This is a genomic window from Chryseobacterium sp. Bi04 (assembly GCF_918698085.1).
GTDB lineage: Bacteria > Bacteroidota > Bacteroidia > Flavobacteriales > Weeksellaceae > Chryseobacterium.
In genome coordinates, this window is sequence record NZ_CAKKLP010000011.1 from 115344 (window position 1) to 173014 (window position 57671).

Here is a 57671-nt window from a genome sequence, read left to right on the forward strand (position 1 = left end):
GTTGCTGTGCATTGTATTCTGTTAAAGTGTTCATTATTTTACTCTGCAACTCTTGGTATGAGCTTACTCTCATATCATCTACAAAGCCATCACTCCAAACACATAAGTTGCAACATACTTTGTTCTGGAAGCCAATGAAGAACTTAAATTTTTCAAAAGTCTTTTTATTGTATAAATTCTCCTGATTATAGGCTCTAACTCCACCAACTGTTAATGATAGTTCATTACCATTAATAGAATCAGTTATACCAGGAATCCTAATAATAAATGCCATCCTTTCAAAATACTGTGTTCTTTCCTGATCTAATAAATCTTTTGCATTCTTGTAAATGGCATCAGGAGTTCTGCCTTTAATTTGGTGTGAAACTCTTATTTCAGGCTGCATAAAAGATTGATGAGAAAACACCTTACTAATACAGTCCTGTGTAATATCTATAAATTCCTGATGAGCAATGGTTTTTTCATTGTCCTTAGAGAATACAGGAATTATACAGTCATTTTTTAGATGGTAAAGATTGACTTCTTGTGTATTTGCTTCAATGAAAGGCTTGTCTTCATATGGTTTCTCTTCTATTGGTTTATTTTCCTGGTGAACTTCATTACTTTGAAGAGAACTATCAAACTCTTGCCAGACTTTATCTTGTTCTAATTCAGTTGAAACAGCACCAGGAATAAAATAATCCTGATTTGAATGATGGGCTGTGTCATTATTCATTCTGCTTTCATACAAAGAAATTTCTTTGATATTCTGTGCTGGTCTAAGTTCAAATGCTTCTTCTAATGTAGCTGGTCTGATTTTGTTAATGGTGTCCATTGGTTGAAAAGTTTTGAGGGTTGGATAATTTGATTAAGAATGATTTTCTGGCTTCATATTGAGGTCTTAATTCTTCCTGGTACTCAGGATATTGTTTGTAGATGGCTAAAAGCTCTGCAATGGTATTACTGGTTTTAATCTTAGTTAAAATATCATCTTTAGATAAGTAATTTATACCAGGATCAAAAGTAATAGGTGTGATAGAGCTTTGAGAGCTGACAGGAGAATCAATATCAGTTGAAATAGTTGCAGTTTCTGCAATTCCAGAATTACACCAGTTCAATATTAATTTACCTGTGTCAGAAGTAATAATAAATTCAGGTTTATTCATAAATAAGCCTGTTCTGTCTTTACTTGCCTTGGCTAAATGGTTTTCATTCACCAGTTCAAAATTGATGGTTAATTCATACTCAAAACCATCTCTGGTAATCTCTTTTGTTCCATGCTTTACTACTTGGGCTTTACCATTGCTTCCAACATCCAAAGAATAATCTATTTTTCTCCTGGTGGTTGTAATAATGTGACAACTTGATTGCAGGATTTTATTGATAAATGCCTGATGCCTTGGTGTGACAGTAGCCCAGTCTTGGAATCTACCTCCTAGTTTCTCATGAATATCAAGACATCCACCAGTACCATTCCATTCATGACTTACTGAATCAATGACTATTACTTCAATTCCTGATTTCTCACACAATTCAATAGCCTGAATATATCTTTCAGGACTGTATGGAGCTTGTAAGTCCAGTACATTATAGTTTCCCAGGTCTGAATACAAAGAAGCAGAAGAGTTTTCTGTATCTATAACAGCTATTTTGCTCCAATCCTGTGTCATACCATAGGCTAATAATAAGGCTGATTTGGTCTTTCCAAAGCCTGATGCTCCTGATAGTCCTAATCTGAGCTTTACTTGTTGTCTTTGTGATTGTTTTAATTGCATTGTAAAATGTATTTAATTGATTAGTATTTATGGTGGTAAATGTGATTCTAACTTAATTTTTATTTTATTGATTAGTTAGTAGAGTAAATCAGAGGTATATCCACTGGTTAACTACTTGTTGTAAGTTTTTTGAGAAATTTATAGACAGGCAACGGGTATCCCTTTGGAGGAAATCCCTCAATAAAAGAGAACCTTAAAACTATTTATTGTATATTAATAATAAAGTTGGAGGATTTCAGGTAATGAAAAAGGCTACCCAAAGGCAGCCTTAAATGTGATAGAAAAATTAATAGATTAAGAAGGGTTTTTAAAGACAGGTCCTAGGTATTTTTCCAAGTCTTTTATTACAATTTGTATCTCTTCTCTTCCTTTAAATATTTCAGGAATTAGTCCAATTATCTTTTCTGAATGAGGAGTATAATAAGTTATTTGTTGAGGTCTTTTACCTATTACACTTTTCTTTACTTCAGTACTTATAATACCTAATTCAACAAATCTGTTGATAATCTTGGTAGCTCTGTCTCTTTTTATTCCAGTTTCTTTGAAGATAACTTCTCTTGACCAATAGAATGGTTTATAACCAAATGCTTTGAACTTAATTAATATTCCCTCAAATAGTACTCTTTCATCACAGGCAAAGAAGTCACTATTATACTTGATAAAGGTTGTAAATCTTGTACCAAATAAAGTATCATAGTCAATAGCAGTAAACTCTAAAGAACTGTATTCTTCAACCTGGTCAAAATTAACTAGACATTTAGACTGAGGTGTTGGGAAAAGATTATCATAAGGATCAGTCACATGCATATTTCTAATTTTATCTACTTCAAAAAGGATGTATTTTTTGCTACCTCCAGTAGCGAAATTCTCATCATAAGTCTTATTAAAATCATACAGCTCAATCTCTTTTATATCAGGTTCAAAATATAGTTCTTCTTCCTCTTCTTCAAAGCTATCATTTATATGTTCACTCTTTACATTAATAGCTTCAGTTTTAAAATTAACATCTTCAGATAAAGCAGCTATCTGCCCAATCTCTCCTGGGCTTTTGATTAAACTTGCTTTATCAAACATCTTTGCACGTAAAGCAATTTCAGGGTCTTCAATACAATCATATTCACTAATTGTGAAAAAATTTTTCATTTTATTAAATTTAAAAATTAAAAGATTTGTGAAATCACATGATTTCAGCGATGATAAAAAATTTGATTGTGGTTTGTTAGTAAGTATAGATTAGGTAATCTATAAAGAAAACTCAGGTGTATTCAGTTTAGAGGTGTTAGGATTTCCTACAACTGATGTCCTACAAAGATAAACCTTTTTAGGGAAATATCCAATCAATATTGCTTTAATTTCTCTTGAAGAATTCTAATATGGTCACTAACTTTACTATCCATAACTTTAGCATAATGTTCCTGTGTCATAGTGATTTTAGAGTGTCCTAATAGCTCTGAGACAATTTCAATAGGAATATCATTATACAGTAAAATAGTGGTAGCAAAGGTCTTTCTGGCTATGTGATGAGTTAGTGTTTTATTAATGTTGGTTATCTCTGCAATCTCTTTTAAATATGAATTGAATCTTTGATTAGAAATAACAGGTAACAGTTTTTCTTGATCCTGGTACTTATCAAGTATAGTAATAGCCTTTGATAATAGGGGAACAGAGAACTTTCTTTGTGTTTTCTGCCTGTTCATCTCTATCCAAAGACTATCAAACTTCTTGATAATGTTTTCTTTTCTAAGATTAGCCATTTCCTGAAATGCTAACCCTGTATAACAACAGAAAATAAACATATCTGCAACTTGTTGAAGTCTGTCAGAAGCAAATTTATGATTTTCAATAGTATTCAGTTCTTCCATAGTCAGGTAAATAATCTCTTTTTTTGGCTCTTTTGTTCTATATAGAAGAAAAGGGTCTTTCACTAAATAATCCATTGCTACTGCTACTCTAATAACCTTTCTGAATCTTCCTATGCTCCTGTAAGTAGTTGTAGGTTTAAACTTCTTTTCAACTTTCAGGTAGTATTCAAAGTCTGTAATAAAGCTGAATTGTATCTCTTTTAGCTTCATATCCTTTCTCTTGAATTTAAACCAAAGAAAGTCCTTAATATGGTTATGGGTATTGTGATACCTTTCCCAACTGTTAATAGAGCCTTCAATGCCTACTAAGCTTTTCATCTTATTGTTATGGTAGTTGAATACATCCATTAATGTCTTTATCTTCATTCTGGGTTTCACCTTTATACTGCTTATAGATTTTCTCTGTGTCAAAGTCAGTCTTTTGAAGTTGTAGAAACAAAAAAGCCTGATTAATTTCATTCTTAATCAGACTTAGTTGAGAGTTGATGAACTTATTATGTTCATTAGGTGGGTGTGCTTTCTGTTTAGTGTTCTGCCAATGTGATGGATTAATAAATAGTCCTATAGCAAACTGTTTTCTTTCATCCTGGTATGTTATTCTGCAAAATAAAGGTGCTAAACCAACTTTATTAATTCTGCTTTTAGATATAACAAATAAGATGTTTAACTTGTTTATCTCCATTACTTTTGTGGTTTTTAACTTGTTGATTATTATTGTTTTAATATGCAACCTCAAGAAATAAATTGCAACCTTTTACGCAACCTGTAAAGAGGTTTTGTTGGATTAATGAGAATATGATAGAAAATAGTACTTAAGAGTACAAAAAAGTATAACTACTTAAAAGTAATACGGTTATAAAATAAAAAAGTCCTAAACATATAGCTTAAGACTCTTCTTTGCAGAAAGGAAGGGATTCGAACCCTCGATACAGTTACCCGTATACTACCTTTCCAGGGTAGCTCCTTCAACCACTCGGACACCTTTCTTTTTGAGATTGCAAAAATAGGGTATTTTCTGGAATATCCAAATTATTATTGCAATTTAATCGGTAATTTCTCCACAAAGGCTTTTTGTAAAGTTATCGGCAAAGCTTCCGGAATAGTTGGGATTGTCAATTAAGTGCATGGCTTTGGTTATAGCGGTTTCAGCAGTCATATCCCTGCCGCTGATAGCTCCTATTCTTGAGAAAATGTTACTGTTCTCATACTTTCCAAAGGAGATACCTCCTGAAATGCACTGACTTACCACCACGATTTCCGTTCCGTTATTTCTGATTTCCTGAAGTGTTTCCTGGGTTTTTTCACTGCTGAATATAGTGCCGGAACCAAAAACCTGCAGAATAAGCACTTTCATTTTGGGTATTTCTCTGAAGTGACTCAGCTGCATTCCCGGAAAAATTCTCCAGAATAAAATATCTTCTGAAATATGTTCATCAACATGAAATTCTACCGTGGGATCACAGCGGAAAAGGTTGTCCTTAATAATATTCAAATGGACTCCCGATTGCCCTAAAATAGGATAGTTCGGGCTTGCATAAGCATCAAAATACTCTGCGGAATATTTCAATGTTCTGTTTCCTCTCAATAATTTATATTCAAAATAAACCGCCACTTCCTGAATAACAGCTTCGTCTCTTTCATATAAGCTGGCGTAGTAAAGACTTGTCAAAAGATTTTCCTTGGCATCCGTTCTCAGGTCACCTATAGGCAGCTGAGATCCTGTCATGATCACTGGCTTTTTTAATCCTTTTAGCATAAAGCTTAATGCCGATGCAGTATAAGACATGGTATCCGTTCCGTGCAGGATCAGAAAACCGTCAAAATCATTATAGTTTTTAAGGATGTAATTGGCAATAACTTTCCATTCCTCGGGTCCCATATCTGAAGAATCCAGCGGTTTGGCGAAAGGATGAACAAAAACCTCACATTCCATGAGCTTCATTTCAGGCATCTTTTCAAATATATTTCCAAAATCAAAGGCGCGGAGACTACCGGTTTCATAATCTTTTTCCATACCAATGGTTCCCCCGGTATAGATGAGCAGGACTTTTCGCTTCATGTACTATTTTAATTAAGAATTTGAGACAGGTTAAGGTTCATAGCCCAAAATTACGTTAATTTGCAAAGATTTGAAAATGGATGAAAGATTTAGCAGAAACTTTTGAGTATTTAAAACAATTTTTAACAGATGAAAGACTGGCAAAAATTGAACATTTCTCCCACGAAAGTTCAGATTTTGTGCTTCCTGTGATGGATGACGTATATCAGTTCAGAAATGCAGCCGCCATTATAAGGTCTGTAGAAGCATGTGCTTTTCATAAAGTGGTTGCTATGGAGGAGGAGAACGTTTTTAATCCTAACCTTACCGTAACCAAAGGCGCTGAAACCTGGGTAGAGGTAGAAAAAGTACCCAAAAATATTGCTTCCTTACAGAATATTAAAGACAGAGGATATAAAATACTGGCTGTATCTCTGGAAAAAAATGCAGTGATGCTTCCTGATTATCAAATTACGGAACCTATTGCACTGGTTTTTGGAACAGAATTGAAAGGGGTTTCTAAGGAAGTCATAGATTTTGCAGATGAAACACTGGCTATTCCGATGTACGGGCTTACCAAAAGCTTCAATGTTTCTGTAGCAGCAGGAATCTGTATGTATGAACTGAAACAGAAACTGATGAGATCAGGGATCGATTATAAACTGAATGACCAGAAGCGTTTGGAAATGAAACTTCGATGGGCTGTGAACTCTATAAAGAGCGGGAAAGAAATTCTGGCAAAGTACCGTAAAGACCATAATTTGGAATAAATACAATGAAAAAATATACCAAATACCTATTCTTTTTTTCGCTTTTTATGTCTCTTACGAGTCTTGCTATTAAAGAAAAGGGTTATAATGAAATATATCCTTTTGCAAGCTGGAAACTATTTACAGTGCCCAGTGGGGGAGAAGCTTCAGGAGAAAGATATAAACTGTATGGAATCACTCATGGTGATACGATAAGGATTTTAAATACCCCTGTTAAAAGCTATGAAGCTAACGATGAGGAGTTTATTGTCAATGCCTATGGAGGAAAGATTGACCATAATGAAGATAAAGAATTGAACAGGAAGAAGCTTCTAATCTTTGCCAGGGATACAAGACCCGAATTTCAGGAGTATCTTTTGTATAAAGAGATGTACAGTCCCCGTGAGATAGGTGAAAAAAAGATGAAAATTGATAAAAAAATTATTACTAAACTTTAATGAACTACCCTCAGCTTACCGTATTTAATTATAAAACGGTTTATTACGTATTAAGAGTATTCAGCCTATACTGGCTGGCTGTTCAATTTCTAAAGTTTATTGAATTGGGAAATAGACCAAAAGAAATTTATGATCCTGTTTTTGGATTTGAAAAAATCATATTTCCTGAATTTCCCGGGATATTTATGGTTACCGGGCTTATTGTTGCCTGTGGAATATGTGTAGTAGCGTCTGTTTTTAAGCCATCTTACTGGTTTAATGTCATAATCTTTTTATTAATGGCAGTTATAAACCTTCCATTATCCGCTAATTTCGGGGTTCACCATGATAATCATGTGATCATTCTGGTTTATTTTCTCAGTATTTTTTTACTGCCCAAAAATCTTGAAAATAAAGATTATAAGCTTGTACAGTATTTTTATCTGGGTGTTTTAATGACCTATACGCTTGCTGGGATGGGTAAATTATTAGGAACAGCTAAAAATATCATTAAACATACACCAAAACTTACATGGCTGGATAAAAATGCCGCAAAACTCAATACCTATGATAATTACTGGGCAGCCGATATGGCAATCCCTGATTGGATGAAAGAAATGTATGCCTATGAAAACTTTTGGGTAATATTAACGGTTTTGGGAATTGGTCTTCAGTTTCTTTGCTTTTTAGGAGCTTTTAACAGGAAATTGCTTACATTTTTTATGCTGTTTCTCTATATATTCCATACATACACGGCAAAGTTTGTACTGGCCGATTTTGAGAATACCAATTATTTACTGCTTGTTATTTTCTTTCCATATCATATGCTGCTTCCTCTTTTCAAACGGAGTGAAGCTAAATTACTGAATACTTAAATCATTTTATTATAATTCCAGGCTGCAACAAATACTCCTGCAGTTTCTGTTCTCAGTCTTTGATTCCCCAGGGATACAGCTTTTATGCTGTTTTCAGATAAGTATCCGATTTCTCTTTCAGAAAAATCACCTTCCGGACCTATCAGAAAAGTATAATGGTCTGATGACGGGATATTGGTGAGATCAATTCTTTCCAGGTTTTCATGGCAGTGTGCCACAAAAGTATGCTGAGGATCCATGTTTTTTAGAAAATCAGATAGCCTGATAGAATCATTAATAACAGGAAAATGAAATCTTAGACTTTGTTTTGACGCGGCAATACTCTGTTTTCTGATTTTATCAATGTTGATGTTTTTACGTTCTGTTTTTTCTGTAATGATGATACTGATCTCTGAAATTCCCATTTCTACAGCTTTTTCTACAAAAAACTCTATCCTATCAATATTTTTTGTCGGTGCAATAGCAATATGAAGCTTTGGATTGAAATCAGCCAGGTGTTCTTTGATTTCCACTACCTCAATACCTGCTCTTTTACCTTCTATGATAAGTTTCCCAGAAGCTAAACGCCCTTTTCCATCAGTTACATGAATATCTTCACCCGCTCTCATGCGGAGAACTTTTACAATATGCTGTTGTTCCTCGTCGTTGATGATGACTTTTGTACCTTCTATTTCTCCGTAAAATAGTTTCATATATCCTGCGTTAAGAATGCAACTCCTGTTTTTATTGTGGTGTAAATGTCCGTATCACAGTCACGGTAAGTACAGATGAAAATTTCTTCCTTCCAACTGTTGTTGATGAAAATCAAATTCAGGTATTCCTGTTTTCTTAAATTATTTTTAATAGATAGATAATCCCCTTCTTTTGGAGTATACGGAAAGCTGAAAAGATGCTCTGAATTTATTTTTTCTATAATTTCCTCTTTTACATCCTGAATGTATCCTTTTTCAGAACTTGAGGGAAGATAGTCTAAAGAATTTCCCGGATCATCATTTTTTCCCGTAATGGTTTCCAGTACCCAATAATATTTTGAGTTCTTTTTAGAATGGGTTCCCAGTACTTTTTCTTCTAAGAGTATTTTCATAAATCATATTTTGCTGTTGCAGAAGTTCTGAGATCTGTAAACTCACCTTTGTCGAACTTCAATTTTGCTACCATAGCAATCATGGCTGCATTGTCTGTTGTATATTCAAATTTTGGAATGTAAATATTCCATCCCAATCTATCCTTATTGTCTTCCATTGCTTTGCGTAATGCAGAATTGGCAGAAACACCGCCTGCAATAGCAACTTCTTTGATGTTGAGGTCTTTTGCTGCTTTTTCAAGCTTATTCATTAAAATCTCAATGATGGATCTTTGTACTGAGGCACAAAGGTCATTAAGGTTTTCTTTAATGAAATCCGGATTTTTACGGACCTCTTTCTGGATGAAATATAATACCGATGTTTTAATACCGCTGAAAGAATAATTATATTCCTCTAGCTTTGGTTTATTAAATGTAAAAGCATGAGGATTTCCCTCTTTGGCAAGTCGGTCAATAATAGGACCGGCAGGATAATCAAGGTCGAAAATCTTTCCTATTTTATCAAATGCTTCTCCTGCAGCATCATCAATTGTTTTCCCGATAATTTCCATTTCAAAATAATCTTTTACCAGTACAATCATGGTATGACCACCACTTACGGTAAGACACAGAAAAGGAAAGGCTGGCGGCATAGGATTTGCATCCTCAATAAAATGGGCTAAAATGTGGGCTTGGAGGTGGTTTACTTCTATTAACGGGACATTGAGGCTCATTGCCAAAGATTTAGCAAATGATGTTCCTACAAGAAGTGATCCTAAAAGTCCGGGACCACGTGTAAATCCTATAGCTGAAATTGCATTTTGTTGTATATTTGCTTTAGTAAAAGATTTTTCAACAACGGGGATAATATTTTGCTGATGGGCTCGTGAAGCTAATTCAGGAACTACACCACCATATTCTTTATGGATGGCCTGGCTTGCGGCAATGTTTGAAAGAATAGAATTCCCCTTGATGATAGCTGCTGAGGTGTCGTCGCAAGACGATTCAATACCTAAAATTATAGAGTCGCTCATAATAATGGCAAAGTTAGAGAATAATAACGAGAATGAGAATAAAAAATCTGTAGCTGAAAACCTAGGGGATCAGGTACAGAAAACTGTTGAGAATGTTGAGGACAAGGTTCGAGAAACAGTAAAAGAAGCCTCTGAACTTGCTTCAGATGCTATTCATCATCCTGTGGAAACCGCTGAAGAATTCGGTAAGCAGGCAATGAAAGATGTGACCAGCTATTCATGGTGGGCAAAGCTTCTTTTGATTCTTTTCTGGCTGGGAATTGTTGTTGTGGGTGGAATACTGGTAGCAATTAATCTTCCGGTCACCAAACAATGGGCAGCAGATCAGGCATTAAAGCTTGTTAATAATGATTTTAAATCCGGCTTTTCCACAGAAAGTGTGGATGTCAATTACTTTGGGGATGTAACCATCAAAGGATTAAAAGTAAGAGACTATAAAGGCTTAAATTTTATTACGGCACGTGAATTTCGCGCCGATTCAGACTGGATATCTCTTGCTGCCAATGCTATTTCAGGAAAAAGCAATTCTTTAAGTTTCAATTCTCTGACACTTGTAAATGCAGATATAAAAGTAATTACCTATAAAGGAGACAGTATTTCCAATTTTATAAGATTTACAGAGCTTTTTGATGATGGAAAGAAAAGGGATCCTAAAAAAAAACCTTTTGAGCTGAATTCAAGAATACAGATCATTGATTCTAAGGTTTCCATTGTTAATAAGAATTCTCCGGGAGAACAGGGAAAGTGGCTTACTGCTACAAAATTCAATTTAAAAGCACCGAACCTTAAAGTTAATGGCCCTAATGTATCTGCACTGATCAACAATATGTCATTTGTCACCTCAAGATGGGGAAAATCACATATTGTAGATACTTTTTCAACGGAACTTTCTTTAACCCACCAGTTTTTATCATTAAAAGATTTAACATTAAATACAGATCATACCTTACTTCAGGGCGATATCAAATTTAACCTTCATGATGGTTCATGGTCTGATTTTGCTGATAGGGTTAGATGGGATATGAATATTAAGCAGGGAAGCCAGGTAAGCGGATATGACATCAGTTATTTTGTGACCAACTGGGATAACAGTAAGCCATTCAATATTGCCGGAAAAATGACAGGGCCTTTAAATAAGTTTCATCTTGAAAACTTTCTGATCAGGAATCCAGATGTCAATATTGCCACCCAAACTATGAAAGTTGATAATTTGCTGAAAGGAAATTTCGCTATTGAAACAAAAAACCTTGCTGCAGATTTTACCTATAAGGATTTAAAAGCGATGATGCCTTCATTTATATCTAAAAAAATGAAGAATTTTGCTGATGATTTCGGTAAACTGAAGTATAATGGAACGGCAAAAGTAACTCCGGAGCAGGTATATGTGGAAAATGGTAATTTACTGACAGGAATTGGACAGGCTAAAATATCCAAATTATCACTTACAGCGTATAGCAGTGCGATGCCTAAATATTCAGGGTATCTTGAAGTGAAAGACCTCAATACCTCTGTTATTACTAAGAATAAAACGGTGGGGCTGATTTCTGGTAAATTTGATCTTAACGGACAAAGTTTCGATGTCAATACCATGCGTCTTACTACTAAATCTCAGATCGCCAGTATTGAGATAATGGATAAGGTAATCAGTAATCTCTACCTGGACGGGCTATTGGATCATAAAAAATATAACGGGCTTATTACCGTAAATGACGATCAGGCTAAGGCAACAATTAAGGGACTTATCGACTTCAGCACTTCTAAAGTGGCCATGGATGTCAATGCAGATGTTGGTTATCTGAATATGAATTATTTTACCAACAAGCCGGGAAGCCAGGTTGTAAGCGGGAAAGTAGATGGTAAAATGTCTATGTCGTCTATTAATGATCTCACCCTGGATGTTAATGCCAATGATCTTCAATTTGCTACTGCAACCCAAAAATATACCATCCCCAATGCCAAAGTAAAAACATTTGTTGATGGAGGTGGCCGAGTAATTGATGTAGATGCCCCGGGCGCTGCCACAGGAAAAATATCAGGAAGATACAGTCTTGCTGATCTCGCCGGCATGGTAGAAAATGGAGTAGGCAAAATACTGGTAGGCCCGCCACCAAGAAAGCTGTACCGTGGGCAGAATTTTGCACTGAACTTCGATATACAGCAAGGATTGATTAATTATTTTCTGCCGGATCTGAAACTTCCTCAGGGAGCGAAAGTAGAAGGAGAATATGATGGCAATTCCAATAATTTAATTTTAAACCTGGATGCTTCTTCTTTGAAATACATCATGACAAAAGAAGATGAAATTACCGATGCAGATAAGGCTTTAGCCGCATCAAACCCTGATTATAAGATTAATGACCGCAAAAATATCAGCAGAGACAGTGCTGTGGTGGATAGTGTTAAAGTAAGAATTAATACGGCTGATCTTAATCAGCAGTTGTATGCAAAAATAAATAGGGTTGTATATAATAAAAATGTCATTAAAGACTTTGAGCTTAAAGGCAACAATGAAAACAGTAATACCCTGCATTTATCAACGGTATTTAAACATGGCAGTCCTGAAGATGAAATTGAAGATAAACTTAAGGAATATGCAATTAACGTTGACCAGTCTACCGATGCTGCCGGAGACTATGTTTTCAGATTTGAGCCTACTGAAGTTAAATTCAATGAAGTTACCTGGGCAATAGATACCAGCCCGGAACTTAATCATTCTATAACCTATAGAAAGAAAACCGGGGATTTTGATATCCGAAATCTGAGAGTATACTCTGATAAAAGTGCTTTATTTATTAAAGAAGCGCAGTTTAAATCAGCTAAAGATTTTTACGTGGATGCTGACATCAATGATTTTGCCATAGAAAAACTTCTGGATATGCAGTCCGGAGGAAATGGTATGGATATAAAAGGCCTTGCTAATGGAAGTGTAAAGATCAAAATGGATAAAAGTACACTACAGCCTTTGGTGGATCTTAATATTGATGATATTAAAATGAATGGCAATGATATGGGAGATATTTCCATTTCTGCCACCAACGGTTTCTCGCTGAATGTTTATGATATTGATGTAAAAGTAAATTCAGCAGGAGTGCTTGGAAACAACAGTCTGAATCTGACAGGTACGGTTAATAACAATACTGCTTCACCGGTTATTGACCTGACAGCAGAAATGCGGGATTTTGATCTTTCATTTACGCAGCAGTTTGTCCATACTGTTTTTGGAAATTTAAGAGGAAAGGCGACAGGAGATCTTAAAATTAACGGTAAGCTTAATAATCTTGATTACAGTGGGGATATTGCTTTAAAAGACTTTGGGCTGAAATTATTGTTCACGGGAGTAGATTATTCATTTGATGATACTGTGATTCAGCTGACCAAAGGGCTTGCGATACTTAACAATATTGAGGTGCATGATGGCAGATCGAATTCTAAAGGAAATATTTCCGGAGCGATTCAGTTTGAAACTATTTCTTCAATGGGGGTCAACCTGGTAATGAGGGCAGATAATCTACTGGTTCTGAACAGTACACAGAAGGATTCTGACCTGTTCTGGGGAAGAGTTTACGGTCAGGGGGATCTTTATGTGGACGGACCTGTTTCCGGATTGAGCATTACAACCCCTAATATGAAGGCACTTAACGGAAGTACCTTTACCTTTAACTCCAGCTCTACATCCAATGTAGAAGAGTTTAAAATGCTGAGGTTCCTGAAAGAAGGAAAAGACGGACTGATTACGTTGGAAGAAAAGAAAAAGACCGGTGCCAATATGTATATCGATTTTAACCTGGCTATAGATAAAGGAACCACCGTAAATGTACTTATTGGTGATGATGTAGGAAATATTACCGTAAAAGGAATTGCTGATCCGTTAAAGTTCCAGATGAACAGACAAGGAAATATAGCGATGAACGGAACCTATAAAGTAGATAATGGAACTTTTGTTTCGAAAGCTATTCTTAATAAAACGTTCCAGATTGAAAAGAACAGCAGTATCAGGTGGGATGGTGATGCTATGAAACCTTCCCTTGATATTACCGCCAATTATATGAGGATGGTTTCTAATGCGGGGGAATATCTTAGTCTTGGAAAACTTCAGCCTATCAGTATTTTGCTGCAGGCCAATATCAGCAGGTCTCTGATAGATCCTAAAGTAGATCTTGATGTGACTGCTATGGATGTTTCCAGCCAGGTAAGGGAAACGCTAGCCGCAAAAATGAGCCAGGAAGGAGAGAAGGTTCTTCAGTTTGGTTCAGTATTGCTGTTGAGTACCTTTAATGTATCCAATACAGGAGGTGTGGACGTTAATGTTGGAGATGTAGCGGAATCATCCGGATATAATATGCTTCTTAAGCAGCTGGGATCTGTTCTGAACACAATGAGTAACGAATTCCAGATTGACCTGAACTACGTAAAAGGAGATCAGAATGCCAACATTGGAGATAGAGCCAACGCCGGAGTAAGTGTAGCCCTTTCACCAAGGATCAATGTAAAAACAGGTTTGGGTATTCCGTTAACAAAAACTGAGGGAACACAGACGAATTATCTCTCAGGAGAGGGATCTGTAGAGTATGATCTTTCTAAAAAAAATGACGGTACTCTGGTCCTGAGAGGATATTCAAAACCTACCAATATTGGTATGGTAAGTACCAACGGTTCTGCTAATCAAGCCTATGGAATGGGAGTTGTATGGAGCAAAAGCTTTAATTCTTTGTTCAAAAAGAAGAAAAAAGATAAAAAATCTACTGAGGCTAAAAGTGAAATAAAAACAGATTCTATAAAATCAGCAGGGAAATAATCTGAATATTTTAATGATTTTTATCATCCGTGTTAATTATTGTTAATGTTTGATATAATTTTTTTAGTTAAATTATTTTTTATAAATTTGCAAAAAATACATAGATTTTTTAAAGAAATTGTAATTTAACTAATATGAACTATCAACTGGACGAAATAGACAAGAAGATTCTTGATTTCTTAGTAGAAAACACAAGAATGCCTTTTACAGAAATTGCAAAGCAGATGGACGTTTCTGCTGGAACAATTCACGTAAGAGTGAAAAAGATGGAAGATGCAGGTATTATTTTGGGATCATCTCTTAATATTGATTATGGTAAACTAGATTATCATTTCACCGCTTTCATCGGAATACTTTTGACAAAATCAAACCGTACTCAGGAAGTATTGAAAGAACTGTCAATTATTCCTAACGTAATTGAAGCTAGCGTTATTTCAGGAAAATATAATATTTTCTGTAAAGTAAGAGCTAAGAACACTGAAGATGCAAAAAGAATTATCTATCAGATAGATGATATTCAGGATGTAATGAGAACAGAAAGTATGATCTCTATGGAAGAGTACTTAAGTGACAAAAACAGACTGATCAACGCGATCTCAATCTAATTCAAATTTTAAACGAATTATTATAAAAGAACTTATGAAATCTCTCATAAGTTCTTTATTTTTGTACCATGGAAGAATACAGCTATTTTGATGAAGATCCGAAGAAAGGATGGGGATTTATACTGGCATTTGCTGCCCTGATGTTATTTACGGTTATGGGACTTGGAATTGATGTGGATGAATACTTACAGCATGAATATCTTGAAATTCCAAGATGGTACTTTTACGTTATCTTTTCCATTGATGCGTTGATGATGATTGGTCTCGTGTTGATGTTCTTCTATAGAAAAGTGGGAATCTTTATGTTCCCGGCATTACTGGTATTGCATTTCTTTATGCATAATTATTACCTGTCTACCTTCTTGTATACCGATGTTACCAATCTTTTCCTTTTTACAGGATTTGGAATGTTGGCTATCATCCCGAAATGGAAGTTTTTCAGATAGTAATTGCTTTTTCTAGAATGAGTGAGCGGGATTTATATTCAAAAATCTGAAACAATCATTCTTTCCGTAATCCGTTATGAATTGCTTTAGATTTTAGCGGATTTTGGGCCCATTCTTCCCATTGCGCAGAATAAGGGTTATAACCACACTTCAAAGGCTTTGATATGTCCAGTCCATCTCTGTTTATATGAGTCTGTTCTGTATATGCCCTGCAGTCTGTGCAGATATTCCTGAATTCGCAATCCTTACAGGTTTCTATACTTTCTTTGGTAAGGTTCCAGTATTTTTTAAATTCAGACTTTTTTAACACCTCTTCAAGGCTCTGGTGGTTGATATTGCCATAGATTTCCGGCATTAAAGGACAGTTTTTAATATTGCCGTTGATATCAATACCCATCTTTTTATGAAGACAGGAATTGTGATTCATGGCTTCCAGTACTTTAGAAATATTCGTGTTAAAATACTTCATATCAACTATACCACACGAAGTTATCTTTAAATCCTGTTTTATAAAATCGACAGTAAACCTAAGTGTATTGTTTACTTTAAAAGAGGAGCAGGCAGCATTATATAATACAAGGCTATGAATTCTGGATACCTTGTCACTTAGCTCTTCGAGAGAATGATGATCAAGCTGGTGATGATGCGGAGAGAAAATCTCAATATTTTCTAAAGGGGTGTTTGTAAACAGCTGATCAATTTTCAGGAATTCATCAAAAGAAAATTTGCTTGTAGAGAATATAACAAGATGTCTGATTCCCAAATTTTCTATTGAATTTTTTAGTTTATGCAGAATATCTACATTTCCAAGTTCTATAAAAATATTTGAAATTGTACTGTAATCTCTGTATTCATAAGATAATGGAGGAAAATTATGATCCCAGCCGTTTTCAGTGATAAAACCATATTCTTTTTCCAATAGAAGATCTACGTACTCCTCTACAATCTCTTGAGACTCATGATCGTAATTGCTGAGGATATTTTCAATGGGATGAGCCTTCAATTCTTCAATAAGCTCATACAGCTCCAGAGGATACAGTTCCGACGTGTTTCTCTGTAAATCTGACACAAGGATTCTATTAGCTCCTTTTGTGATGAAAATAGTGCTGAATAGGTTGAAATATTTCATATCAGTCTTACCAGGGATTTATGGGGTTTTAGTTTTACATAGAAATCAGTTTGGTATCTTTCACATTCTATGGTAATATTGAAATGTGGCTTTTCTCTCTTTTTATTTTTTACGACCTCCACATTTTTATAGATAAGAGGTAGTGGGTGTTTTTCTTTTGGAATAAAATTCTTTTTCATATTGGGATAATTATTTTTTTAAATAGGAGGATCATAAATAATCTGCAATTTCTTTCTCTAATGAATAATTGCATATGACGGACAGTCCCAGGAATTGTCCTACGGTATTGACCTCTAAAAAATAATAGTTATTTCCGCTTTTAATAAAATCCAGGGAGCCACAATTGAGATCTAAAGACTGCATCAGAGGATGAATTTTATCTTCAACATCTTTTGGAAGTTGATAAGGGACGTTTCTATTAGGTTTTTGATTATTGTACTTTCTGAAATCAATTTTAGTTTGCTCATCATTCTGGGAAAAGATGGCTGTGGACCATAGGGTGCCGTTCAGATAAAAACTTCTGATCTCGAAATCTTTTTCAATTTTTTCTTGAAAAAAAGTAACAAAGAAGCTGGCATCTTCATATTCTTTAACTACTGAGGTGTACATCATACCTGTGGAATCTTTGGTGATGTTTTCCACCCGCGGATTGCCTCCAATGGTTTTGATAATAGTTCTTTCAAGTTGCACCCCGTCTGTAGTATCTGCAAGAAAATAAGCAGGGACGTCTAAGCCAAATTTCTGTGCCTGCTCCAGCACCAGTAATTTATTGATATCACTGTTACTCTCTTTATTGATGTGTTTTTTAGACTCTAACTTCTTCCTTACATAATCTTCCAGCCAGTGCTGGTATTCATTCATATTGAGATTGATGGATTCATTTTTGTACTGTAAATGCTCAAAAACCAATCCTCCTCTTCTGTACCAGACGCTGGTAATATCATCAATAAAAAAGCAGTTTCTTTGACTTTCCAGATAGATCCGTTTTTCTTTTGTTTTAATTTTAAAAACTTCGTCCTCATGGACACGAATAAAAGGCTTACCCATTTTCAGCAGCCATTTTATAACTTCAGTTGTAGTGATCTCTTGATTTTGAGAAATAATCAGAATCATTTTTCCGTTTTATTCTTTTTAGAAAAGTCTTTGGTAATAAGTTGTGCATGCCTAAGACCAGGCAGCCCTACACTTTTTCGGTTACGATTGATAACTGCTGAATCTTTTAAGTTACCATTTCCTATATAAACCCAGTAAGGTGGATCTTTTTTAAGAATATGCAGATAATACCGGTCTATCATTGCCGCATAGTCCCGCGGAGGGCATTCACCGGATTTTACATATTCTAATATTTTGGTCTTGAAATAGGGGTGATATTCATCGTAATCAGCCATATGAAGTAATAATGGGCCTGATGGCATAAAAAAGTCACCATTGGTTATCCCTATTTTCTGCAGGCCTGGAAATCCCTCATTCTCAAACATCCATTTCAGCATTTCAGCATTTTTTTTGTCGTTTTTAATGATATCCAAACTGTTTTTACGACTGTCTTGATCACGCTTAAATGCAACGGTGAATGAATCTATTAGTTTTCTATTAAGTCTTTTTTTCCATTGTGTTATTTCCAGATCTATTTCCTGTCGGTTTATACCATATTTTTTATATAACTGTATAAAGCGGGTATCTTCCTTTCTATATTGCCAATAAGGGGCAATTAAAGGAATCAGTTTATAAAGGCTTTTTTTTCCACCGAAATTTTTATGGTGCTGATCAGCGAATCTGATGTAAGTTTCATATTCCTGGATACGGTCCTGATTTAAAGGAGGATATTTCCTGAAAAGCTTCTTATATTGTTTTATCGCAGAAAGTGTATCTTTTTTGAATCGGTAGATGCTGTCAATTTCATTGACTTTGTTATAATAGGTGATATAATTTAGATTTCTGTTTTTACAGGAAGAAAAAATAAACAGGCTAATAACTAAGGTATATATAAAATAGGAGACGGTATTTTTCCTCATAGATTTGTACATTAGGTAAAGAGTAAAATAGCGATAAAGTTCAGTAGTATTAAAAACTATAGAGGAATGAACCTCTATAGTTTACATTGTTTACAACTAACAGCCTACATACAGTGTAGACTGCAACGTACCATCTTTCCAGGTCTGCTTATCATAGCAGTTAGCTCCACCGTCTGTTGCTACATAGCTGTAATCTGCTTTCAGATAACCTCCGTGGATCGACTTTAAATCTTTTCTTTGTAATTTTCTGTTTTCTGTAGAAGAGAAATTACCCTTCATTCCTGTAAGCTTTTTCATGTTTTGAATTTTTTAAATTAATATATTGTCTGCCATATCATCCCTGGCATAGGGATAGGTTATTCTACATATCGACTTTGTACTGTACACATACAATTTTAATAGATAGAAAATATTTATCAGCGTTGATGGTTCAAATGTAAATATAAATACATCACTTCATTGTGATGAAATTTGTTTTTTATATTGTAGATTTCACTATAATTTGTACATATTTAAAAGAACGGAATAAATACTTTTAATGAAATAATGCAGACTTTTTGAAAAATAAAATAATGGTAAAAATAAAATAATAATATATTGTGTAATAAATTGATATGCATGTATTATTTTCTATTGTACACAATAATATACTGATCTGAATCCTGTTTGAAATAATTAAAATTGAGTCACAAAAGCTGAATGAAACGCTATAAATACTTTAGTTTACTTTAGAAAAAAGATCTTTGGTTTTTAAAACTTATGTGAACTTTAGTGAGTTTATTTTCGCAGCTTTTACTTTAAAAAACAAAAGTTTAAAAAAACATATTGTCTATAATAGGGAAAATAGACAGGACTTACTGTATTTTAGTATGCTCCTTTAGTAGGATAAGGGTAATTTTACGGGCTCTTTAAAAAAAGAAGGATGGATTTTGAAATTTTAAAACAACAGATAGAAAAAGCAGCAAAGAAAGCATTTTTGGAAGTGTATGCTCAACATGGTGCGGAGAAGATCTATAGTTTTGCATTATACAGTGATGAAGGTGCTATGACTGTATGTCCTGCTACCAATACTCTTGCAATGCTTGAAAATGCAGATAATGATGATGCTCTTTACTATAAATATGAGCCGGCTGAATGGAAATATGAAATGAATGGGGCAGAAGAGGAATTTAATGCCATATGTACTCAGCTGAGAGCAGAGCTGGATGAGCATGATGAAGATGATGGATGGTTTGAAGGATTTCAAAGTAAACTGTACTCAAGCTGTATTGAAGTATTGAAAAAGCTTAAAAAGGATAATTTCTTTAGCCAGATTACCGGTGAAGATATATTCCTGATTTTTACAGTTTCAGAATATGAATTTGAAACGGAAGATTTGAAAAATATCATTACAGGTCTCAACAACAATAAATATAAAGATGAATACCTGGCATGGATGGATACCTGGGGCAGCTGATATCCCATAAGTAGATTTAGAAAATACCTTACATTATAAAAATATGAAACTGAATAAAATAATTGTTTCGGATACCTCTTTTAACAGCAATGAACCTTATGACGTGATTAGTTCTAATATCTCCGTTATCAATCTGCTGAATGAAGAAGGTTTGGAACAGGATCAGATGCATGAAGATTCAATAACCAGCTACTTTATCGATTACTATTTGTCACAATATAAAAACGGAAATTTTTCCCAATTTGTCTGGAATTCCGGATGGTCAACCGAACTTAACGGCATTATAAAAGATGGACTTAACAAAATAAAGGCTCAAAAAAATCTGGATTTATTTCTTGAGCAATGTGCCAAAGTAGAAAGTTTGGAAGAAGGAGAGCTGCAGAAGTTTTTAGAAAGCGAATATTTTGGGCCTAATAAAACAAGAGACAAGCTGAAAAATGATTCATTCTACACCCTGGAGGAGGATATAGTAGATTTGAATGCTCAATGGCTTAAAAAGCACCCAGACCTGGAGGTACTAAGCATTGAAAATATGTTTGGAAAGCTGGAAAAACTAATGGGACGAGAGATAGACAGAGAAAATTAACCTTAATCAAATAAAGAACAGAAATATTAATTATGAATACACTTAACTACTACAAAAAAGAAGGAAACCAGTACACTTTTAAAAACCAGCCTGTGTTTGTTTTTATTGTGGCCTTCTTTTTTCTTGCCGTTACTATATTGTTTTACAGGATAGATTTAAAATGGTTATCCTATGTGACAATAGCCGTTGCTGTCCTTATTGTGATCAATTTCTTTACAAAGAAGTTTATTATTGATATGGACCGGCAGACTATTACAGGAAAACATACCGTTTTTAGTCCCGCAAAAACCTATCATCTGAAGGATTTTACGAATTTTGAAGTGGTGGCGACGAAATATATGGGATTTATTACGATCAACGTGATTCTTTCTATCCATTTTCAGGTAGACGGAAAAGACAAAAAATTAGCTTTAGGACAAGCCGTCTCTCACAAAGGAATACAGAAGATGATCAATGAGACGGAAGATATCATGAACAGCAATAATTTGAATGATGGACGTAATAGACCGGTATAGGTTCAGGGAAGACGGAAACGAAATCCGTATAATGCCTCAATACAGCTTTATGCGCATTTTGGTATGGTGGCTTGTCATTGGAGTTATAGCACTTCCTGTTATTTACTTTTACAGGGTTCAGATGTCTTCGGGTACCTTTCAGATTGCCCTGGGATTATGGGCTGTTTATATGATCTACTTCCTCTTTGATCTTATTTTCAGAATTCCGGTGACCTATATTTTTGATAAATCTCAGAAATGCATTTATAGAAAGCTGTATTTCTCCAGAAAGATCATGAACTTTGATGAAATGACCTATTTTGTGAATGAAGAATCGGGATCTTACTGTTTCTCCATTGGGAAAAAAAGAAATCAGTTTGTAAAAAACTACAGGATCAGTAATTATTTTTCGGGGTCTAAAGCTTCCGATAGGAGGGAAGATGAGTATATAGAAAAAATATTATACCCGATACTGCAGGCAGTGGGAATTCCGATGAATACTGCTGAAGGACGGTAATAGTATATATCTAAGCCTTTGATTAAATAATCAATGATGACCAAATATAAACCCCGGCTGTTTCAAAGAAACAGTCGGGGTTTTGTTTATAATATGACTTTAACTGAAAGTTTACATTGTTAATTTTTTATAAAACAAAAACATTAAATTTAATTTATTCAAGTAAAATAAATTATGATTGATATTTATTAATTAATATTTTTTTATATTTGATATACTAAAATTAAGTAAGTTGTCTTACTTAGGATGTGATGCTAAAAAACTATAACTATGAGAATAAATATTTTTTCTACATTTTTTCTCATTTGTATAAGAAAGCCAAGATTGAATGAGGTTGTACCTGGCTCGTTTAATAATCTTATTTAGACTTAATCTTTTAAATAAATACCAACTAAATTATTTTATACTGCCCTTGACATCAGTTACTTTTTATCAATGTATGAATAGGTAGGTATTAGAACTGTAACTATCAAGAAGTTTTAAATGTAGATAACTCCAAATATTTTCATCCAGATGACAGAGGCTTGTTACGAACGTACTGTATCGTTAACGGTCAGAAATTTTATATTGTTTGTGCCTTTTTTAATTTATTAAAATTTCCACTCAGAATTTGATTTAAAATTTAACTCAAAAAACTAAACCCAAAACCTTAATAATATGAAAATTTATTTATTAGCAGGTTGCACTTTTAGAAAGGCAATACTGTTTCCCTTATTGGTGTTCTTTACGAACACGCTAGTATATGCACAACAAGTGTATGTAAGCAGTCAGAGTAATCAACGTTATGGACCTTGCGTTCTTTGCTCCGTCGAAAATCCAGAAAATGCAGTTGGGCCTGATGAAAGCAGTTATGCTGCCATAAATATTCCAATAGGATTGTTTGCGAGTATGGAGCAAACTCTAATTTTTCCTTCGGTAAAAACGTATTCGAAAGTTGTGATAGGTATTGGCGGGAATCAAGCCGGTTTGTCTGTGCAATTGCTGGGAGGTGTTTCTGTACAAACCTATAACGGAAACATAGCAAATAATGATTTCAAGCCTATTAGCAATGAGATTCTTAAAGTCGGAGCAGCTGATCCCAGTAGAGGGACTATAGAATTTACACCGGCCAAACCTTATGACCGGGTTTTATTGAGGGTGGGTACTGGAATAAACATTAATGGTGGACTTCGGGTGTATTACGCCTATCAGCTTGATAGAGTCTATGCAAGTAGTGAAAATCATCTTGCTCTGTGTCCAGGTTGTACAGTCCAAAATCCGCAAAATGCAGTTGGGTCTAATGAAATTGATTTCTCTAAATTGATCCAGCCCCTTTCTGAGATTGATGGGGTCCCTGTTAGCCAAAGTCTTCAATTCCCAACTATTAAAACCGCTACTAAACTTGTAATTGGGGTGAGCAGTGACGGTAAACCTATTGATCAGGTAATTGATAAAGAGGTTAATATTGGCACGACAAACCCTAATAATAGTAATGGTGAAACGATCTCTGGTGGGCTAAAAATAGACCCTCAAAACCCTTATAAAGGGACGATAGAATTTATGACGTCACTCCCATATAACGGTGTTATATTCATTATGAAAAGATCCCGTTATTATACAAATGAATTAAAAATCCATTATGCCTATCAGGAAAATGTTTATCAGCCTGTAACGGTACCTTCTGCCAAGGTAATGAAAACTGTTTCTGCAGAAAAAGTCTTAACCCTGTTTCCTAATCCTACCACAGGACAAATTACTTTAGAAGGAAATATTGATTTTACAGATGCCCATATTTTCATCAACAATACTTTTGGGAAAGAAGTTTTTCGTTCGAAATTCAGATCTAAAACCATTGATTTGCCGGCAGCATTACCCGGAGGAGTCTATATGCTGACTGTGCAAACAAAAGACAAGGAAACCTATACACATAAGATTATTCTGACAAGGTAAATTTTTATGGGTGTCATCTAAGCTATAGGGCTCAGATTCTTCGGAAAAGCAATTGGAGTAAGAATCTCTAAAAGCTTTGGATTGAAATAATTATTTTTAATTGAATAAAGACAAAGCCGCCTCACAGAGACGGCTTTGTTTTTATAATCTGAAAAGACTTTCTTAATTAGCTAAGATTCTTTTTACCGCTTCTTTTACCGCTGCAGCATCAATTTTATACTTCTTCATCAGTTCTGCAGGTGTTGCAGACTCTCCGAATGTATCATTTACCGCTACGAATTCCTGTCTTGTAGGTCTTTGTCTTGCAAGCATTCCTGCTACAGATTCTCCTAAGCCACCAAGATAGTTGTGCTCTTCAGCAGTAACAATCTTTCCTGTTTTTTTAACAGATTTTAAGATGATCTCTTCATCTAAAGGCTTAATCGTGTGGATATTGATCACTTCACAAGAAATACCTTCTTTTTCAAGCTCTTCAGCCGCTACAAGAGATTCCCATACAAGGTGCCCTGTGGCCACAATGGTTACATCAGTACCTTCCTGCAACATGATCCCTTTTCCAATTTCGAAAGGCATATCTTCAGGAATGAATACCGGAACAGTAGGTCTTCCGAATCTTAAATATACAGGACCTTCAAAATCAGCAATAGCAATAGTGGCTGCCTTTGTCTGGTTGTAGTCACAAGGATTGATTACCGTCATACCAGGAAGCATTTTCATCATTCCGATATCTTCCAGAACCTGGTGGGTAGCACCATCTTCCCCTAAGGTAAGACCTGCATGAGAGGCACAGATTTTTACATTTTTCCCAGAATAAGCGATAGACTGACGAATCTGGTCATATACTCTTGAAGTAGAAAAGTTAGCGAAAGTTCCTGTAAAAGGAATTTTTCCTGTAATGCTAAGCCCTGCAGCAATACCCATCATATTAGCTTCAGCAATCCCTATCTGAAAGAATCTCTCCGGTGCTTTCTCAATGAATTTCTCCATTTTTAAAGAACCGATAAGGTCTGCACAAAGTGCTACTACATTAGGGTTTTTGTCAGCCAGCTCTGCTAATCCTGCTCCGAATCCTGAACGTGTATCTTTTTTTTCTGTATATGTATATTTCATTTTTATTTTTTTAATCGAGATGTTAAGATATTAGTAATCTGCCGGAGCTTCTAAATACAATTGTTTGAATGCTGTATCCAATTGCTCATCATTAGGAGCTTTTCCATGCCATGCGTGGCTTCCCATCATATAATCTACCCCATAACCCATTTCAGTATGAAGGATGATCACTACAGGCTTTCCTTTTCCTGTTTCTGTTTTTGCCTTCTCAAGAATAGCAATTACTGCTTCAAGATCATTTCCGTTTTTCTCCTCAAGTACCGTCCATCCGAAAGCCTCCAGTTTCGCATGAAGATTTCCTAAGGTCAGTACATCATCTGTATCCCCGTCAATCTGACGTCCGTTGTAGTCTATAGTAGAGATAATGTTGTCTACTTTTTTAGCCGCAGCATACATTAAAGCTTCCCAGATTTGACCCTCCTGAAGCTCACCATCTCCGTGAAGTGTATAAACAAGAGACTGATCTCCGTCTAATTTTTTACCCTGTGCTACACCAAGTGCCACAGAAAGCCCCTGTCCAAGAGAACCTGAAGCGATTCTGATCCCAGGAAGTCCCTCATGAGTAGTTGGGTGCCCCTGTAATCTTGAATCCAGTTTTCTGAACGTCTTCAGTTCTTCCACCGGAAAGAAATCAAATCTTGCCAAAGTAGAGTAGAAAACAGGTGAAATATGCCCGTTTGATAGATAAAAATGATCTTCATTTTTCCCTTCCATAGTAAAAGGAAGATGATAGTTCATCACCTTTCCGTAAAGTGCTGTGAAGTATTCTGTACAACCTAAACTTCCGCCCGGGTGGCCTGAATTAACAGCATGAACCATTCTTAAAATGTCTCTTCTGATCTGTGTAGTAAGAGATTTTAACTCTTCAATACTTTTACTCATTATATCTGATTTATTTGCACGCGAATTTACAATTTTTTACCGGCTTATGGAAATGTAAAAATCCGGATATGAAAACCCGGATTTTGACTTATTTACATATTTTCCCTGTTTTTAGCAGCCCTCATTAAGGTAAACTGAAATTTCAGTAACAATATTATTAATAAATTTAAAACTTAATTGTGTGCCTGCATCACTGTCTTCCAGGGTAAAATAACCGGTATCTTTTATAGGTTTGCCATTTTGATCCCAATCAGGATGTACACTGAAGTTAGGATAATTTCTATAAGCATTGATAAGATCATCTCTGGTACTTCCAACTCCAATTCCACTTTTAGTTTTAAACTTTTTACTGGAAGTCGTCATATAAGAAATAGAAGGAACGCTTGGATTAGCCTCATTAATGTAATTATCGAAAATGTCAATTTGGATTGATTCACCACTGTATTTCACGATATTTTTCTTATCCCCGTCTGAAGTCTTCAGTTGTGTACCGGAAATTTTTTCAGCCTCAGCTTTTGGCATGAAAACCTTATATGGGCCAATTCTTAAAGTAGAAACCTCAAAATTCTCCTGAGCATTTATAGAGCTTAGTGTCAATAGGAACACGAAAATTGAAATCAATTTTTTCATAGTTTTTAGTTTTTTAATGCACGGGTGTTTGCATTCTTATTATCCACTGCAAAGATATTCAAAAAAGATATTCAAAATAGACAATTCTGTGGAAGTTACTATCATTAATTCCGAAGGAAATAAGTATTAATTCTTTTCTGCAAACATAATTTTGAAACCTTTTGGTGCAGAGAATTGTAGCATGTTTGGTTTTATAGTGATATCATATTTATTGTGTTGTTTTTGTGAAAAACTATTAATTTTTTATTATTTTAATATAATAGTCGTTTTAATTTTATTATTTTTATAATTATTTGTAGTCCGGAGTATTGTATGTAGTTCTCCTGAAATCAAAATCAAAAATCATAAATATGAAAATTAAACAACTATTTTATCTGGGGATATTCATTTTATCCATTTCCCTGGGGAAAGCACAGGATTTTTTTACCGGGATCAATGAAAGGTCTATTAAAGCAGAGCCTAAAAACAGAACCGTAGAGCCTGAGAAGTTTCTTACCTATAAACTGGATGTGGCTGGAATGAAAAGCTATTTCAATTCAGTCCCGGAACTGAGAGATAATGATGTTAAAGATAAAGCACCCATTATTGTCTTACCTATGCCAGACGGGACGAAAGCAAAATTTAAAATCTGGAAATCTTCGGTAATGGCTCCCCAATTGGCGGATAAGTTTCCTCAAATTATTACTTTCACAGGACAGGGAGTGGATGACCAATATGCTACTGTAAAACTGGATTTTACAGAACTGGGTTTCCATGCGCAGATAAAATCTGTGGTAGGAGGCGATGCGTATATTGATCCTTATGCAAAAAATGATGTTAATAATTATATCATTTACAAAAAAAGTGATTTAATCGATAAGCAGCCAGGCATCTGCGGTACAAAGGATGAGAATGTTCCATTAGAAAAAAAAACGAACAAAAAACCGTTACCGCAAGCGTAGGGACTCAAATTAGAGTTTTCCGGTTTGCTGTAGCTTGTACCAATCAGTATGCAATGGCTGCAACGGGGGTAGCCACACCTACAGTTGCTCAAACCTTATCTGCTATTGTAACGACGGTCAACAGAGTGAATGGAGTATATGAGCAGGAGGTAGCTGTGAGATTGGTTTTAATTCCTAATGAAACCAGTATTATTTTTACGGACCCTAATACAGATCCTTTTACCGGAAATAATAACAGTGACATATTAATTGATCAAAGCCAAACAGTAATTGATGCCATCATTGGAACTGCTAATTATGATGTAGGACATACATTTAGTACAGGAGGAGGTGGATTAGCCTATTATGGCATATGCGATCCTGATTATAAAGCACGCGGAATTACAGGTAAATCTAACCCTGTTGGTGATCCTTATGATATTGATTATGTTGCTCACGAAGTAGGACACCAGTTTTGGGGACCTCATACTTTTAACGCAACCACATCAAGCTGTAATGGCAATCGTAGTGGCAGTAATGCTGTAGAACCCGGAAGCGGAATCACCATTATGGCGTATGCAGGTATTTGTGGCAGTACAAATAATTTAGCCACTAATAGTATTCCTATTTTTCATACCCGTTCATTCCAGTCTATCACAACAGCAGTTCAGTCATCAACATGCCAGGTAACAATTCCTGCTGCCAATACAGCTCCTATTGTAAATGCCGGGAATAATTATACCATACCTAAGAGTACTCCGTTTAAATTAACAGGCTCCGCAACAGATGCTGAAAATAGTGGACTTACCTATTGCTGGGAACAAAATGATACGGGGCCGGCAGGTAACTGGAATGCGCCAGCCGGAAATGCTCCTTTATTCAGATCATTTATGCCTACTACTGTTCCTTACAGATATTTTCCACAAATTACAGATGTGATTAATAATGTTACCACTAAAGGAGAAATTTTACCATCCTATGGAAGAACTATGGAATTCAGACTGACTGTAAGAGATAATAATGCCGGTTGTGGCGGAGTTGCCAATGATGATGCCTCTGTTACTGTTGACGGAAATTCAGGTCCGTTCCTGGTTACGGCGCCTGTTTCAGCTGTAAACTGGAATGGTGACACTTCTCAAACAATAACCTGGGATGTTGCCAATACCACTGCCGCTCCTGTAAGCTGTGCCAATATAAGTATTTTACTTTCAACAGACGGTGGTCTTACATATCCTATTACAATTGTAGCTTCTACACCAAATGATGGCTCAGAAACGGTTATCATACCTAATGTGAGCACGGCACAAGCCAGAATTATGGTTGCTGGAGAAGGAAATATCTTTTATAATATTAACCCTATCAATTTCACGATTAGTAAGGTATTAGGGGTTAACGAAACTAAAGGAAACAACGATGTATTTGTAGTATATCCTAATCCGAGCAAAGGTCTTCTGAATATCAAGTTTACCAATTCAAATGATGTTTATGATATGGCAATCTATGATGCAAGTGGAAAATTGGTATTGAGTAAGCCCAATAATAAACCGGATCATGATAAAGTGGGTATTTTTAATTTATCCCATTTAGCTAAAGGAGATTATTTAATTAATGTTAAAACTAAAAATATGGATAAAACCATCAAGTGGATTAAAGAATAAATACCATATTAAGTGTATAATAAAGGCTGTTTTACTCGTAAAACAGCCTTTATTATTTATTAGCCTCATATGCTAAATGATTATAATTAAACGACTCTCAGATACTGTTTATCCTTTACCAGCCACAACCCGATAAACGTCAGCAATCCATTCAGAACAATCAGCTCTACGCCAATCCGGTAATCGGTATAAGATGTTACCGCAAAATTGATCAGATAGGTAAGGACAGGAGCTAAAATAGTTACGATAAGAATGGAGTATTTTTTTGATATTTTAAATTTGGTGAAAATTCCGAAAGCAAAAAGACCTAAAAGTGGTCCGTAGGTATATCCGGCAACTTCCATAATAAGATAAACAATCGATTTATCATTCATCGTCTTGAAAACCATGATCAGGATAAAGAAAACCACGGTGAAAATCAAATGCACTTTCATACGGAGGTGTTTTTTTTCTTTTTCAGATTTGGTTTTGTCTTCATTAAGATTTAAAAGGTCCACACAGTATGAGCTTGTCACGGCTGTTAACGCTCCATCTGCTGAAGGGAATAATGCTGAAATTAAGCCAATAATAAAAATGATGGAAATGGCCATCGGGAAATATCCCTGAAGTGATAAGGCCGGGAAAAGGTCGTCACCCATAATATTTTTTATATTTCCTGATGCATCTTTAAATCCGAAAATATTGGTCACCGTTTCAGAATTTATCACTCCATATTCTGCTCCGTTTTGTAATGCAAAAAGATAAAGCAAGCCTCCCAGAAATAAGAATGCAAGATTAACAAATAGAAGCGTTCCTGCAAAGGTCAGCATGTTTTTCTTTGAGTTCTTAAGGTTATCCACAGAGATGTTTTTCTGCATCATTTCCTGATCCAGACCGGTCATAGCAATGGTAATGAAAATTCCCCCTACAATTGTTTTTAGAAAAAACGTCTTGGAATTGGGATCAGAATTGATGAAATGCGTATAATTTTTCTGTTCCAAAATAGTATAGGCCTCACCAAATGATAAATTGAGATTGGATAAAATATAGACAATACAAGCCACTAAACTGATGATCATAAAAGAGGTCTGCAATGTATCCGTAATCACAATAGTTTTTACCCCGCCTTCAAAAGTATATAAAAGAACCATCAGCAAAAGCACAAGAGCAGTAACCCAAAAAGGAACACCCAGCCCCTCAAGTAAAAATATCTGTAAAACATTCACTACAAGATATAACCTTGCAGTAGCCCCTATAGCTCTGGATATGATAAAAAATATAGATCCTATTTTATGGGCTTCCACATTAAACCTTTTTCCGAGATAGGTGTAAATGGAAGTAAGGTTCATCTTATAATACAATGGAAGCAGAATAGCTGCCACAATAAAATATCCGATGAAAAAACCAATCACCATCATATAATATTCGAAACCTCCGAAAATATATTCAGAACCGGTCATTTTTCCGACGGTACCCGGAACGGAAATAAAAGTAACCCCACTTAAGCTGGTTCCTATCATTCCAAATGCAACGAGCCACCATTTACTTTTTTTATTGCCGATGAAAAAGGACTGATTATCAGAATTTCGGCTTGTGAAATAAGAAATCACTAAAAGACCAATGAAATAGATAAAAACAAATAGCAAAAGGATAGTTCCGGAATTCATGCTTATATTTTAAATTTCAGCAAATATATAAAAAAGATCAGTCGTGAATGAGGAATTTACTTCAGAGTCGATTTTTATAGACTGATAACATGAAATATTTGCAGGTTTTGCATTTAAAACAGGAAAATAAAAAACCTTCCAGATACGTACTGAAAGGTTAATATGGTAAGGGTGGAGAATAGTGATTAATTCACTAAAACATCTTGTAATTCCTCACTCTTCTGGAAGCTTGCTTTAGCGAAAGGGCAGAGGGGGATAATCTTCTTGCCGTTCTTTCTGGCAAAATCTACTGCTGCCAAAAGCATTTCTTTACCTACCCCTTTTCCGTTGTAGGCTTCTTCCACTTCAGTGTGGTCAATAATAAATCTTTCTTCTCCTGCCCAAGTGTAAGTCATCATTCCTGCGCGTCTTCCATCTATGAAAGCTTCAAAACTTCCGTGTTTCTCGTCGTTGTTTTGTTTTACTTCGATCATATTATGAGAATTTAGTTAGTATTTCTATATCGTTGGTTAGTATTTTATGAACAGGGCAGGCATCGGCAATGGTGTGCAGTCTTTTCATCTGCTCATCATCCAGAACTCCATCAAAGGTAATGTCTCTTTTGAAAATCGCTCTTTTGGTCAGCGGATAATTTTCAAGTTCCACCTCTACATTGATGTTTTCCACCTCCCATTCTTTTCTTTCGATATACATTCTTAAAGTGGCTGCTGTACAGCTTGCCAGAGAGGTTGCCAGAATTTCCAGAGGATTAAAACCTTTGTTCTGTCCGCCTTTATCAATAGGTTCGTCGGTAATAATTGTATTGTCACCGGCCGTTACCTCTGTATAATATTTTGTTTTTCCTAAACTTGCTTTTACCGTTACCGCCATTATTTTTGTATGTTGAATTTATAACTTAATGCTCCTGAAGGGCATTGATCTATTTGTTCTTTAAGTTCTCCAGGTGTTGCGTTTTCTGCTTTTATCCACGGTCTGTCTTTAGGATTGTAGACTTTTGGAAGCATTTTTACGCATACAGCCGAGTGGATACACTTTTGAGGCTGCCAGATGACAGTAATGTCGCCGTTGGGATATTCGTGTGTTTCCATATTAATTTTCTTTTAATGTTTTTTCGATTCTTCTGTCCGGAATCAGCCATATGAAAGCCACGATATAATAAAAACCTATGGCAATATAAGGATAAAAAAATGAAGTAGCGATGCCCAGAACATAAAATATAATAGAGATATACTCTTTATATTTCGAATGTATTGCTTCTTTCAACGTTGAATTTTCTCCCTCACACCGGATAATGACGTGCTCCAGAATGGTGTAGGCAATGGCAGCCATGATAAGTCCCAGACCATATGCCGCTACCGGATTCTTGGCAAAACCGGTATTTCCGATCCACTCCGTTGCAATAGGCATCATAGAGAGCCAGAACAGAAGATGAAGATTAGCCCAAAGAATACTGCCGTTTACTTTTTTTACCGTCTGAAACAGGTGATGGTGGTTATTCCAATAGATTCCCACATAGATAAAACTGAAAACATAGGCTAAAAATTTTGGAAGAAGGGGTTTGAGGCTGGACCAGCTGCTGCCCTCCGGTACTTTCAGTTCAAGTACCATAATGGTAATAATGATGGCCAAAACACCGTCACTGAACGCCTCCAGTCTTCCTTTATTCATTAGTTTTTAAGCTGGGATTTAAAATTGGCTATCTTGGTTTTCAAATCATTCAGCATGTCAGGATTAATAACACCGGTTTCAAGATCGAAATTTTCATAAAATTTAGGCAGCGAGAAAGTATCTTTGATATCTGCTGCAAACTGAGGGAAAAATGTCTTTGCCGTATTCATTACATTTCCGCCACCATAACCGCCGGGAGAAGTACTCATCAAGAGCATAGGCTTATTCTGAAATACCTTTACATTAATCCTTGAAGCCCAATCGAAAACATTTTTAAATGCTGCGGTGTAAGATCTGTTGTGTTCGGCAAGAGAACAGATAATGACATCGCATTCTTCAATCACTTGTAGAAACTGGTGCGCTTCATCCGGAAAACCTTTCTTTTCAAGATCTACGGAAAAAACAGGCATGGTAAAATTATTGAGGTCAATAAAATTGATCTCTTCATTCTGAAAATCCTTTAAGACAAACTTTACCAGTTCTCTGTTGATAGAAGTGGAAGAAGTACTTCCTGCAAATGCTAATATTTTCATGGTTTATAATGCTGGATGAATGAATTTATTTTCTGTTTAAAATAGCTTTGGGAAGTGGAACGTATTCCTGTTCGTCACCGGGAACCAAAGGAAATGCCTCATGATTCTGATCATTCCAGTTTACTTTAGCCTGATCCAGCATCTCTTTATCAGAGTTTACAAAATTCCAGAATATAAAACGCTCTTCATCAAAAGGTTCTCCTCCAAAGAGATAAACCGTACCGTTTTCACTCATCTCGAATTCACAAAGCTTTGTATCTTTTGCAATCATAAGCTGTTTTGAACTATAAGAATTTCCATCCGTAGTTACTGTTCCATCCAGAACATACATGGCGGCTTCCCCATAAAGGTCTTTTCCTATGCTTATTTTTTTAGCTTCTTTTGTCTTAATCTCAAGGAAAAAAAGCTTGCTGTGTACAGGGACAGGAGATGTTTTACCAAATGCCTCACCGGCAATTAGTTTATACTGAATACCATCCTCTTCCCAAACCGGAATATCATTTTCTTCGATATGGTGAAAAGTAGGCTCAGACTGCTCGAGATGCTTTGGAAGACCTACCCAGATCTGAAATCCATGAAGTTTTTTATCACTGTGCCTTAAATATTCGGGGGTTCTTTCAGAATGTACCACACCTTTTCCGGCGGTCATCCAATTAACAGCACCGGGTTTTATTTCAACAGCACTTCCTATGCTGTCTCTATGAAAAATAGATCCTTCAAGCAGATAGGTTAATGTTGATAATCCAATATGCGGATGGGGCGGAACATCAAGATTTTGATAATCTTTTAGCTCCGAAGGTCCCATGTGGTCGATAAAAACGAAAGGACCGACTGCTCTTTTCTCGCGGAAAGGAAGAAGTCTTCCTACCAGGAAATTTCCAATATCTGCTGCTTTTTCTTCGATGATAAGTCCAATATTTGACATAGTATACTAATACTTTTTTATGGTTTAATTCAATTGAAATACTTGTATGGCGGAATTAAAGTTGATGATATCCTTCAAATTTTTCATCAACAATACGTTTCCATTCCGGATGTTTTTTGATATAAGCGAAAACGTAAGGACAAAATGGTAAAAGTTTTTTTCCGCTTTCCTCAATAAAGTTCAACGTTTTTTCCACCACGGCTACGGCTGCCCCTGTTCCTGCAAGCTCCGGTTCGGCTTCCGTATGAATCAGAGCAATTTGGTGAGTTGTTTCGCGATAATCAATGAATGCATAATGCCCGTTAAATTCTATTTCAAATCTTGTATCTGTTTTTACAAGAGGTATATTTTCAAATTCTGGTTTCATAAACTGTGGTATTAAAAAATAATAGACTGCTAAATTTTTTCTGGTGGATAAGAATGATTTATTGACAACCTTACAGATTTCTGTACTATATAAAATTGTCAATAAATCATCAATGATCTACTATAGTAATTTTTAAACAGTGCTTATTAAATAGTAAGTCTATTCAATGAACATTCTATGTTTAACCTAACATCATATAAAGTTAGTAAAAAAGGAATAAGTAAAGATTAAGAAAATTTTAATTCTGCTAATCTTCCAGGTAACCGAATTTTCCGGTATTAAAATCTTCAAAAGCCTGCATGATTTCTTCTCTCGAATTCATTACAAATGGGCCATGAGGATAAATGGGTTCACTGATCGGCTCCCCGCTGAGAATTAAAACAACAGCATCTTCAGTAGCCTCAATAGTGAAAGTGTCGCCTTCATTTTTAAACAAAGCCAGATGGTCCGTTTTTATTTTTTCTTCTCCATTGATGATGATACTTCCTTCAATCACCAAAGCGGCGGTATTGAAGTGTGCCGGGAAATTAAACTCTGCTTTTCCTCCCGCTTTAAGCTTTGCATTCATCATGTGAACGGGAGTGAAAGTAGTGGCAGGACCTTTGTGCCCTTTATATTCTCCTGCAATAATTTCTACCAGTCCGTTATTCCCTAAATCTACTCTTTCCATGCTGGAATTTTCAATAGCCTGGTATTTTGGAGTGCTCATCTTGTCTTTTGCAGGAAGGTTTACCCAAAGCTGAACCATTTGAAAGATTCCTCCTTTTTTAGACCATTCCGTTTCGTGATATTCTTTATGCAGAACTCCTTTTGCAGCTGTCATCCACTGTACGTCACCCTCACCTATAATACCGCCTCCACCGGCACTGTCGTGATGTTCTACTTTTCCGTTATAGGCAATGGTAACTGTTTCAAAACCTCTGTGCGGATGTACTCCTACACCTCTTGGCGTATCTGAACCGTTAAAATGAAATTTTGAATTGTAGTCAAGCATAATGAACGGATCCATTCTTTTCATGTCTAATCCATGCACTCCCGGGATAAAATTATGAACTCTAAAACCGTCGCCTACAAAATGTGCAGGTCTCGGAGATACTACAATTTCTACTTTTTTAGTTGCCATCATATTGTTGATTTATAAACACAAAAATACCATAGCTAAGACTAAAATACATTGATCTGTGTTAAGTTCGTAATAAAATACGGAGGTAATCACAAAGTTACCGGAACATGAAAACTGTTGGGTAATGAATGGTATATGGAGATTATATGCTTTATAAGTACATATTTTTGGAAAATGAACTAATCCTCCTTGGATTTCATATTCTTGCCATCCGAAATATGGAGCCTTCTGAAGACAAAGCCGGATAAAATAGTTAATATTCCTACAGTAAGAAAAGTCCAGCGGAAAGCATTGTGGATTTCACCATGAATCAGATCTGTGTTTTCAAATATTTTTAAAACAATCAGTCCGAAAGCAATTCCGAAACCGATAGCGAGCTGCTGATTCACGGAAATTAAAGAATTACCGCTGCTGGTCTGAAAATTCCGGAGATCTGCTATGGAAATTGTATTCATGGAAGTAAACTGGATAGAATTGAAGAATCCTAAAATCGCAATAATAGGAACAAACCAGTATAAAGAAGTATGAATATCTGGAATAGCCAAAAGACAGATCAGAGTTCCGATGATGAAGGTATTTACCATTAAAGTCTGCCGATAACCATATTTGTCAAGAATTTTGATGACAGAGGACTTTCCGAAAATGGCCGTTAAAGCCATTGGAGCAATGATCCATCCGGAAGTGACTGCCGACTGTTTGTAGGCAATCTGAATCATCAGCGGAAGCAGTAATGGCACGGAGCTGATTCCAAGTCTTGTAGCCAGGTTTCCTACAATTCCTACACGGAACGTTCTTACCTGAAATAAATTCAGAGGGAAGATAGGATTTCCTCCTCTTTTTGCATGTTTATAGTAATAATAAAGAAACAGGAAGCCCATAATAAACACCAGAAGGACCGGGGTAATATTCTGTATATCTCCGAAAAGTTCCAGTGAAACAGAAAGAAGAAGAGAAGAGGCAGCAAAGATTAAAAAGCCTTTTAAATCAAAATCTACATTTTCGGATTTATAATTGGGCATAAATTTTAATCCCAGAACAATTCCTAAAACCCCGATGGGTATGTTAATCAGGAATATCCAGTGCCATGAAAGATAATCCACCATATAACCACCCACCAGCGGACCCAGTACCGGGCCGATAAGTGCCGGAATAATGGCAAAATTCATCGCTTTAAGCAATTCGTTTTTATCAAAGGTTTTAATGAGGGCCAGCTTACCCACAGGAGTCATTAAACTTCCTCCAACACCCTGAACAACCCTTGAAATTACCAATTGGGTGAGATTCTGAGATAACGAACAGAATAAAGAACCCAGGCTGAAGAGTACCAAAGAGAAAATAAATATTTTTTTTGTTCCAAACCTGTCTGCCAAAAATCCACTGGCAGGCATGAAAACCGCCAGGGTCAGAACATAGCTGATGATAGCATTCTGCATATTAAGTGGAGATTCATGAAGGTCTTTTGCTATGGAGGGTAGGGATGTGTTCAGAATCGTTGAATCCAGCATTTGCATAAAAATAGCTGTAGCCAGGATCAGCGGAAGAATTTTCTTTATTGAGGTCTGTTGTGGAGTTGTCGCTTCTGTCATTTTATATAGGCTGGAATATCTAAAACCTTCCAGACTTATTTATTTGAAGAAAAATGCTTGCTTTAAGCAGTTTAAATCTTTAGATAAAGAAATCCATATAAAATTAAAAAAGTCCTGCGAGATATCACAGGACTTTTTGATTTATTTTCTAGGTTTTTCTACTCCTTTCCATTCATCACCGGCTTTTCTGTACTGGCTTAGAATATAGGTTTTGAAATCTTTTGTTTTATATTCAATATTATCGGTATTCTGCTCAAACGGCATGATATAATAATAATCCAGATCCGTTTTGTCAGACTTGTTTCCTTTTTTAACGGAAGGAACATATTTAGAGAACTTATAACTTGGAAGATATTGTCTTAACCTTGTGTAGAATGCTTTATCTTCTTTTTCGTTAGGGATGATATCTACAATGTTGAAATCATCTTTTTTCTTATCAATCCACAGATAGTATGTTTTCTCTTCACCCATATTTCTGTTGTTAGAATTAAAAGCAAACAATTCTTTTGGAACCAGCTCCTTGATTTTTTCCGGATCAACCTTTGTGTAGTATTGTCCTTTAGAAGGATCAACATAGGTTTCAAGGTTATACATTAAAACAGAATTGTTTTCAAATTTTTTATTTTTAAAATATTGATTCAATGATAATTCTGCTGTAGCTCTCAATTCTTTACTTCTGTCATCCAGCTTTTTTGTAGGATTCTGAGGGTTTACTTTCTTTACAAACTCATATAATACTACCGGTTTTACATCTTTAAGGTGAGGATACGTTTTAAGCTGTTCTGCTTTTACCAGCCAGTAGAATTGTTGATAATAGTCATCTTTATCAACATCTTTCACACTTTTGTAGGCTAAAGCCAGCTTTTTTGAATTCAGGTATTTGCCAAATTTTCCCTGTCCAAAAGCAAAACTTATAGATAATAAGGCAAACAAAACAGTAAGGTTTCTTCTCATTTTTTTATAATTGATATTTTCGTTTTCCAAATATAATTATTTATTAGATATTATTTTTGATTGTCACCTAAATTCTGTTGATATTGTTGTCGTTAATTCAAAAGAAAATCCTGTATTGTTACAGGATTGATAAATTATTATATGAGAAGCTGGATTGTAAAGGCGGAAACTTAAAAGAAAAAACTCCGATCTGCCTTACATTTCGCTAATGTCAAACTTCGTTCCTAATAAGACGTTTCATGTACTTTTACAGCTCTTCCGCTTGGGTCGTTCATTTTTTTGAATGCTTCGTCCCATTCCAGAGCAATAGGAGTGGAGCAGGCTACAGAAGGTACAGAAGGTACCGTTGCAGCTGCAGTTTCACTTGGGAAATGTTCTTCAAAAATAGTTCTGTACCGGTATTCCTCTTTGTTTTGAGGCGTGTTCAGCGGGAACCTGAATTTTGCACTAACCATCATTTCATCAGTTACTTCTTTTTCTGCTACTTCTTTTAACGTGTCAATCCACGAATATCCTACACCGTCTGAGAATTGTTCTTTCTGTCTCCAGGCGATAGAGGGCGGAAGAAGATCTTCAAATGCTTTTCTCAATACCCATTTTTCAATTTTTCCTTCAGCGGTATTGATCATTTTATCTTTTGGGTTAAGGGTCATCGCAATATCCATGAATTCTTTATCCAGAAAAGGAACTCTGCCTTCTATTCCCCAGCTCATTAATGCTTTATTGGCTCTTAAACAATCGTACAGGTGAAGCTTGCTCAGTTTTCTTACTGTTTCATCATGGAACTCCTTAGCGTCAGGCGCTTTATGGAAATACAAATATCCACCAAAAAGCTCATCAGAACCTTCCCCGGAAAGTACCATTTTGATTCCCATAGATTTGATGACTCTTGCCAACAGATACATTGGGGTAGAAGCCCTGATGGTTGTCACATCATAGGTTTCCAGGTGATAAATTACATCACGTACAGCATCAAGTCCCTCCTGAACAGTAAAGTTTACTTCATGATGAACAGATCCGATATGTTCTGCTGCTTTTTGTGCAGCCACCAGATCAGGTGATCCTACAAGCCCTACAGCAAAACTGTGAAGTCTTGGATACCATGCTTCCTGGGTGTCTCCACTTTCCACTCTTTGTCTCGCAAATTTTGCAGTAATAGCAGAAATTACGGAAGAATCTAAGCCTCCGGAGAGAAGCACACCATAAGGAACATCACTCATCAATTGTCTGTGGACTGCATCTTCAAGACCCTTTCTGATCTTGGCAATATCAGTTGTATTATCTTTTACATGGTCGAAGCTTTCCCATGCTCTTGTGTACCATTGCTGAAGTTCGCTGCCATCTTTGCTATACACTAAATGTCCCGGTAAAAATGTTTCTATTGTTTTACATACACCTTCCAGTGCCTTTAGCTCGGAAGCTACATAATAATTGCCGTTTTTGTCCCACCCCTGATAAAGAGGACAGATTCCCATATGGTCGCGGGCAATCAGGTATACTTCGTTTTCAGTATCATATAATGCGAATGCGAAAATCCCATTCAGTTTTTCAACGAAATTTTTTCCGTATTTTCTGTAAAGGGCTAAGATTACTTCACAGTCAGACTGAGTCTGAAACTCATAGTCAGGAAATTCTTCTTTTAATTCTCTATGGTTGTAGATTTCACCGTTTACAGCTAATACTACTTTTCCGTCTTTTGTAAATAAGGGTTGCTTTCCTGAAGTAGGATCCACAATGGCAAGTCTTTCGTGAGAGAAAACTACTTTCTCATCCTGAAATACACCACTCCAATCCGGTCCCCTGTGACGGATTTTTTTTGACATTTCTAAAACCTGAGGCCTTAATATTTCGGTTTTTTGTTTGGCGTCAAATAGACATACAATTCCACACATGTTCTTATTATTTATGAAACAAAAGTAAATGTGTTGTTTATAAATAACAATAAAAAATATTTAAAAGTTAATTTTTTTAATTAAATAATTCTTTAAAAAGAAAAATATTAACTATTTGTGGTAATTTGTATGTTTTTGATTAATTTTTTTCGTTAGCCAAATGTCTGTAATATCCATATACAAAATAAAAATGACATATTTATTAATATATGGTAATTTATTTAATGAATTTTAACCCTTACTTTGTGGCTCGAAATAATTTTTTTTCATCATTTGTGTTTTTACCTTCTTGCAATTCTCATGCAAGAAGGTTTTGTTTTTATTGTACCCCCAGTAAAACTCCCGAAACATTCCATGAACTGAAACTTGTTCCTTCTGTAGGGCCTTGTGGAATTTTGATCTGTATACTGTGCTTTCCTGGCTTCAGATCGCCAAGAGGAATAAATTCAGGGTTAGTAACCGTTCCGGGGCACCAGTTTGACCTGCTGAGGTCAGAAGAAGAAAGGCCATCCTGGAAATTTCCCGATGCCGGATTGTATAAACGGTAAGAACCACAATCTGTTCTCCATGGGACAAAGGAAAAGATTGTTTTCCCATCCATAGAAACGGTGTTGACCTTAGGCACAAACTCATCGCCATTTTCCCAGCCTCCATGGCCGGTAGTGGTATATCTCAGCTGAGCATTCTTTATTTCCTTTTCCAAGGTGAAATCAACCCAAAGACCCTGATCTTTATTAAACATCGTAGAATAATCCTGACCGGCCATCTCCATACTATTTAAGGTATTGAATAAAGGAATAGCCACATTATTTTTATGAACAGCCTGGTCGCTTTTATGGATCGTGATTTCAAGACTTACTTTGTGCCCGCCTTTATCATAATTACCAATAAATACTCCTACCCAAACTTCCTTTCCCGATAAAGAGGGTTTCAATTCTGTAATATCTTGTCTGTACGGATTTATAGTTTGCCAGGTTTTTCCTTTTAATTGGATATGATTAAACTGCCGGATTCCAAAAGGAGTAAAAAATCTCATCATTTCTACGGGCGGATTATAATCTTTTGTGGCCGATACGCCATAGTATTGCTTGCCGTTTCCATTGTCAAAGGCGGGAAGAGTTTTTATCCCCTTCTCTAAACCGTCAAAGAAAGACAAAGCTTTATCTTGTGGAATAAAAAAAACAGTTCCGGTTCTGTCATAGGCATCACCGTTCGATTCCTGCTTCAGCTCTGCGAAAATATTTTCTCCTTCCGCAATAGCAGGAATTTTAATCTTTTTAAGGATGATGGTTCCGTTGGCATATCTTTTTACCTTTTCATCAGATTTGGATTCTTCTGAGAAATTAATCGTTTCATAATCAAAAACGTTCAATGTTGTAAATCTGCTTTTCCACAGCATATCTTTATATCCTAATAAATCTGTGGATCGTACAGGGGTATTGATTATTTTTTCAATTCCTGTATTTTTTATTTTCCTGATGGAATTAGCTGTAACTAATGAATTTTTATTTCTCTCAACCTCTAATACCAACCCCAGATCCTGTCCTAAAGCAGAGGGCCCACCTTTAAGGTTTAAATCGTTGGTATACCAAACTTCAATAGTATTTGAATTGACCTTGGTAGTGGCTTTTTTACAGGTGTAACCCAGGATTTTTTTAGTTTCGCCGGTGAGTTCAAAATTCTGTTTTCCTACAGACTCTGCATCTGAACTGGAAATAATTTCTCCGGGTTTTAAAAAACCATAGGAAATAATTGTATTGGAGGGTCTCTCAATCTTAGTCACCTCAAAAGGATAACTGCTTTTCTGTTCTTTAATTGTGCTGTTTAGGATAAAGCTTTCTTTCCCGTTGGCCCAGACTACTGTGGCTGGCTGATCAGATTGCAGTTTGCCGTTATAGGAACTTACATACTGGATTTCATAAGTCTGCGCAGAAATCAGGCTCACTAAGAAAATGGTGACAATGGAAAAAATAATTCTTCTAAACATAAATACACGAGTTTGCTACAAAGTTATTTTAACTTTCCGTAGCATCAAAACGGTTATAATCTATAGAATAGGTAGACAATAGAGCGGAAATGTTACACGTATACTTCAAAAAACGAAAAACTACTCCAAAATGAAGTAGTTTTTTATTTTATGTGCAGGGAAAGCTGCTAAGATAGTCTTTCAATCAAAGCCATATAGAATCCGTCATACCCTTCACTTGGCATTACTTTTTCGTCCTTGATCATTTTATATCCCGGATTATTTTTTAAGAACTCTTCTACCTGCCCATTGTTTTCAGACGGAAGGATAGAACACGTTGCATAGACCATTTTTCCTCCTACTTTAAGCATTTTTGAGTAATCCTGAAGGATTTGCTGTTGTTCTTTTTTAATTCTGTCGATAAATGCCTGGTCAATTTTCCATTTGCTGTCAGGGTTTCTTTTTAAAACACCAAGTCCTGAACAAGGTGCATCAATTAAAAGTCTGTCTGCTTTCTCGTGAAGACGTTTGATAACTTTATTATCAGCAATCATACGGGTTTCAATATTATGAGCTCCGGCTCTTTTTGCACGACGCTTCAATTCAGCCAGCTTCCATTCAAAGATGTCCAATGCCACAATCTGGCCTTTGTTTTTCATTAATGCTGCCAGGTGAAGTGTTTTTCCACCGGCTCCTGCACAAGCATCAATCACTCTCTGCCCTTCTTTTACATCAAGGAAATAACCGATTTTTTGTGAAGACGCATCCTGAACTTCAAATAAACCTTCTTTAAATGCTGTTGTAAGGAACACATTTTTTTTCTCTTCCAGCTGAACAGCATCAGGATAATTCTTGATAGAGAAAGCAGTAACGCCCTCATCAGAAAGATCAGAAATAAGTTCCTTAGTGGTTGTTTTTAAAGAGTTTGTTCTCAGAACAGTAGGCGCCTGCTCATTCAAGGCAAGCATTTCTCTTTCCCATTTAGCCCCTAATTCTTTTTCAAGAGTTTCTGCTAACCATTCAGGAATAGAATGCTCTATTGCTTTTGTAGGAACTGTATTCTTTTTAAGTTTGGTAAGAATGTCAGCAATTTTAATACCGTCAAATTCTTCAAACTTTTTATAGTTGGTCTTGCTCCAAAGCAGGTATGCAATGATAAGTTTATAAATATTGTTGGGCTTTATGCCTTCTCCCATATAGTATTCAAGGCGTTTTTTCCAACGGATGATATTGTAGAAAATCTCGGAAACAACGGCTCTGTCCTGGCTTCCCCATTTTCTGTTAGCTTTTAATAGCCTCTCGATTACTTTATCAGCGTATTTATTTTTCTCGAAAAATGTTTCTTGTAAAGCATCGTGAATTCCGATCGCTAAGTTTCTGTGAATAAGTTCCATAAGTTTGCTTCGCTGTTTTGAATCTGCAAAAATACGAATTAAAGTTGACACTTGAGGTGTTCGGATTTCGGGTTACGAGACTAAGGACGCTAAATCAGGGTTTTATAATCCATGGAATAACGTATTTGCTTTACTGTCAATTATTCTTTTCGAATGTTCTGAAAATATCTTTTCCCTTACGTCTAGGATTTAACATCTGACATCCGAAACCCTTTATCTTACTCATTGGTCTTGCCTCTATCATGCAAAAAGCTCTACCTTTGCAAAAAATTAAAATATGAGTGATACAATACTTTGCCCGAAATGCAGCTCGGAGTTTACCTATCCAAGTGATAATATGATGGTATGTTCCCAGTGCTTCTATGAATGGAATCCCGAAGAAGTAGCTTCTGAAACAGCTTCGGAAGGAAAAATATTGGATTCAAACGGTAATGAACTTCAGGATGGAGATTCTGTAGTCGTGGTTAAAGATCTTCCTGTAAAAGGAGCACCAAAACCTGTAAAAGCGGGTACTAAAGTGAAAAATATCCGCTTAAGACCGGGAAGTGATCATAATATCGACTGTAAAATAGATGGTTTTGGAGCAATGGCTTTAAAATCGGAATTTGTAAAGAAAGCGTAAGTTATTGATTTAAAGATTGATACTTGTCGTCCGGATATAAAAAAAGGAAAAGATTGGACAGTGTAATCTTTCAATAGACCTAATTGCAAGACTGCTAATGTCTGGTCTAGGAAGGCAGAAAGAGAATTAACCAAAAATTTCCTTATGCTGTGGAAATACAAATGTAAGAAAAAGTTTCATAAACAGTTTCTTATATTTGTGTTTTTTTTATCCACAAATTGTGGATAAGTATAAGATTATCTTTGAGTTATATGTTGAATAAGACTGCTGGTAAAGCAAATAGAGCAGGTGAATAAAAGACAGTAAAACAGACTTATTTTATTGAATTTATGTACTGAAATGATATCGTAATGGTACCTGCTAATTTTTCATCAGTATAGATGATCAGTTCCTTACCCTTGGCCATAATTTTGTTCCAATAATAATTTCCTGCAAAGCGGCTTTCAAGCACTTCAGCATTAAACCCATTTTGGGAGATTCTTATTTCTTTGGGATAATAAGAAAACTTGGATAATCCAAACGTCCGGGCTTCATCTTCACTGAAGATATTCACTTCACCAAAAAGCTTGGCAACATACGAGTTGTAAGGTTTTCTGTAAGTCTCTTCCGGACTTTCATTCTGAATTAACCTTCCATCCTGAAGAATAACGATCTGATCAAGCCATGGCATAATATCCTGAAGTTCATGGGTAGAAATAATCAAAGAAATACCTTGCTGTTTTACATATCGGAAAAGCCGCTCACGAAGCTCTATTTTTCTTGGAAAATCAAGATTGCTGAACGGTTCATCCAGGATAAGCAGTTTCGGCAGTACAGAAAGTGCTCTGGCAATGGCAACTCTCTGCTGTTGTCCTCCGCTTAAATTTTTTGGAAGTACATGGGCAAATTCCTGAAGTCCTACCACTTCCAGGAGTTCTATTACCGTTTCTTTTTTTTGGGTTAGATTGATATTAGAAATAAATTTCCCTACATTTTCGGCTACCGTAGCATAAGGCATAAGGTCAAAATTCTGTGCTACAAATTTCATCTCGGCTTCTCCGGGAACAAGATTTCCTTTAGGACCTAAAAGCCGTTTTCCGTTAAAAATGATCTCGCCACTTTCCCAATCAAAAAGCCCATAAACAAGGCTGAGAAGGGTAGATTTTCCGCATCCGCTTTCTCCTGCAAGAGCAATAATTCTGTTCTCTTCAAACCTCAGGTTAAGGTTTTGAAACAGGGGATTATCTTTGGTATAGGAAAAAAATAAATTGTTAATTTCTAATAGCATATTACAAATGTAAGGTTTTTATGAAAACACATTTTTTTTTATTATATTAGCGGGACTAATAAAAATATATCAAAGATGAGAAAAAAACTGTTTTCATTAGCTATTCCTGCTTTATTTGTGGCGGCTGTTGTCATTTCTTGTAAAAAAGACAAACCGCTTACCAGTGAAAGTAATGAAGTGACCACTACCAAAGATGGTAGCCAGTATACTTTGGATACGCTAAACAGTAAAGTTGAGTGGAAAGGGTACAAGGTATTTAAATCTGAAAATACCAGTCATTTTGGAACAATCAAGTTTGAAAGTGGTGATGTTACCGTAAAAGATGGAAAACTGGAAAGCGGTAAATTCGTTGCTGATATGAATTCTTTAACTTCCGTGGATTTAAAAGACAGTCCTGAAGATTTAGGGAAATTAAATGGTCATCTTAAAAGTGGCGATTTCTTTGAAGTAGAAAAATTCCCGACAGCCTCCTATGAAATTACAAAAGTAACACCGGCTACAGAAGGTGATTATAATACGCTTTTAGATGGAAACCTAACCATTAAGGGAATTACAAAACCAGTTCAGTTTAAAGCCAATGTTTCTGTAAAAGAAGGCGAGGTAAGCGTAGCAACTGAACCGAAGGATATTAAAAGAGAAGAGTTTGGGGTGAAATTCCAGGCTCCGGCTGAAAACGGTGTTCTTAAAGATGAGGTAACTCTTCAGATCAGCGTTAAAGCTTTAGAAAAGAAATAATTTTTTTATTTAAGTGAAATAAGTGATTGAAGTCTGCCTCCCGAAAAAGAGGCAGATTTTTTTATGAGTCAATTAATAATTAAACTTAAAATCGTATTTTTGCAAAACATTTTGAAAGGGTAAAATAATGATAGAAAAGATAGAAGAACTACTGATCGAGGTAAACGGCTTCAATACTACATCTAAAGAAGAGATAGAAAACTTCCGTATTAAGTACAGCGGTAAGAAAGGAGTTCTTAATGATTTTTACGAAACATTAAAAGAAGTTCCTAACGAGCAGAAGAAAGATTTCGGACAGAAGATCAATACTTTGAAACAGGCAGTAGCTGTAAAATTGGAAGATTTGAAAAATGCTTCCGCATCTTCTGTTGTTGTAGAAAAAGAAGATCTTACAAGACCTGCTTTTCCATTGGATTTGGGTTCAAGACATCCGATCAATCTGGTAAAAAACAGAATTATTGAAATCTTTAAATCTATTGGGTTCGCAGTAGCAGATGGCCCTGAGATTGAAGACGACTGGCATAACTTTACGGCGCTTAACCTTCCGGAATATCACCCGGCAAGAGATATGCAGGATACTTTCTTTATTGAGCAGAATCCGGATATCCTTTTGAGAACACATACTTCTTCTGTACAAACCCGTTATATGGAAGAAAATCAGCCGCCTATCAGAATTTTATCCCCGGGAAGAGTATTCAGAAATGAAGCCATTTCTTCACGTTCTCACTGTATCTTCCACCAGATAGAAGGGTTGTATATTGATGAGAATGTAAGTTTTGCTGATTTAAAACAAACTATTCAGTTCTTTACAACAGAACTTTTCGGAAAGTCTAAAATCAGAATGAGACCTTCTTATTTCCCGTTCACAGAGCCTAGTGCTGAAATTGATGTATATTGGGGATTAAATTCCGAAACCGATTACAGAATAACGAAAGGAACAGGCTGGCTGGAAATTATGGGATGTGGAATGGTAGACCCTGCCGTTCTTAAAAATGTAAATATCGACTCTGAGAAATATTCAGGATATGCATTCGGAATGGGTATTGAAAGAATTACCATGCTTCTTTACCAAATGAGTGATATCAGAATGTTCTTTGAAAATGATATCAGAACATTGGAACAGTTTAAATCTCTATAAAAACAAACCTCCGGAATTTCCGGAGGTTTTTGTTTTTAATTACTGACCTAAGAAACAAAACGTAATTAAAAACAGATTTTATTGAAAAATTTACACGTGTCCTGTTTTCTGTAAAAGGGAGAATATTACTTCTCATTCCTTTATCAGTACAGCATCATTATTCTCCTGCTGTTATCATAAAGACAATCGAAATCCGGCATATATTACATATAAAAATAAAAATGTCTGTAAAAAGAATTACAGACACTTATTGTTTAAAAAACTAATTATATAAAGTTTACTTGGTAAACTTTAATGGATATTTTACATTTTTAAAATCATCAATACTTGCTTTCAGAGATCCTACAGCCAGTTCTGCTTTCAACAGCATGGGGATGTGATTAGCATCATTGGAAACCCACATCGTTACTCCTTCTTTTTCTTTAAATACCCTTCCGCTTTTTACAGACGGAATAATTTTAAGACAGTTGATGGTCCCGAATTTTGTTTTCAGATTTTCTGTTCCGGTAACTTTGAGCTGGAACGGAAACATTTCGTCATCAATCCATACATTCATATTAATTACCGTTCCCACTTTTAATTCGTCCGGTGACTTGCTTCGTAAATAATAAAAAGAGGAAAGCATATCCTGAACTCCTTTTACTGATTTTATAACCTTTGAACCATTGGCAGGCTCTTTTTTATCAGTTAGTATCAATGTATTATTAGCATGATTAAAGGCCGTTTCAAAGTGCTGGCGGTAGCTGCCTTCACGTACATTTCTTACATAAAAGCTTGGCAGCCCTGTTTCTGTATTGATGAAACTTTCGTATAAATCTTCCACCTTAAAAAACGCTTTTACAGCTCCGGTCGTTTTTCCGGTCCCCTTTACATAGAGATGAGGAATGTTTTTGTAGCTGGTTTTCTGGGTGGTAAGGTTAGCACTACCGGCATTCAGAAAGCCATAATGGATTCTGAAAGTAATAGATTCACCGTCTGCTATATTGTTAAGCTGGGCAGAACCCAAAACAAATATAAATACAGCAAAAAGATTTAAGATTTTCTTCATAGTTATGTCATTTACAAAAATATTGCCAAATTTAATATCGTAAAAGATAGATATTTGACAAATCTCAGGTTTTTATTTAGAATCAATTAAATATGCTTCGCATTAAAATTAGTAAATTTGCAGTTACAAGTATAATTAAATTATCTAAACATTATGATAACCACTGATATATTGATCATAGGTGCAGGACCTACAGGACTTTTTGCAGTTTTTGAAGCTGGTTTATTAAAAATGAAGTGCCATATTATTGATGCGCTTCCTCAACCGGGAGGGCAATTGGCAGAACTTTATCCTAAGAAGCCTATTTTCGATATTCCGGGGTATCCTTCAGTGAATGCTGGTGAATTGGTGGATAATCTGATGGAGCAGATCAAACAGTTTCAGCCTGGTTTTACGTTGGGAGAAACGGCTGTTTCTTATACAAAGGTTGATGATGAATTGTTTGAGGTGGTTACAAACAAAGGGACTGTTCACAGATGTAAGGCTATTGCTATTGCAGGTGGATTGGGAACTTTTGAGCCTAGAAAACCTACTTTTGAAAATATTGCTGATTATGAGGAAAAAGGACTTGAATATTTCGTTAAAGAACCTGAACACTTCAGAAATAAGAAAGTTGTCATTGCCGGTGGTGGAGATTCTGCTCTTGACTGGAGTATTTTCCTTTCTAATGTAGCCAGTGAAGTTACTTTGATCCACCGAAGAAATGAGTTCAGAGGAGCTTTGGATTCTGTAGAAAAAGTACAGGATTTAAAGAACCAGGGGAAAATCAAATTAATTACTCCTGCTGAAGTTATCGGTATTAAAGGTGACGGAAAAGTAGAAGGGATCACAGTACAAAAAGATGGTGAGGAAGCTTACGATCTTGAAACAGATTATTTTATTCCATTATTCGGGTTAACTCCAAAATTGGGTGAGATCGGAAACTGGGGATTACATATTGAGAAAAATGCAATCGTTGTTAATAACGCTCTTGATTACCAAACGAATATTGAAGGTATTTATGCTATCGGAGATATCAATACCTATCCTGGAAAACTGAAGTTAATTCTTTGTGGGTTCCATGAAGCTACATTGATGTGTCAAAGTGTTTACAACAGATTAAATCCAGGTAAAAAATTCGTGTTGAAATATACAACGGTAAGTGGAGTAGACGGATTTGACGGAAGCCGTAAAGAAGCAGAGAAGGCTGTTGTGAAAAAAATTGACTAATTTTGCAGAATTATGTCAGATGTTAATATTAAAATCACCGATAGAGAAGGTGTAAGCCACGATGTTATTGCTCCTACGGATATGTCCATGAATCTAATGGAAATTATCCGTTCGTATGAATTGGCTGAAGAAGGGACTATTGGTGTATGTGGTGGAATGGCGATGTGTGCTTCCTGCCAGGTATATGTAATAAATGATCCGGGCTTAGAGCCAATGGGAGATGAAGAAGATGCTATGCTGGCTGAAGCTTTCCATGTGAAAGACAATAGCAGATTAGGATGTCAGTTACATATTGCAGATGCAATGGAAGGACTTGAAGTGGAAATTGCCCCTTATCCTTAGAAAATATTTTTTAATCTTAATAAAACCCCGCCCGAATGACTTCGGACGGGGTTTGTTTTTATCAGTTATTTACTTTTTATTTCTTAGCCGGCTGAAATTTCGGATGTCCTACCTGCCATAATGCAAAGGCAAAAATGTCAGCATATTCTTTGAAGACTACATCCAGGTCACTTGTGAAATGACCATTCTCATAATTGATATACAATAAAACGGGCTTCTCAGATGCTGTACTGTTTTGTAGCACTGCCGCCAATTTTGCAGGCTCCCAAGGGGTGATTCTGGAATCATTCATTCCGGTACGGATAATTACAGCGGGATATTTTACTCCTTTTTTAACCTTGCTTTGCACATCCATTTCGAGAAGTGGCTTGATATCTTCAGCTTCTTTTAAACTTCCGACTTCCGGAATCTGGTTGGCACCATTGGCTGAGTTTTGAGAGCGAAGAACATTCGTCATTCCTACTTCAGCGATAGCAACAGCAAATAAATCTGGTCTTTCCGTAATGGCTCTTCCGATTAGAACACCTCCCATACTGGCTCCGTTACCAATTAATTTTGAAGGAGAAGTATATTTTTGGTCAACAAGATATTCTGAACAGGCAATGAAATCTTTCCACGTATTAGGTTTTTTAGCTTTCATTCCGTCTGTATGCCAGTTTTCACCTTTTTCTCCACCTCCTCTCACATGGGCAATAGCAATGACTACACCTTGTTCCAGCAGTACAGACAGTTTGTTAGAGAAACGTGGAGTATAAGAGATCCCATAGCCACCATATCCGGTGATATAAGCAGGTGTGCTGCCATCCATTTTCATGTTTTTGGGATAGATAATGGAAAGAGGAACCATAGTGCCATCGTGGCTTTTTACTTCCACTTCTTTTATTTCATATGATGCATTGTAATCCGGGTAATTGCTATCGCCATTAAAGTATTTACTTTTTATAACTTTCCCGTTCTGAGGGCTATATTCGTAGAAAGTATTGGGACTAAGCCAGCTGCTGTTATTGCACTGTAAATTGTCGTTTTCACGGGAGTTAAGAGAGCTGGAGCTATTAATTCCAACAGGTAATGGTACCTTTTTTATAGCCAGTGTTTTAAGATCAATCTGATATTTATCCTGAGTAATGCCATTGTTTAAAGCATAGAATAAATAATTTTTAGAATTGTGTATGGACTGGATTGTGGTATTGGCTTCAGGAACAATAATTTTGGCATTATCAAAGTCAGGGTTTGACAGGCTTGTAAGTCCTATTTTGTAATTCGGTGCGTTTTTATGGCTAAGGAAAAATAATTGATCCCCTTTAATAAAGGTTTGAACAATATCGTCTGAAGCTTTTACAATCTGTTTCCATGTGATTTTTTTATCCTTTAAGGCAGAGTAAGGGGTATAGAACTGGGGACTTTCCAATTTGGTAGAGCCTATATTAAGTAAGATGTATTGGTAATCTTCAGAAAACTCAACCATTGGGAACTGTTCTGTCAGCATATTGGTTTCAGGATTGGCTTCCCTTGATGCCAGTACTATATCCTGATCAGAAGGAGTTCCAATTTTGTGCAGCATTGCTTTCATTTCTTTCAGGAGCATATTGCTGTTGGGATCTCCGGTACTCATCTTGGTATAAATAATAGACTGGGCATCCGGGGTAAACTCAAAGTTAAATTCACTCCAGATAGGGCTGAGCGTGTCGTCAAGTACCTTTTTTGTCTGTAGGTTGAGAATCTTAAGCTCACAAATTTCACCGCCGGATTGGGAGAATAGCAATGCTATTTTATTACCCTTGGAATCTATTGTAAAATTAGTGATCTGGGCATTCTTTTTATACGTTTCGGGATCAAAGATCAATGTTTCTTTTCCTGTAGAAATATCCCGGGTATACAGCTTGGAGAGTTTCTCATTCTTTTTTGTTTTAATATAGAAATAAGAATTTCCCCTTTGCTTCGCATAGCCGTAAGAGTCACCGCCCATTTCCTGAACCTGCTTCATACGGTTATACAGGGCATCACGATTGGGGATTTTATCAATAATAGTATGGCTGTAGTCTGACTCGGCCTTAAACCAAGTTTTTACTTCAGGACTTTTAAGGTCTTCCAGCCATTGGTAATTGTCTGTAATCTTTGTTCCAAAATAATCATCCGTTACAGGTCTTTCCGGAGTTTTTGGGTAATTATATTGGGCAAAACCGATCTGGCTTACCAATAGACAGCCTGTTAGAAATATATTTTTCATGGTTTTATTTCTTTTGATAGTGATAAAATTTTAATTACAAAAATACTAAACTATGTCTAAGAAATGGTGATAGATATATAAAAAGAAGAAATATTTTTAGAGTATTCCTTCTTTTTATAATTAAACTTCCTCTTTAGAAATCCATTTTCCAACCGTAGGAGGCTGGTAATTTTCCATTTTTTCCAGCAGGTCATCAATCGTATTACTGATCAGAAGCATATCTTTGTTAACCTGTTTTAAAAAGCCTTTATTGACCATATTTTGAACCAATTTGATCAGATCATCATAAAAATCATCAATATTCAAAATACCAATGGGCTTTTTGTGAAGCCCGAGCTGTGCCCAGGTAATCATCTCGAAAAATTCTTCCAACGTTCCATAGCCACCGGGAAGGACAATAACCCCATCGCAAAGCTCATTCATTTTAGTTTTTCTTTCGTGCATGGTTTCCACCAGAATAAGCTCAGTTAAGTTCTTATGAGCAATTTCCTTGGATTTCAAAAATTGAGGAAGAACCCCTGTTACTTTTCCGTTTTCACTTAAAGTACCATTGGCTATTGATCCCATTAAACCTGTTTCCGAACCGCCATAAATCAATTGGATATTTTTCTTGGCTAAGGTTTGCCCAAGTAAAAAAGCCTGTTCTTCATAAATTTTATCTGACCCGAAACTTGAGCCACAGAAAACTGTTATACTTTTCATACTTAAATGCTTTTTTATAAAATTAAAAATATCCAAAATCAAGCGACTTTGGATATTCAATATAGTTATTTTACTATTTTATTTTTGTGGAATATTAGCTAGAATATCCTTCAAGAAGCTCCAGAATTTCTGAGCAGAAGGAATATTAGCCTTTTCATCTGGAGAGTGTGCTCCTCTGATGGTTGGCCCGAAGCTTACCATTTCCATATCAGGATAGTTGGCTCCGATAATACCACATTCCAACCCTGCATGACAAGCTACTACATGAGGTTTCTCACTGAATTTTTCTGTGTAGATTTTCTCCATGAGCTTTACGATCTCTGATCCCGGTTTTGGTTTCCATCCCGGATAAGAACCGCTGAATACAACATCCATTCCAGCTAGCTCTGCTACAGATTTTAATTGCTCTGCTACAGAATATTTAGAAGAATCTACAGAAGATCTTGTCAGGTTTAAGATTTTAAGTTCACCCCCTTTTAATTCAACTCTTGCTACATTATTAGACGCTTCTACAAGATCTGCAACATCCGGGCTCATTCTGTAGACCCCGTTATGCAGCGACTTCAGTGTAAGAATTACTTTTTTGGAATCAGCTTCAGAAATAGCTTTGTCAGATGAGGTAGAAATTTCAATATTAATCTGAATTCCAGGTTCCACTGTTGCGAATTCTTCTAAGATATCTTTTTTTAGTAAGGTTGTTTCTTCTATAAATTCCTGAGCATTTCTTACCGCAATAATGGCAACACCTTCTCTTGGAATAGCATTTCTCAATCCACCGCTGTCGATAGAGATCAATTCAATATTTTGTTTCTCTAAACCGCTGTAAAGAAGTCTTCCCAGAATAATATTTGAATTTCCGAATCCTTTGTGGATATCCATTCCGGAGTGTCCTCCCTGTAATCCTTTTACTTCAATTCTTACTGTTTGCCCTTTTGGAGCTTCTGTGGCATAGTTTTGAGTAATGGTAACATCTACACCTCCTGCACAGCCTATGTCGATCTCATCATCTTCTTCCGTATCAAGGTTCAGTAAAATTTCCCCTTGTAACTGGCCCGGCTTTAATCCTATAGCTCCGGTCATTCCTGTTTCTTCATCAATAGTGAATAAAGCTTCCAAAGCAGGGTGTGGGATATCTGAACTTTCAAGAATAGACATAATTGTAGCTACCCCCAAACCGTTATCAGCTCCTAAAGTTGTTCCTTTTGCTTTTACCCAGTCACCATCAATTTCCATTTTGATACCTTCTGTTTCAAAATCAAAATTGACATCATTATTCTTTTGACAAACCATATCCAGATGTGATTGCAACACAATAGATTTACGGTTTTCCATTCCTGCAGTAGCCGGTTTCTTGATAATTACGTTTCCTACTTCATCTACAGTAGTTTCCAGTCCAAGGTCTTCACCAAATCCTTTGATGAAAGCAATTACTTTTTCTTCTTTTTTTGATGGTCTTGGAACTGCATTTAATTTGGAAAAGTTTTTCCAGATTATCTGCGGTTCTATATTAGATAATGCCATTGAAATTTATTTTTCTCAAATTTACGAAATTAAAAATGCTTCCGTAGGATACAGAAGCATTTTTTATGAATTGTAAATGAGCCAAAACCCAATTTGTGAACCTGCCTTTTACCCTTTTTGTTGTATTAGCATCCACATTCTCCGTAGATAGGTGTTGTGAAAACCGTTCCGTCCGGTTTTTCAATCGTCAGCGTGCCTTCAAATAGTAAAGCTTCTTCGCCTTTTATTTTTTTACCTTTTACAGAGACCTTATAATCATCATTTTCTATTTCTTTGGTCAGTTCTTCATCCACTTCCATATCGCTTGAAGAGATCAGATTCATAGCCAGCCTTTTACCGTCAAGCTTCATATAAGCGGTTTTTCCGGCATCATCAGCATAGATATATTTTTCAGCTTCAAAATCAGCTTTGTTAATGGCAAAATAACATGAACATTCTTTAATTTCTTTTGGAAAAGATATATTTCCAACCAGGATTTTTCCTGAAGATGTATCTGTTGCAGCAGAATCTTTCACAATCCTTAAGGAATCGGCTGGAGGAGGTCCTGAGACAGTTTCTTTATCCTTTTTACAGGCTACTAGCAGAAACGCAGAGAAAAAAATGATTAGGTATTTCATTGGTTTGTGGTTTTATATTCTTAACCTCTTGCTCTTTCCAAAAGGGTCATCATCAATAATGAAAGGATTACTAAACTTTCTTCCTCATCATCAATGTCAATTAATCTGTCCAGCTGAAACCTTCTTCCAAAAAATGAAGGCATTTTCTTCAATTTAAAATAGGCTTTCCCATCCATACCTGTTACGGTGTAAGACGGATTAAGGAAATAACCGGTAAACATTCCGATAATAGGAAGTTCGCCAACAAAGCTATCCCAGAATCTTACCCATGCACTGTCTTCCTGCACTTTAAATTTGGGCTGATCATTAGCATCCAGAACATCATAACTTGCTTTCCATATAGAACGCATTCCTTTTCTTGCCAATCTGCCGAAGTTTTTATTGTCAATAAGGTCATTTAAAGAATAAGAAGCATTGAAATCAATCCATTTATTAGCTCTGATTCTGAAAAGTTCCTTAGACTTAGTCTCATCATTGAAAACAACAACATCTTCTTTCAGTTTAAACATTTTCTGACGTACGTACGCTACATAATTTCCATTTTTGTCAGTAATGTTGAAGTCACTTGCTAATGTAGTGATTTTGAATTTGAAATCCAGTGGATAATTTAAGTTATTAAGTACCATGTTAGTGTATTTTTTTCATATTAGGCCGCAAATATAGAGGTTTTTTTAGAGTTATAAGGTATGGAAGGAGTTATGTTTTGATGTAGAATGTAAATAGGGTTGGGGGGATGGCGTGGAAATTGAGAGTCAGGAGCCAGGTGTTAAGAGTTAAGAGTCAAGAGTCAAGAGTTAAGAGTCAAGAATAAAGACCTCAGATGTAAATAAAAAGAATTTTTGAATATCAAATATTAATTATACATTATAAAAAATAATCAACAGCAAAGGATATTGGCTATTCTCTGATCTTTCTATTCCATTTTCTACCCCGCGGAACCTGAATTTAGTCATCTATAATTCATAATTATTACGGATAAATTATCACCTTTCCTCAACTATAATCCTTATTTTTGTAACTATGGATTACCCAAGTAAAGTGCTGGCAAAGGCGGTTGATGAGATTTCCGGTTTACCCGGGATCGGCAGAAAGACAGCCTTAAGATTGGCATTACATTTATTGAAGCAGCCGAACTCAAGAGCCGTGAGCCTTGGGAATTCGCTGATTAATCTTGTTAATGAAATTAAGTACTGCAAGGAGTGTCATAATTTTTCTGATTTTGATATCTGTGAGATTTGCAGCAATGAAAAGAGAAACGGCGAATTGATCTGTATTGTTGAAGATGTAAGAGACGTGATAGCCATTGAAAATACGGGGAAATATACAGGAAAGTATCTGATTCTGGGAGGAAAAATTTCTCCAATGGAAGGAGTAGGTCCTAACCAGCTGAATATTCCAAGTATTGAAAGAAAATTAAATGAAGCTAAGGTTAAGGAATTTATTTTTGCCCTGAGTGCCACCATGGAAGGAGATACCACTGCTTATTATATTTACAAAAAATTCAAAAGTTTTAATGTGAATTTTTCAAGTATTGCAAGAGGAATTTCAGTAGGAGATGAATTGGAATATGCCGACGAAATTTCATTGGGGAGATCTATTATCAACAGGTTACCGTACAACGAAAAGGATTAATATGAAGCTGTCTGTTATTATTGTTAATTACAATGTTACCCAATTACTCAGAAGCTGTCTTTTGTCTATTCAAAAGTATATAAAAGACGTAGATTTTGAGGTTATTGTTATGGATAATGCTTCTACAGATACCTCGTGGAAAGACCTTATTCCGGAATTTCCAATGGTCAGTTTTATTTCCTCAGAGATTAACGGAGGATTCTCCAAAGCAAATAATCAGGCGATCAATGTAGCGAAAGGAGAATATGTCTTGCTTCTGAATCCTGATACAGAACTGGAAGGCTTTTATATGAGAGAGCTGTTGGATTTTGCAGATTCTAAATCTGATTTCGGATGCCTTGGGGTACGTATGCACGATGCTCAGGGAGATTTTCTGCCTGAAAGTAAACGTTCGGTACCGGATATGTTCAATTCTTTCGAAAAACTGTTTGTTAATTTTAAGAAAAATAATTCAAAATCCTATTACAGAAGTGATATTGAGGAGTATGCCGTTGCAGAAGTGGAAGTCATAACGGGTGCCTTTTTATTGATTAAGAGGGAAGTGTACCAAAAGATTGGCGGACTGGATGAGGCTTACTTTATGTATGGGGAGGATATAGACCTTTGCTATACATTGTTGAGAAATAAGTATGTAAACTATTATTACGGAAAGGCTTCAATCCTTCATCATAAAGGTGAAAGTACGATTAAAGATGACGTATATCTGAAAAGGTTTTATGGTGCCATGCAGATTTTCATAGATAAATATTATAAAGAAGAAAAACCTGTACAGTATTCATTCTTAAAGGCAGGATTGAAACTCCGGCACCAGATTGAAAAGATCAAGCTAAAATAAAAAAGCAACTCAAATTGAGTTGCTTTTGTTTTATCTAAAGTATTACTTTCTTATTTAGCCGGGGTTACAGGAGCCTGAACCGGAGCTGTCGTTGTTGTAGAAGAAGCTGGAGCTGATTGCTTAGCCGGAGCTTCCTTTTTTACAGGTTGTTGTGCGGGAGCCACTTGTGACGGTTTACCGGTAATCACAACACTTAAAAGAATAAGAACAATGATTGTTCCGCCTAGAGTCCATGTAGCTTTTTCCATGAAATCATTGGTTCTTTGTACTCCGAACTGTGCAGATGATGCACCTCCGAATGTACTGGAAAGGCCTCCTCCTTTAGGATTTTGAGCCATAACAACAATCACCAATAAAACACTGGCAATCATAATAAGAACCATCAATAGTGTAAATATAGTATCCATTAATTCTGATATCTTTTTGAATGGGCAAATTTAACCTTTTTTTACTGAACAACAAAAAAAGATGACAGTAAATATGAATCAAGTGCAAAAGTTTAGAGATCAGATCATGTTTTTAAGCTTAAAATTTAGGATTGAAATAAAGAAACAGGGAAGTTATCATACATTTTATGCTGTTTTAGAAGCGCTTGCTTATTATTCTCTTTTGAATATAAATTCAGGTAAAAATAAAAACGGCAGCAAAGCAGCCGCCGTTTTATTGATACATTTATATTGATACGTTAAAAATTCTATTTAAAATCAGAATCCTTTGCCTGATTAAGTACATAGGACTGTA

The 57671-nt window shown here is 35.8% G+C and carries 61 protein-coding genes and 1 tRNA gene (2 of these 62 cut by a window edge); 21 read left to right on the top strand and 41 right to left on the bottom strand.

All coding sequences use genetic code 11. The features are described from left to right. From LQV47_RS16550 to LQV47_RS16580, 7 genes are all read right to left on the bottom strand, one after another. On the bottom strand, window positions 1-814 hold the 5' portion of the coding sequence (locus LQV47_RS16550; protein ID WP_230038788.1) for a DUF3871 family protein. Its footprint begins 368 nt before the window's first position; 814 of the gene's 1182 nt are visible here — the first part of the coding sequence; its start codon is at window positions 812-814; its stop codon lies off the left edge, out of view. Next, entirely contained in the window at window positions 801-1754 is a 954-nt protein-coding gene (locus LQV47_RS16555; RefSeq protein WP_230038790.1) for an AAA family ATPase, read from the bottom strand. The genes LQV47_RS16550 and LQV47_RS16555 overlap by 14 nt, the downstream gene beginning before the upstream one ends. A 294-nt stretch (window positions 1755-2048) precedes the next feature. Further along, entirely contained in the window at window positions 2049-2897 is an 849-nt protein-coding gene (locus LQV47_RS16560) for a hypothetical protein (RefSeq protein ID WP_230038792.1), read from the bottom strand. Window positions 2898-3091: 194 nt separating this feature from the next. After that, the gene (locus tag LQV47_RS16565; protein ID WP_230038794.1) at window positions 3092-3982 is read right to left on the bottom strand and encodes a site-specific integrase; all 891 of its coding nucleotides are present in this window, start codon (window positions 3980-3982) and stop codon (window positions 3092-3094) included. Next, the gene (locus LQV47_RS16570) at window positions 3942-4298 is read right to left on the bottom strand and encodes an Arm DNA-binding domain-containing protein (protein ID WP_230038796.1); all 357 of its coding nucleotides are present in this window, start codon (window positions 4296-4298) and stop codon (window positions 3942-3944) included. The genes LQV47_RS16565 and LQV47_RS16570 overlap by 41 nt, the downstream gene beginning before the upstream one ends. A 218-nt stretch (window positions 4299-4516) precedes the next feature. Then, window positions 4517-4603, bottom strand: a tRNA-Ser gene (locus LQV47_RS16575). 55 nt (window positions 4604-4658) lie between these two features. Next, window positions 4659-5675 carry an asparaginase gene (locus LQV47_RS16580; protein WP_230038798.1) on the bottom strand — a complete coding sequence of 339 codons (1017 nt, stop codon included), beginning with the start codon at window positions 5673-5675 and terminating at the stop codon, window positions 4659-4661. Between the two features lie 80 nt (window positions 5676-5755). Here LQV47_RS16580 and LQV47_RS16585 point away from each other — a divergent pair, with 80 nt between their 5' ends. From LQV47_RS16585 to LQV47_RS16595, 3 genes are read left to right on the top strand one after another with little or no spacing between them, the layout of a single operon-like run. Next, window positions 5756-6424 carry an RNA methyltransferase gene (locus LQV47_RS16585; RefSeq protein WP_230038800.1) on the top strand — a complete coding sequence of 223 codons (669 nt, stop codon included), beginning with the start codon at window positions 5756-5758 and terminating at the stop codon, window positions 6422-6424. A 5-nt stretch (window positions 6425-6429) separates the two neighbouring features. Continuing rightward, the gene (locus LQV47_RS16590; protein WP_230038802.1) at window positions 6430-6861 is read left to right on the top strand and encodes a hypothetical protein; all 432 of its coding nucleotides are present in this window, start codon (window positions 6430-6432) and stop codon (window positions 6859-6861) included. Then, a complete protein-coding gene (locus LQV47_RS16595) occupies window positions 6861-7715 on the top strand; it encodes a hypothetical protein (RefSeq protein ID WP_230038804.1) in 855 nt (284 codons plus the stop codon). The genes LQV47_RS16590 and LQV47_RS16595 overlap by 1 nt, the downstream gene beginning before the upstream one ends. Here the strand turns inward: LQV47_RS16595 and LQV47_RS16600 are convergent. The 3 genes from LQV47_RS16600 to tsaD are packed head-to-tail and all read right to left on the bottom strand — an operon-like array spanning window position 7712 to window position 9812. Continuing rightward, window positions 7712-8407, bottom strand: coding sequence for an RsmE family RNA methyltransferase (locus LQV47_RS16600; RefSeq protein WP_230038805.1), 696 nt, complete (start codon window positions 8405-8407; stop codon window positions 7712-7714). The two genes, LQV47_RS16595 and LQV47_RS16600, sit on opposite strands and share 4 nt — an antisense overlap. After that, entirely contained in the window at window positions 8404-8799 is a 396-nt protein-coding gene (locus LQV47_RS16605) for a hypothetical protein (protein ID WP_230038807.1), read from the bottom strand. Before LQV47_RS16605 ends, LQV47_RS16600 begins: the two co-directional genes overlap by 4 nt. Continuing rightward, entirely contained in the window at window positions 8796-9812 is a 1017-nt protein-coding gene (gene tsaD / locus LQV47_RS16610; protein ID WP_047489148.1) for a tRNA (adenosine(37)-N6)-threonylcarbamoyltransferase complex transferase subunit TsaD, read from the bottom strand. Before tsaD ends, LQV47_RS16605 begins: the two co-directional genes overlap by 4 nt. A gap of 4 nt (window positions 9813-9816) precedes the next feature. On the opposite strand from tsaD, the gene LQV47_RS16615 reads away from it, so the two are divergent. The 3 genes from LQV47_RS16615 to LQV47_RS16625 all read left to right on the top strand — a co-directional run bounded on the left by LQV47_RS16615 (window position 9817) and on the right by LQV47_RS16625 (window position 15658). Next, window positions 9817-14607 carry a translocation/assembly module TamB gene (locus LQV47_RS16615; RefSeq protein WP_230038809.1) on the top strand — a complete coding sequence of 1597 codons (4791 nt, stop codon included), beginning with the start codon at window positions 9817-9819 and terminating at the stop codon, window positions 14605-14607. A 134-nt stretch (window positions 14608-14741) separates the two neighbouring features. Beyond that, window positions 14742-15212, top strand: a complete 471-nt coding sequence (locus LQV47_RS16620) for an AsnC family transcriptional regulator (protein ID WP_202271032.1) — start codon at window positions 14742-14744, stop codon at window positions 15210-15212. A gap of 68 nt (window positions 15213-15280) precedes the next feature. Continuing rightward, window positions 15281-15658: a hypothetical protein gene (locus LQV47_RS16625; RefSeq protein WP_230038810.1), complete on the top strand. Its 378-nt coding sequence runs from the start codon at window positions 15281-15283 to the stop codon at window positions 15656-15658. Between the two features lie 55 nt (window positions 15659-15713). Here LQV47_RS16625 and gwsS read toward each other — a convergent pair whose 3' ends face one another. The 5 genes from gwsS to LQV47_RS16650 all read right to left on the bottom strand — a co-directional run bounded on the left by gwsS (window position 15714) and on the right by LQV47_RS16650 (window position 19096). Next, a complete protein-coding gene (gwsS, locus tag LQV47_RS16630) occupies window positions 15714-16787 on the bottom strand; it encodes a grasp-with-spasm system SPASM domain peptide maturase (protein WP_230038812.1) in 1074 nt (357 codons plus the stop codon). Next, on the bottom strand, window positions 16784-16966 hold the full coding sequence (locus LQV47_RS16635; RefSeq protein ID WP_230038814.1) for a hypothetical protein: 183 nt from the start codon (window positions 16964-16966) through the stop codon (window positions 16784-16786). The genes gwsS and LQV47_RS16635 overlap by 4 nt, the downstream gene beginning before the upstream one ends. A 31-nt stretch (window positions 16967-16997) precedes the next feature. After that, window positions 16998-17900: a grasp-with-spasm system ATP-grasp peptide maturase gene (gwsG, locus tag LQV47_RS16640; RefSeq protein ID WP_230038816.1), complete on the bottom strand. Its 903-nt coding sequence runs from the start codon at window positions 17898-17900 to the stop codon at window positions 16998-17000. Next, window positions 17897-18799, bottom strand: coding sequence for a hypothetical protein (locus tag LQV47_RS16645; protein ID WP_230038818.1), 903 nt, complete (start codon window positions 18797-18799; stop codon window positions 17897-17899). Before LQV47_RS16645 ends, gwsG begins: the two co-directional genes overlap by 4 nt. A 96-nt stretch (window positions 18800-18895) precedes the next feature. Next, window positions 18896-19096 carry a TIGR04139 family peptide modification target gene (locus LQV47_RS16650; RefSeq protein WP_230038820.1) on the bottom strand — a complete coding sequence of 67 codons (201 nt, stop codon included), beginning with the start codon at window positions 19094-19096 and terminating at the stop codon, window positions 18896-18898. A 625-nt stretch (window positions 19097-19721) separates the two neighbouring features. On the opposite strand from LQV47_RS16650, the gene LQV47_RS16655 reads away from it, so the two are divergent. The 5 genes from LQV47_RS16655 to LQV47_RS16675 all read left to right on the top strand — a co-directional run bounded on the left by LQV47_RS16655 (window position 19722) and on the right by LQV47_RS16675 (window position 23781). Beyond that, window positions 19722-20255, top strand: coding sequence for a DUF4303 domain-containing protein (locus LQV47_RS16655; RefSeq protein ID WP_230038822.1), 534 nt, complete (start codon window positions 19722-19724; stop codon window positions 20253-20255). Between the two features lie 43 nt (window positions 20256-20298). Then, window positions 20299-20841, top strand: a complete 543-nt coding sequence (locus LQV47_RS16660) for a DUF4375 domain-containing protein (protein WP_230038824.1) — start codon at window positions 20299-20301, stop codon at window positions 20839-20841. Window positions 20842-20873: 32 nt separating this feature from the next. After that, window positions 20874-21356, top strand: a complete 483-nt coding sequence (locus tag LQV47_RS16665; protein ID WP_230038826.1) for a hypothetical protein — start codon at window positions 20874-20876, stop codon at window positions 21354-21356. Then, window positions 21331-21852 (top strand): hypothetical protein, encoded by a 522-nt coding sequence (locus LQV47_RS16670; RefSeq protein ID WP_230038828.1) that lies wholly within the window; start codon window positions 21331-21333, stop codon window positions 21850-21852. Before LQV47_RS16665 ends, LQV47_RS16670 begins: the two co-directional genes overlap by 26 nt. A gap of 888 nt (window positions 21853-22740) precedes the next feature. Continuing rightward, the gene (locus tag LQV47_RS16675) at window positions 22741-23781 is read left to right on the top strand and encodes a T9SS type A sorting domain-containing protein (protein WP_230038830.1); all 1041 of its coding nucleotides are present in this window, start codon (window positions 22741-22743) and stop codon (window positions 23779-23781) included. A gap of 162 nt (window positions 23782-23943) precedes the next feature. On the opposite strand, the gene LQV47_RS16680 is transcribed toward LQV47_RS16675, so the two are convergent. The 3 genes from LQV47_RS16680 to LQV47_RS16690 form a co-directional block, all read right to left on the bottom strand. After that, on the bottom strand, window positions 23944-24891 hold the full coding sequence (locus tag LQV47_RS16680) for a transketolase family protein (RefSeq protein WP_230038832.1): 948 nt from the start codon (window positions 24889-24891) through the stop codon (window positions 23944-23946). Window positions 24892-24921: 30 nt separating this feature from the next. Then, window positions 24922-25776, bottom strand: a complete 855-nt coding sequence (locus LQV47_RS16685; protein ID WP_257200538.1) for a transketolase — start codon at window positions 25774-25776, stop codon at window positions 24922-24924. Between the two features lie 108 nt (window positions 25777-25884). Beyond that, entirely contained in the window at window positions 25885-26403 is a 519-nt protein-coding gene (locus LQV47_RS16690) for a hypothetical protein (protein WP_230038836.1), read from the bottom strand. A gap of 350 nt (window positions 26404-26753) precedes the next feature. On the opposite strand from LQV47_RS16690, the gene LQV47_RS16695 reads away from it, so the two are divergent. Together LQV47_RS16695 and LQV47_RS16700 are read left to right on the top strand one after the other, a co-directional pair. After that, window positions 26754-27344 carry a hypothetical protein gene (locus LQV47_RS16695; protein ID WP_230038838.1) on the top strand — a complete coding sequence of 197 codons (591 nt, stop codon included), beginning with the start codon at window positions 26754-26756 and terminating at the stop codon, window positions 27342-27344. A gap of 8 nt (window positions 27345-27352) precedes the next feature. Continuing rightward, complete coding sequence (locus tag LQV47_RS16700) at window positions 27353-28981, top strand: reprolysin-like metallopeptidase (RefSeq protein WP_290368673.1); 1629 nt, start codon at window positions 27353-27355, stop codon at window positions 28979-28981. Window positions 28982-29067: 86 nt separating this feature from the next. On the opposite strand, the gene LQV47_RS16705 is transcribed toward LQV47_RS16700, so the two are convergent. From LQV47_RS16705 to LQV47_RS16770, 14 genes are all read right to left on the bottom strand, one after another. After that, entirely contained in the window at window positions 29068-30627 is a 1560-nt protein-coding gene (locus LQV47_RS16705; RefSeq protein ID WP_230038842.1) for a sodium:solute symporter, read from the bottom strand. Between the two features lie 185 nt (window positions 30628-30812). Beyond that, complete coding sequence (locus tag LQV47_RS16710) at window positions 30813-31100, bottom strand: GNAT family N-acetyltransferase (RefSeq protein ID WP_002984420.1); 288 nt, start codon at window positions 31098-31100, stop codon at window positions 30813-30815. Window position 31101: 1 nt separating this feature from the next. Beyond that, a complete protein-coding gene (locus LQV47_RS16715) occupies window positions 31102-31497 on the bottom strand; it encodes an OsmC family protein (RefSeq protein WP_230038844.1) in 396 nt (131 codons plus the stop codon). After that, on the bottom strand, window positions 31497-31715 hold the full coding sequence (locus LQV47_RS16720) for a (4Fe-4S)-binding protein (protein WP_230038845.1): 219 nt from the start codon (window positions 31713-31715) through the stop codon (window positions 31497-31499). Before LQV47_RS16720 ends, LQV47_RS16715 begins: the two co-directional genes overlap by 1 nt. Before the next feature lies 1 nt (window position 31716). After that, window positions 31717-32295 carry a TMEM175 family protein gene (locus LQV47_RS16725; protein WP_230038847.1) on the bottom strand — a complete coding sequence of 193 codons (579 nt, stop codon included), beginning with the start codon at window positions 32293-32295 and terminating at the stop codon, window positions 31717-31719. Continuing rightward, window positions 32295-32828 (bottom strand): NAD(P)H-dependent oxidoreductase, encoded by a 534-nt coding sequence (locus tag LQV47_RS16730; RefSeq protein WP_230038849.1) that lies wholly within the window; start codon window positions 32826-32828, stop codon window positions 32295-32297. The genes LQV47_RS16725 and LQV47_RS16730 overlap by 1 nt, the downstream gene beginning before the upstream one ends. Before the next feature lie 25 nt (window positions 32829-32853). Further along, complete coding sequence (locus LQV47_RS16735; RefSeq protein ID WP_230038852.1) at window positions 32854-33753, bottom strand: pirin family protein; 900 nt, start codon at window positions 33751-33753, stop codon at window positions 32854-32856. Between the two features lie 55 nt (window positions 33754-33808). Beyond that, a complete protein-coding gene (locus tag LQV47_RS16740) occupies window positions 33809-34120 on the bottom strand; it encodes a GNAT family N-acetyltransferase (protein WP_230038854.1) in 312 nt (103 codons plus the stop codon). A 247-nt stretch (window positions 34121-34367) separates the two neighbouring features. Continuing rightward, window positions 34368-35243 carry a pirin family protein gene (locus tag LQV47_RS16745; protein ID WP_230038915.1) on the bottom strand — a complete coding sequence of 292 codons (876 nt, stop codon included), beginning with the start codon at window positions 35241-35243 and terminating at the stop codon, window positions 34368-34370. A gap of 179 nt (window positions 35244-35422) precedes the next feature. Beyond that, a complete protein-coding gene (locus LQV47_RS16750) occupies window positions 35423-36829 on the bottom strand; it encodes an MFS transporter (RefSeq protein ID WP_230038856.1) in 1407 nt (468 codons plus the stop codon). Between the two features lie 141 nt (window positions 36830-36970). Then, the gene (locus LQV47_RS16755; RefSeq protein WP_230038858.1) at window positions 36971-37813 is read right to left on the bottom strand and encodes a hypothetical protein; all 843 of its coding nucleotides are present in this window, start codon (window positions 37811-37813) and stop codon (window positions 36971-36973) included. Between the two features lie 194 nt (window positions 37814-38007). Then, window positions 38008-39675 (bottom strand): asparagine synthase B, encoded by a 1668-nt coding sequence (gene asnB / locus LQV47_RS16760; RefSeq protein ID WP_230038860.1) that lies wholly within the window; start codon window positions 39673-39675, stop codon window positions 38008-38010. Between the two features lie 319 nt (window positions 39676-39994). After that, window positions 39995-41662 (bottom strand): GLPGLI family protein, encoded by a 1668-nt coding sequence (locus tag LQV47_RS16765; RefSeq protein WP_230038862.1) that lies wholly within the window; start codon window positions 41660-41662, stop codon window positions 39995-39997. 167 nt (window positions 41663-41829) lie between these two features. Then, on the bottom strand, window positions 41830-43035 hold the full coding sequence (locus LQV47_RS16770; protein WP_230038864.1) for a class I SAM-dependent methyltransferase: 1206 nt from the start codon (window positions 43033-43035) through the stop codon (window positions 41830-41832). A 277-nt stretch (window positions 43036-43312) separates the two neighbouring features. Here LQV47_RS16770 and LQV47_RS16775 point away from each other — a divergent pair, with 277 nt between their 5' ends. After that, on the top strand, window positions 43313-43657 hold the full coding sequence (locus tag LQV47_RS16775; RefSeq protein ID WP_230038865.1) for a zinc ribbon domain-containing protein YjdM: 345 nt from the start codon (window positions 43313-43315) through the stop codon (window positions 43655-43657). Window positions 43658-43970: 313 nt separating this feature from the next. Here LQV47_RS16775 and LQV47_RS16780 read toward each other — a convergent pair whose 3' ends face one another. Next, complete coding sequence (locus tag LQV47_RS16780) at window positions 43971-44924, bottom strand: ABC transporter ATP-binding protein (protein WP_230038867.1); 954 nt, start codon at window positions 44922-44924, stop codon at window positions 43971-43973. A gap of 75 nt (window positions 44925-44999) precedes the next feature. Here LQV47_RS16780 and LQV47_RS16785 point away from each other — a divergent pair, with 75 nt between their 5' ends. Together LQV47_RS16785 and pheS are read left to right on the top strand one after the other, a co-directional pair. Next, window positions 45000-45659 carry a YceI family protein gene (locus tag LQV47_RS16785; protein ID WP_230038869.1) on the top strand — a complete coding sequence of 220 codons (660 nt, stop codon included), beginning with the start codon at window positions 45000-45002 and terminating at the stop codon, window positions 45657-45659. 127 nt (window positions 45660-45786) lie between these two features. After that, on the top strand, window positions 45787-46797 hold the full coding sequence (gene pheS / locus LQV47_RS16790) for a phenylalanine--tRNA ligase subunit alpha (RefSeq protein ID WP_230038871.1): 1011 nt from the start codon (window positions 45787-45789) through the stop codon (window positions 46795-46797). Between the two features lie 277 nt (window positions 46798-47074). Here the strand turns inward: pheS and LQV47_RS16795 are convergent, their stop codons facing one another. After that, window positions 47075-47845: a DUF3108 domain-containing protein gene (locus LQV47_RS16795; RefSeq protein ID WP_230038873.1), complete on the bottom strand. Its 771-nt coding sequence runs from the start codon at window positions 47843-47845 to the stop codon at window positions 47075-47077. Between the two features lie 153 nt (window positions 47846-47998). Here LQV47_RS16795 and LQV47_RS16800 point away from each other — a divergent pair, with 153 nt between their 5' ends. Both LQV47_RS16800 and LQV47_RS16805 read left to right on the top strand, forming a co-directional pair. Beyond that, window positions 47999-49054, top strand: a complete 1056-nt coding sequence (locus tag LQV47_RS16800) for an NAD(P)/FAD-dependent oxidoreductase (RefSeq protein ID WP_230038875.1) — start codon at window positions 47999-48001, stop codon at window positions 49052-49054. 12 nt (window positions 49055-49066) lie between these two features. Then, the gene (locus LQV47_RS16805; protein WP_230038877.1) at window positions 49067-49396 is read left to right on the top strand and encodes a 2Fe-2S iron-sulfur cluster-binding protein; all 330 of its coding nucleotides are present in this window, start codon (window positions 49067-49069) and stop codon (window positions 49394-49396) included. A gap of 76 nt (window positions 49397-49472) precedes the next feature. On the opposite strand, the gene LQV47_RS16810 is transcribed toward LQV47_RS16805, so the two are convergent. The 5 genes from LQV47_RS16810 to LQV47_RS16830 all read right to left on the bottom strand — a co-directional run bounded on the left by LQV47_RS16810 (window position 49473) and on the right by LQV47_RS16830 (window position 55089). After that, complete coding sequence (locus LQV47_RS16810; protein WP_230038879.1) at window positions 49473-51623, bottom strand: prolyl oligopeptidase family serine peptidase; 2151 nt, start codon at window positions 51621-51623, stop codon at window positions 49473-49475. A 120-nt stretch (window positions 51624-51743) separates the two neighbouring features. Continuing rightward, window positions 51744-52325, bottom strand: coding sequence for a TIGR00730 family Rossman fold protein (locus LQV47_RS16815; protein ID WP_230038881.1), 582 nt, complete (start codon window positions 52323-52325; stop codon window positions 51744-51746). A 78-nt stretch (window positions 52326-52403) separates the two neighbouring features. Continuing rightward, window positions 52404-53846 carry an aminoacyl-histidine dipeptidase gene (locus tag LQV47_RS16820; RefSeq protein ID WP_230038883.1) on the bottom strand — a complete coding sequence of 481 codons (1443 nt, stop codon included), beginning with the start codon at window positions 53844-53846 and terminating at the stop codon, window positions 52404-52406. 125 nt (window positions 53847-53971) lie between these two features. Next, the gene (locus LQV47_RS16825) at window positions 53972-54463 is read right to left on the bottom strand and encodes a hypothetical protein (protein ID WP_230038885.1); all 492 of its coding nucleotides are present in this window, start codon (window positions 54461-54463) and stop codon (window positions 53972-53974) included. 20 nt (window positions 54464-54483) lie between these two features. Next, window positions 54484-55089: a hypothetical protein gene (locus tag LQV47_RS16830; RefSeq protein ID WP_230038887.1), complete on the bottom strand. Its 606-nt coding sequence runs from the start codon at window positions 55087-55089 to the stop codon at window positions 54484-54486. A gap of 394 nt (window positions 55090-55483) precedes the next feature. Between LQV47_RS16830 and recR the strand changes: the two genes are divergently transcribed. Then, window positions 55484-56095, top strand: a complete 612-nt coding sequence (gene recR, locus LQV47_RS16835; protein WP_209804522.1) for a recombination mediator RecR — start codon at window positions 55484-55486, stop codon at window positions 56093-56095. Further along, the gene (locus LQV47_RS16840) at window positions 56091-56930 is read left to right on the top strand and encodes a glycosyltransferase family 2 protein (protein ID WP_230038917.1); all 840 of its coding nucleotides are present in this window, start codon (window positions 56091-56093) and stop codon (window positions 56928-56930) included. The genes recR and LQV47_RS16840 overlap by 5 nt, the downstream gene beginning before the upstream one ends. Before the next feature lie 50 nt (window positions 56931-56980). Here LQV47_RS16840 and secG read toward each other — a convergent pair whose 3' ends face one another. Then, a complete protein-coding gene (gene secG, locus LQV47_RS16845; RefSeq protein ID WP_230038889.1) occupies window positions 56981-57337 on the bottom strand; it encodes a preprotein translocase subunit SecG in 357 nt (118 codons plus the stop codon). 61 nt (window positions 57338-57398) lie between these two features. Here secG and LQV47_RS16850 point away from each other — a divergent pair, with 61 nt between their 5' ends. Then, window positions 57399-57611: a hypothetical protein gene (locus LQV47_RS16850; protein WP_230038891.1), complete on the top strand. Its 213-nt coding sequence runs from the start codon at window positions 57399-57401 to the stop codon at window positions 57609-57611. Window positions 57612-57624: 13 nt separating this feature from the next. On the opposite strand, the gene LQV47_RS16855 is transcribed toward LQV47_RS16850, so the two are convergent. Continuing rightward, window positions 57625-57671, bottom strand: partial view of a pitrilysin family protein gene (locus tag LQV47_RS16855; protein WP_230038893.1) — the 3' portion only. The gene runs 1984 nt beyond the window's last position; the window shows 47 of its 2031 coding nt (coding positions 1985-2031); the start codon falls outside the window, past its right edge — the gene reads right to left on this strand; the stop codon is at window positions 57625-57627.

Bases quoted from the DNA above. Each gene is read 5' to 3' on its own strand.
- LQV47_RS16555 (WP_230038790.1), bottom strand. From the start codon at position 1,754: ATGCAATTAAAACAATCACAAAGACAACAAGTAAAGCTCAGATTAGGA.
- LQV47_RS16560 (WP_230038792.1), bottom strand. From the start codon at position 2,897: ATGAAAAATTTTTTCACAATTAGTGAATATGATTGTATTGAAGACCCT.
- LQV47_RS16565 (WP_230038794.1), bottom strand. From the start codon at position 3,982: ATGAAGATAAAGACATTAATGGATGTATTCAACTACCATAACAATAAG.
- LQV47_RS16570 (WP_230038796.1), bottom strand. From the start codon at position 4,298: ATGGAGATAAACAAGTTAAACATCTTATTTGTTATATCTAAAAGCAGA.
- LQV47_RS16580 (WP_230038798.1), bottom strand. From the start codon at position 5,675: ATGAAGCGAAAAGTCCTGCTCATCTATACCGGGGGAACCATTGGTATG.
- LQV47_RS16585 (WP_230038800.1), top strand. From the start codon at position 5,756: ATGAAAGATTTAGCAGAAACTTTTGAGTATTTAAAACAATTTTTAACA.
- LQV47_RS16590 (WP_230038802.1), top strand. From the start codon at position 6,430: ATGAAAAAATATACCAAATACCTATTCTTTTTTTCGCTTTTTATGTCT.
- LQV47_RS16595 (WP_230038804.1), top strand. From the start codon at position 6,861: ATGAACTACCCTCAGCTTACCGTATTTAATTATAAAACGGTTTATTAC.
- LQV47_RS16600 (WP_230038805.1), bottom strand. From the start codon at position 8,407: ATGAAACTATTTTACGGAGAAATAGAAGGTACAAAAGTCATCATCAAC.
- LQV47_RS16605 (WP_230038807.1), bottom strand. From the start codon at position 8,799: ATGAAAATACTCTTAGAAGAAAAAGTACTGGGAACCCATTCTAAAAAG.
- tsaD (WP_047489148.1), bottom strand. From the start codon at position 9,812: ATGAGCGACTCTATAATTTTAGGTATTGAATCGTCTTGCGACGACACC.
- LQV47_RS16615 (WP_230038809.1), top strand. From the start codon at position 9,817: ATGGCAAAGTTAGAGAATAATAACGAGAATGAGAATAAAAAATCTGTA.
- LQV47_RS16620 (WP_202271032.1), top strand. From the start codon at position 14,742: ATGAACTATCAACTGGACGAAATAGACAAGAAGATTCTTGATTTCTTA.
- LQV47_RS16625 (WP_230038810.1), top strand. From the start codon at position 15,281: ATGGAAGAATACAGCTATTTTGATGAAGATCCGAAGAAAGGATGGGGA.
- gwsS (WP_230038812.1), bottom strand. From the start codon at position 16,787: ATGAAATATTTCAACCTATTCAGCACTATTTTCATCACAAAAGGAGCT.
- LQV47_RS16635 (WP_230038814.1), bottom strand. From the start codon at position 16,966: ATGAAAAAGAATTTTATTCCAAAAGAAAAACACCCACTACCTCTTATC.
- gwsG (WP_230038816.1), bottom strand. From the start codon at position 17,900: ATGATTCTGATTATTTCTCAAAATCAAGAGATCACTACAACTGAAGTT.
- LQV47_RS16645 (WP_230038818.1), bottom strand. From the start codon at position 18,799: ATGAGGAAAAATACCGTCTCCTATTTTATATATACCTTAGTTATTAGC.
- LQV47_RS16650 (WP_230038820.1), bottom strand. From the start codon at position 19,096: ATGAAAAAGCTTACAGGAATGAAGGGTAATTTCTCTTCTACAGAAAAC.
- LQV47_RS16655 (WP_230038822.1), top strand. From the start codon at position 19,722: ATGGATTTTGAAATTTTAAAACAACAGATAGAAAAAGCAGCAAAGAAA.
- LQV47_RS16660 (WP_230038824.1), top strand. From the start codon at position 20,299: ATGAAACTGAATAAAATAATTGTTTCGGATACCTCTTTTAACAGCAAT.
- LQV47_RS16665 (WP_230038826.1), top strand. From the start codon at position 20,874: ATGAATACACTTAACTACTACAAAAAAGAAGGAAACCAGTACACTTTT.
- LQV47_RS16670 (WP_230038828.1), top strand. From the start codon at position 21,331: ATGATGGACGTAATAGACCGGTATAGGTTCAGGGAAGACGGAAACGAA.
- LQV47_RS16675 (WP_230038830.1), top strand. From the start codon at position 22,741: ATGGAGCAAACTCTAATTTTTCCTTCGGTAAAAACGTATTCGAAAGTT.
- LQV47_RS16680 (WP_230038832.1), bottom strand. From the start codon at position 24,891: ATGAAATATACATATACAGAAAAAAAAGATACACGTTCAGGATTCGGA.
- LQV47_RS16690 (WP_230038836.1), bottom strand. From the start codon at position 26,403: ATGAAAAAATTGATTTCAATTTTCGTGTTCCTATTGACACTAAGCTCT.
- LQV47_RS16695 (WP_230038838.1), top strand. From the start codon at position 26,754: ATGAAAATTAAACAACTATTTTATCTGGGGATATTCATTTTATCCATT.
- LQV47_RS16705 (WP_230038842.1), bottom strand. From the start codon at position 30,627: ATGAATTCCGGAACTATCCTTTTGCTATTTGTTTTTATCTATTTCATT.
- LQV47_RS16710 (WP_002984420.1), bottom strand. From the start codon at position 31,100: ATGATCGAAGTAAAACAAAACAACGACGAGAAACACGGAAGTTTTGAA.
- LQV47_RS16715 (WP_230038844.1), bottom strand. From the start codon at position 31,497: ATGGCGGTAACGGTAAAAGCAAGTTTAGGAAAAACAAAATATTATACA.
- LQV47_RS16720 (WP_230038845.1), bottom strand. From the start codon at position 31,715: ATGGAAACACACGAATATCCCAACGGCGACATTACTGTCATCTGGCAG.
- LQV47_RS16725 (WP_230038847.1), bottom strand. From the start codon at position 32,295: ATGAATAAAGGAAGACTGGAGGCGTTCAGTGACGGTGTTTTGGCCATC.
- LQV47_RS16730 (WP_230038849.1), bottom strand. From the start codon at position 32,828: ATGAAAATATTAGCATTTGCAGGAAGTACTTCTTCCACTTCTATCAAC.
- LQV47_RS16735 (WP_230038852.1), bottom strand. From the start codon at position 33,753: ATGTCAAATATTGGACTTATCATCGAAGAAAAAGCAGCAGATATTGGA.
- LQV47_RS16740 (WP_230038854.1), bottom strand. From the start codon at position 34,120: ATGAAACCAGAATTTGAAAATATACCTCTTGTAAAAACAGATACAAGA.
- LQV47_RS16745 (WP_230038915.1), bottom strand. From the start codon at position 35,243: ATGGCAACTAAAAAAGTAGAAATTGTAGTATCTCCGAGACCTGCACAT.
- LQV47_RS16750 (WP_230038856.1), bottom strand. From the start codon at position 36,829: ATGACAGAAGCGACAACTCCACAACAGACCTCAATAAAGAAAATTCTT.
- asnB (WP_230038860.1), bottom strand. From the start codon at position 39,675: ATGTGTGGAATTGTATGTCTATTTGACGCCAAACAAAAAACCGAAATA.
- LQV47_RS16765 (WP_230038862.1), bottom strand. From the start codon at position 41,662: ATGTTTAGAAGAATTATTTTTTCCATTGTCACCATTTTCTTAGTGAGC.
- LQV47_RS16770 (WP_230038864.1), bottom strand. From the start codon at position 43,035: ATGGAACTTATTCACAGAAACTTAGCGATCGGAATTCACGATGCTTTA.
- LQV47_RS16775 (WP_230038865.1), top strand. From the start codon at position 43,313: ATGAGTGATACAATACTTTGCCCGAAATGCAGCTCGGAGTTTACCTAT.
- LQV47_RS16780 (WP_230038867.1), bottom strand. From the start codon at position 44,924: ATGCTATTAGAAATTAACAATTTATTTTTTTCCTATACCAAAGATAAT.
- LQV47_RS16785 (WP_230038869.1), top strand. From the start codon at position 45,000: ATGAGAAAAAAACTGTTTTCATTAGCTATTCCTGCTTTATTTGTGGCG.
- pheS (WP_230038871.1), top strand. From the start codon at position 45,787: ATGATAGAAAAGATAGAAGAACTACTGATCGAGGTAAACGGCTTCAAT.
- LQV47_RS16795 (WP_230038873.1), bottom strand. From the start codon at position 47,845: ATGAAGAAAATCTTAAATCTTTTTGCTGTATTTATATTTGTTTTGGGT.
- LQV47_RS16800 (WP_230038875.1), top strand. From the start codon at position 47,999: ATGATAACCACTGATATATTGATCATAGGTGCAGGACCTACAGGACTT.
- LQV47_RS16805 (WP_230038877.1), top strand. From the start codon at position 49,067: ATGTCAGATGTTAATATTAAAATCACCGATAGAGAAGGTGTAAGCCAC.
- LQV47_RS16810 (WP_230038879.1), bottom strand. From the start codon at position 51,623: ATGAAAAATATATTTCTAACAGGCTGTCTATTGGTAAGCCAGATCGGT.
- LQV47_RS16815 (WP_230038881.1), bottom strand. From the start codon at position 52,325: ATGAAAAGTATAACAGTTTTCTGTGGCTCAAGTTTCGGGTCAGATAAA.
- LQV47_RS16820 (WP_230038883.1), bottom strand. From the start codon at position 53,846: ATGGCATTATCTAATATAGAACCGCAGATAATCTGGAAAAACTTTTCC.
- LQV47_RS16825 (WP_230038885.1), bottom strand. From the start codon at position 54,463: ATGAAATACCTAATCATTTTTTTCTCTGCGTTTCTGCTAGTAGCCTGT.
- LQV47_RS16830 (WP_230038887.1), bottom strand. From the start codon at position 55,089: ATGGTACTTAATAACTTAAATTATCCACTGGATTTCAAATTCAAAATC.
- recR (WP_209804522.1), top strand. From the start codon at position 55,484: ATGGATTACCCAAGTAAAGTGCTGGCAAAGGCGGTTGATGAGATTTCC.
- secG (WP_230038889.1), bottom strand. From the start codon at position 57,337: ATGGATACTATATTTACACTATTGATGGTTCTTATTATGATTGCCAGT.
- LQV47_RS16850 (WP_230038891.1), top strand. From the start codon at position 57,399: ATGACAGTAAATATGAATCAAGTGCAAAAGTTTAGAGATCAGATCATG.